Below are 54,175 nucleotides of genomic sequence, written 5' to 3' on the forward strand. Positions count from 1 at the left end.
CGGACAGAGGAACTGCAAAAATACGGATTAAGTCCAAATCCAGACGCCATTCAGACAGGAGGATCGAGAAAAGAAGCGGCGGAGTCAGAAAGCCAGCGCTATTCGGACAAGCGAAAAGAAAAAAGAATAGTAGAGTCAGAATGAAAGGGACGTTTGGACAGAGTTTGATAAAAAGGGCAGAGGGTAGTCTAATATAAGTTCTGCACAACAAAAAATAAAATACCCTATCTGAAGGCAGACGGGGTATGAGAGTTTCATCTTTATTCTTTTAAGCTCTATTATAGTAAGTATTTCTTGTACTGCCGATAGAACTAAAGTTTTTCTTTAGGACTCTTGAATATGTACGCTTACATAAATCTAGTTTACACCATTCATATATCGCTTGAGTTGTAATTTTTTGATGGGGGAATAGCAAACTGAATTCCTTCACATTTCTTATGATGGCTTGGTCTATTTTTTCCTGTTCCCCACAGCTAGTACATAACAGAACATGGTGTTTAATGCTAACCCGAAAGGACTTACAGTTCTTGCAATATGACCCCTTCTTAATTTGATCATAAGTATAAGTTGGCAACAGTGCAAAAGGATTTTTTGGCTGATGTAATTCCATTAACTTTTGGGCAAGTTTCTTATGACCATCATTTAATTGAGATGAAACATTATTTAAATCGCTTAAAAAACGATTTATTTGAGTAGGTAAAATGAATGGTTGATCAAGAGGAGCTTGGTATAAGGTGAATTCTGGATTAATAAAAATAATGGTGGCATCCACAAGGTAATTTAGATTGAGGTTTTGAAGCAGCTGTCGAAATAAAGATGAGCATCTACTTAATTGAGTTAGGGGGTTTTTATATTCACGGCCAGTTGACACAGAATAAAGATTGTCTGAGTTAAGGTAACAGTCCCCATAATAATTTTTAATATCTATAAGGTGAATAACGCCCTGTGAGATAATCAATGTATCAATTTGGAAAAAGGAGTTGTTTACTTCAAGCAGTAGATCATTAATAATATACCTTTCTTCCCCAAGATCCTGTATCTTGGAATCAAATTTCAACTCACCCTCATAGCCTCTTTCAAGGTTTTCGAAGTAAAACTTTTCTTTAGCTGTTAACTCTGATCTAATATTTAATGATCTTAGAGTTAGCAATTCATCTGATTCAGTGCGTTCTTTAAGAATCAAACTTCCACTTCCTTTCTGTATTTCTATCTTTATTTTAAAAGAAAACTGAGTGTGTAAATGTGGAAATTCTGTTAATTTTTTGTGTTCAATACTATAAGGAAAAATTATCCGTTTGCATAATAAAGATTAAATTTTCTAATCATTCTTTTACTACTATACTTAGATACAAGGGGTGGTAGTAAATGGAATATATTATTCTATTTTTCATTGGGATTTGTGCGACGACTTTAGGGACGCTTGCTGGTGGTGGAGGATTAATCAGTTTACCATCAATGTTGCTTTTAGGAGTACCGGTTCATTCAGTGATTGGAGCGAATAAGGTTTCGAACACAATTAGTTCGTTCTCTAGCTTCTTTTACTTATTGCGAAAAAAGGAACTCTCTCTAAAAGAATCTATTTGAATTATACCTGTTAGCCTGGTCGGTGGGATTAGCGGAAGCTTTATTGCTTCGCGGATTTCAGCGGAAAATATGTATATTGTGGCGATTGTCTTGCTATTATTTGCTTTCATTGTTTCTTTTGTCGGAAAAGGGAATTTAACCGGGAACGAGCCTTTGAAGTTTAATAAAATCAGTGCACCGGGGCTATACAGTATTGGAATTTATGATGGGTTATTTGGTCCTGGTCAGGGGACGTTAATGCTTTATCATTATAATCACTTAAACATCGCATATATTCGTGCGGTTGGATTGGTAAGACTTGCTACGTTTTCAAGTTGTTTTGGGGCAGCGATGACCTACATTGCGACAGGTAAAATTATATGGCCTGTTACAATTGCGTTGTTATTAGGTTCTTTAACCGGGGCGCAAATAGGGGTGCGTATTGCTCAGAAGCTGAAACCGCAGTATATAAAGCCGATTTTGAGGATTGTAACTGTACTTCTTATTTTTCAAATCGTGAGTGAGAATGTACTTTAATGGATGCAGTTCTTAGCTTGAAGTTGCCACTAAGGGACCTGACATCAACATAGTAAAGCAATTGCTAATGTCAGGTTTTTTACATGATTAATTTTCACGCTTCATTAGCTGTAAATCAATATATAGTTGACATCTTGTATTAAAATCGTCCAAATCGATTGCAGTTAAGTTGGTAATTTGCTTGATCCGATATTTTAATGTGTTGATATGAATGAAAAGTTGAATAGCTGTCGGCTTAAGCTTGCAGTTGTTTACTAAAAGCACTTCTAGTGTTTCTAGCAAATTCGTTTGGTTTTCAAGATCGTTCTTTTGCAGGATTAGGATATCCTCATTTAGATAATTTGTCTCGCTTTGATGACGATAGATTGGTTCAAGGTAACGAAAGATGCCGAGTTTTTTATATTCATAAGTAAATAGGTTAGGGGAGCCATTGAATTTTGCAGTGTTAATTACTTCCAGTGCTTCTCCATAGCTCTTACTAAGCTGCAGGCAGGATGAATATGCACTACCGATTCCAGGAAAAACATTTTTCGTTTTAAATTGGCTCAATACTTTGTGAGTTAGTTCATTGGCGCTTGCCGATAATTTCCTAGGATCTCGCGATGTGCTCCCGATAATGACAATAATTTTTAGTTGATCTGTTAAAACGTGGGTTGGTTGGTTCAGAGTATTGGCAAACAGCCGAACGGTTTGTGTAAGTTTGCTAAAAATAATCTCATCGTCTGGATCCACTGTAAAGACATTAATAATAAAAGCATCTGGAATCGTTATCTTAATATTCGCGGCTTCCCATTTTATTTGACTTTCCGATTGATAGGTTTGCTCGATTAATTTTTTATAAAATTGATCGATTTCTTCATCTGTACTAAGCTTTAACTGGTTCTCTTGATAAAGAAGTTCTCCAATATGAAAAGACACTTCATGCAAGAATGTTAGCTCTTGGTCTGTCAACAGTTCGTTTGGTTCTTGAACCCAAATATATCCGAAAATGATTTCCTTATATTTTGCACTAACAACCACACGTGGATTAAGACCAATACTTTGTAATTGTTTTACACGGAACGGCTTAGGGATGCTTTTTAACTGTTCAACGATTCCTTCATCCATAAATTTTTCCAAAATACTAATTGGCCATCGCTTTGTTAAGATTGTTTCTTGATTCGTTTGATCAAACTGATCGATATAATACGAGCTGTATGCCAACAAGGAAAATTGATCATCCTCGATTACGATTGGTTTTTTAAAATAGGTACTAAGCATATCCGTAATTTCGTCTATGTCTGTCATTGTAAGTATTTTGTCCAATGGCTGACTCATACAACACCTCCGATTCTTAATAATTGGATAATTTAGAAAAGGTAGTCAACCATTAGCATACCATATTTTCATTGAGACGGTTGAATAGAAAAAGAGCCCACTATATACCAGTGGGCTCTTCAATCAACTTTCTTTTTTTAGAATTTCAAGTGCTTCTGTAAACTCTCTATCAATCTCGTCATTCTGTTGATAGGTCATGAGACTTACAAAGTATGTGACAATCCAACAGATAATGAAACCAGGAACAATTTCATAAAGTGTATCTGTTAATATTTTAACGTTACCCCAAATCATGACGGTGATTGCACCTGCAACCATTCCCCATAGGGCGCCTTTCGATGTGATTTTCCGCCAGTATAAGGAAAGTAGGATAATTGGGCCGAATGAAGCACCAAATCCTGCCCAAGCAAATGATACGATACTTAAAATAGACTCGTTATTAGGCCAAGCGAGTGCTATTGCAATAACGGATACGATAAGAACGGCCATTCTACCTAAAAATACGTAATGTTTATCAGATGCGTTTGTCTTATAGACTGCTTTATACAAGTCTTCAATTAGTGCTGACGATGTGACAATCAGTTGCGAAGAAATCGTACTCATAACTGCAGCAAGTACTGCTGCAAGCATAATTCCTGCGATAAAGGGGTGAAAGATTATCTGACCGAGAACAATGAAAACTGTTTCAGCATCAGCAAGTGTAGCATTCGTTTGCTGATAATAAGCAACTCCAATTAGTGCCGTTGCAATAGCTCCAAAGAGGCTGAGAATCATCCAACCGATTCCGATGCGACGAGCACTTTTAATTTCTTTAACAGAACTGATTGCCATGAAACGGACAATAATATGTGGTTGACCGAAATAGCCAAGCCCCCATGCTACCGCTGATAAAATTCCGAGGAAGGAAGCACCCGAAACGAAATTCAACAATTGCGGATTTACTTCAAGAATACTGGTTGCTGTTTCCGAGAGACCACCAGTAAGAAATACCCCGAAGATCGGTACGAGTAGGAGAGCGAAAAACATGATAAGCCCTTGGACAACATCTGTATAGCTAACCGCTAAAAACCCACCAAACAATGTATAGAAAATAACAACACCTGCTACGATTAAAAGTCCAAGGTGATAGTCAAGTCCGAAAGAGCTTAGGAAAAACTTCCCGCCAGCAACCATTCCCGATGATACGTAGAAAGTAAAGAAGATAAGGATTATGATACCTGATGCAATACGTAGAATATGTGAATTATCTTTCAGACGATTTTCTAGGTAACTTGGAATCGTAATGGAATCATTTGCTACTTGGGTATAGACACGAAGGCGCGGTGCAACAAGAACATAATTCAAATACGCACCTACTGACAGACCGATTGCTATCCAAGCTTCAACAAGACCACTTAAATAGATTGCTCCAGGAAGCCCCATGAGTAACTAGCCTGACATATCTGCAGCTCCGGCACTTAAAGCTGTAACTGCCGGACCTAGAGAACGCCCGCCAAGCATGTAGTCCGTCAAGTTGGATGTACGTTTAAATGAATACCAACCGATGAAAACCATTGCGGCCATGTAAATAATAATGGCTAATAACTGATACATTTCACTAGTCAAAATAAAACCCCTTTCTAAACTAAATTATTTTAATGTTAATCGTATTTCTGTGTCACGGGGACAGGTTCATCGTCCCAGTATGACAATGAACCTGTCCCTGGATTCCCACTCAAAACATTTCAGAAGTCGTTTTTGCTTGCATATGAAGCTGTAAGTAATCTGGTCCGCCTGCTTTTGAGTCAGTACCTGACATGTTAAAGCCCCCGAACGGCTGGTAACCTACAATTGCACCTGTGCAGCCACGGTTAAAGTAAAGGTTTCCGACATGGAAGTCTTCACGGGCTTTTGCCATATTCGCACGATTTGTTGTTATAACTGCACCTGTTAGTCCGTATTCAGTATTATTGGCAATATCAAGTGCATGATCGAAATCCCTTGCTTTTGTGAATGCGACAATTGGACCAAATATTTCTTCTTGCATCAAGCGGGCGTCCGGATCAACATCCGCCACAATAGTAGGTTGAACGAAATAACCTATAGAGCTGTCACCCTTTCCGCCTGTAAGGACGCGGCCCTCTTCTTTGCCGATTTCTACATAACTCATAATCTTATCAAATGCCGCTTGGTCGATTACTGGACCCATGAAGTGATTTTCTGATGGGTTACCTACAGATAGTTCTTTTGTTAATTCTACTGTTCGTTGTAACACCTGATCATAGACATCTTCTACGATAACTGCACGTGAACATGCTGAACATTTTTGACCAGAGAACCCAAAAGCGGATTTAACGATTGATTGGGCCGCTAATTCAAGGTCTGCCTCTTTATCAACAACGATTGTATCCTTTCCACCCATTTCAGCGATAACACGCTTCAACCAGATCTGACCGTCACCCGGCTTTGATGCACGTTCAAAAATTCGAAGACCGACATCACGAGAGCCTGTGAATGAGATAAAACGTGTTTTCGGATGGTCGACAAGATAATCTCCTACTTCCGCACCACTACCAGGTACAAAGTTTAAGACACCTGGTGGTAGACCAGCTTCTTCCATTACTTCTACGAATTTTGCAGCCACAATTGGTGTTGTAGAAGCTGGTTTCAATAAGACTGTGTTTCCTGTAACAATTGCAGCAACAGTTGTACCAGCCATAATTGCAAATGGGAAGTTCCACGGGGAAATAATAACTCCCACACCTAATGGAATATAATCGTAGCGATTGTATTCACCTGGACGGCTTTCAACTGGAGCACCATCTTTGATATTTAACATTTGACGTGCATAGTACTCTAAAAAGTCAATTGCCTCTGCAGTATCCGCATCCGCTTCATTCCAAGGCTTGCCTGCTTCCTTTGTTAAAAGGGCAGAAAACTCATGTTTTCGGCGGCGAATGATAGCTGAAGCTTTAAATAACACGTCTGCCCGAGTTTCTGGTTTTACCTTTTTCCATGTTTCAAACGAAGCGACAGCAGCTTGCATTGCTTTTTCAGCTAGTTCCTTGTTTGCTTTTGAGACCTTTCCAATCACCTCTTGCTTGTCAGCGGGATTGGTAGAAATAATGTTATCAACAGTTGAGACTTTTTCAGTACCGATGACTAACGGGTAGTGTTGGCCTAAATAACTTTCAACAAATTGAAGTGCTTCTTCAAATGCCTGTTTATTTTCTTCTTTTGAGAAATCAGTAAATGGTTCATGTTTGTATGGAATCATTTTTCATTGCTCCTTTTTATGTGATGTATTTTTATTTAAGAAAAATTAATTTCACCGGTGTTTTAAGAAAACAATAAAGCTAATCATTTTATTATTTTTTAATCATCCCTTTAAAGGCAAAAGCAATATTGGCAGGTCGTTCGGCTAACCTTCTCATGAAGTAACCATACCAGTCCATGCCATATGGAACATACACTCGACATTTATAACCTTGTTGAACTAACTCTAACTGTGACTGGCTTCTCATACCATAAAGCATTTGAAATTCAAATTGGGTATTTGGAATATTATGCAATTTGGCCAGTTCCTTCGTATATTGGATGATGGCATCGTCGTGGGAAGCAATGGCTGTATAGTTACCATTTAGCAAGCTTTGCTTAATAAGCTTTTTGTAATTCTCATCAACATCCTTCTTTTCTGGAAAAGCAACTTCAGGTGACTCTTTATAAGCCCCTTTTACAAGGCGTAAAAACGGTTGAAAAGAGGTAAGGTCTTTTAAATCCTGTTCTGTTCGGTACAAGTAAGCTTGCAAAACAGTACTAACACAGCTGTACTTTTTACTAAAATGCCTAAATAGGTCAATCGTTGCTTGGCAGCGTGGCTCATCCTCCATATCAATCGTTACCATGATTTGATGTTTTTCCGCTGTATCGAGAATTCTTGTCATGTTTTTAACAACGAGATCAGGGTCAATATCAAGGCCTAAAGAAGTCATCTTTAGGGACACTTGTGAATCAAGATTTTCATTTCTAATCATTTCTATCGTCTGCATACATTCCACTGTTCGGTCATTGGCGACTTCAACTGAATCAACGAATTCTCCTAAATGATCAACCGTAACGGATAAGCCCTGCTTATTTAGTTCTCGAATAAAACGAATCGAGCTTTGGAAATCCGTACCACCAATAATTTTCCCCGCAGCAAAACTACTACCTCTTTTTTGTGCAAATTTGTTAAGTACGTTGCTTTTTGATAAAAAGAGGAAAAGGTCCCTTGTAATCGCTTCCATTAATAAAAACCTCCAAGAATTGTATATCTTTAAAATAATCATACAATTCTGTTAGTAACTCCACAATGTTCTTAGAAAACAAGAAATAGCTTGTCCTTTTGTTGGTTTTGGACAATGAGAGGGGGAAGATAAATTATTATTATGAAAAAAAATAAGTCAATCGATGTCAAATAATAAAAGGACAGAAGAACCTGTCCTTTTTAATTGCCAGTATATTTAAATGAGTATATATGCGTTTTTGTTAACTCAATAACCTCCTCGATAAACTCCTCCTGAGACTCCTTGAAATTACTTGTGATCCAATTTTGGATAAGCCCGTAAAAGCCATAGGCTGTGTAGCGTTTAAAATAGTCCATGTTGACCGGAATATTATTGATCGTTTCAAAGATAAATTTTTCTTGATAAATTTTTAAGATGATTTGAGGAAAACTTGTATGTAACCCTGGTAATGTGTCGTCAACTTTTATAAGTTCAAAAAAGTTACGGTGCTCATGAATATAAGACACAATATGAAAAGATGGTTTACCTATTTTTGATGTAAAAACCTTTTGTCCTGGAGTATATGGTTTTCCAACAGAATTCCATAATCCTGTCATCATGGAGTCTAGCAAGTCCTCAGCTAAATCAATTTTATCTTGGTAGTGAACATAGAAGGTGCTACGATTATAGGAGGCCTTATTCACAATGTCCTTTACAGAAATGGAATGGTAGCCCTTTTCTTTGATAAGGTCGATTAGTGCAAGCTTTAAATGTTCTTTTGTTCGATTTTGACGTTTAGACAGGGTATCTAATTCATCATTCATTAAAAAAACCTCCCTGAAAATAGACAGTTTTATTGGAAATGTCTATTAGTTAGACATTTTGAATTTCTTTGATGATTGTTAAGTGTAACCAAAGTAGTAGAATGAAATTGTGAACAAATGGTGACAATGCCATTTGTAATAAATATTACCCTGCCATAGGGGAATGCTATATTTATATTATATCTTAAGGGGAGACTACATAATGGGAAAATTACAAGACAAAGTGGCTATCATAACTGGTGGGGCTTCAGGGATTGGAGCAGCAACAGCTCGTTTATTTGTTGAAGAAGGAGCAAAAGTTGTTCTTGTTGATTTAAATGAAGAAAAAGGAAAAGCTTTTGAAGCGGAATTGAAAGCGCTAAACGCGGAAGCTTTATTTGTAAAAGCAAACATTACAAGTGAAGAAGAAGTTGCAAATATTTATAAACAAACAATTGAAGCATTTGGTAAAGTGGATGTTGTATTCAACAACGCAGGAATCGGACGTGTTCAACCATCACATGAATTAGAATATTCAGAGTGGAGAAATACTGTAAATGTGGACTTAGACGGCGTTTTCTTAGTAGCACGTGAAGCTATCCGTGAATTCTTAAAAGCCGATGGAGGAGTAATCGTAAACACTGCATCAATGTACGGTTGGGTTGGATCTCCAGGTTCAGCAGCATATAACGCAGCAAAAGGTGGCGTAGTTAACCTAACTCGTTCACTTGCACTTGAATATGCTGAAAAAAATATTCGTGTAAATGCTTTATGCCCAGGTTTCATTGATACACCAATTATTCCTGAAGAAAGCAAACAGGTATTACGCACAATGACACCAATGAAGCGCCTTGGACAAGCAGAAGAAATGGCGAAGGCTGTATTATTCCTTGCTAGTGATGATTCCACATTCATGACAGGAAACAGCTTAATTGTTGACGGTGGGTATACTGCTCAATAATCGAAAAATAAATAGGTAAAAGAGAAGGGGCATCCGTCAAATGGATGCCCCTTTTTCAATTTGGCCATTTTATCTGGGCTTTCGCTTTTATGATGATTGGTAACCTGATGTTCCAGTGGAATTACCTTTTTCAGCGTCAAATGCCTTCTTGATGGCTTTCCGCAATTGACGTTCAACTTCCCACTGCTCGCCATTTACTGTTTTAGCTATTACACGTAACACAATATCAGAGGTTCCAATTTCTTGAACACCAATGACTTTTGGCCCGTCGACAATAGATGGATTATCGGCAGCAACTTGATCACAAGCCTCTTGCATCACGATAATGGCTTGATCAATGTCCTCGTCGTAAGCAATTTTTATATCAACAAGTGCGCGCATATTTCCTCTAGAATGGTTGCTCACAGTCTTAATGTCACGATTCGGAATATAATGTAAGGTTCCATCAAATCCTCGGATTTGCGTAGTACGTAATCCTACAGATTCAACAACACCATCAAGTGCTCCAAGGGTTACATAATCGCTCACATCAATTTGCTTCTCTAATAATAAGAAGAAGCCAGTTACAACATCACTTACTAGTCCCTGTGCACCAAATCCAATTGCCAGTCCCACGACTCCAGCACCGGCAATCAGACTTGCAACAGGGATATTAAAAATGTCAAAAATGGAAGCAACTAAAATAAAGATCAACGTGTAGGAGAGAATGTTTTCCATAAGCTTTTGAAGCGTGTGCGCTCGTCCTAAAGAAATATTTTGTTTATCCTGTAATTTCGTAAAGGTACGGTCAATGACTTTGTTCCCAATCTTTTTAACAATGATAAACGCAATGAAGATACCGATTAATTTTAAGGCTGTGAAACCTGTATTGATGAGCAGGGCCTCCCAATTGTAATTGACTAAACCGAACAAAATATCATCCTTCCTTATGTCTTTCTTTTTTTCATAGTAAGAGAATACCACATTCAACTAAAATGAAACATGCTTCTTATAAAAAATCCCCTGTGGTTTCACAGGGGAGTCGTTTTTACTTATTTTGTATAGTTATCAAAATATCCTTGGATATAGACGAAAGGAGTACCTTTGTCTCCGCTTCCTGATGTTAAGTCGGAAAGGGAACCGATAAGGTCAGTTAGTCTTCTAGGTGTTGTACCTTGTGCTTCCATTTGACCAACAAGGTCACCTTCTTTGTTTGCGATAAACTCTGAAATTGCTTTTTTAAGCTCTTCACCTTTTAAATCAGCAAAATTATTATCAGCAAGGTACTTTAATTTCACTTCATTTGGTGTACCTTCAAGGCCTGCAGTAAAGGCAGGGGAAACAACTGGGTCAGCAAGCTCCCAGATCTTTCCGACAGGGTCTTTGAAAGCACCGTCTCCGTAAACCATAACCTCGACATTTTTACCGGTCTTCTCTTTAAGAAGCTCTTGAATTTTATCAACGATTGGTTGGCAATTGCGAGGGAAAAGCTTTACACTTTCTTCCGTTGCTTTATTTGAGCCAAGTAAACCATATTGTTCATTATAGCCGCTACCGTTGATTGATTCAGAAAGAATATTGTCAAGGCTGTAGACCTTTTCGCCACCATTTTCTTTTAAAATTTTCTTTGTACGGAATCTCGTGTGAATGTCACAAGTTAAAACGCTCTTTGTATAGTCAAGAATGGTTTTTGGATTGTTTGAGAAGATAACCTCACATTCAACTCCATATTCTTCGACTAACGATTTATAGTAATCAATGTAATCTACGCCAGTAAAGGGATGTGTATTGTGTCCGAAAAGGTCACGGAATTGTTGTTCTGTTAAAACATCTGTCCAAGGGTTTACACCTTTTTCATCAAGAAGATCTAGGTCCACTAAATGGTTCCCAACTTCATCTGATGGATAGCTTAACATAAGTACGATTTTTTTGGCGCCTTTCGCAATTCCACGAAGATTGATCGCAAAACGGTTACGGCTTAGGATTGGGAAAATTACACCGATTGTGTCGTTGCCAAATTTTGCCTCTACATCCTTCGAGATATCATTAATTGTCGCGTAGTTACCTTGAGCACGAGCCACAATAGACTCAGTTACAGTCACGATGTCTTTATCTTGGATAGCAAAGCCTTCAACATCTGAAGCCGTTAATACAGTATCAACAACGATTTGCTCAATGCTATCACCTTTATTGATGATCGGACCACGTAAACCCCTTACAACTGTTCCTACTACTCTTTCCAAAACAATCACTCCTACATACTGATAAGATTAATGTAAATATTATCTATTAGTACTATACATCTATTATGTGATATAAGTAAAATTAATATATCTAATAATGGGTATAAGGGTGAGTTATATGATAGGTAAATTAGATTTATATAAGGTTTTTAGTATAGTTGCTAAGAATGGGAGTTTTTCGAAGGCAGCAAAGGACCTTTTCATGACACAGCCGGCAGTCAGCCAGGCGATGATGCAATTGGAAAGGGAACTAGATATAAGGCTGTTTAATCGTACGCCAAAAGGGGTTACTTTGACAAACGAGGGGAAATTATTATTTGAATATGTCCAATCTGCTATGAATCTACTCAATGTCGGTGAGGAAATGATTTTAGAATTCAAAAATTTATCTAAAGGCGAATTGAGAATTGGTGTGGGGGATACGATTTCTAAATACTTTTTGCTGACGTATTTAGAAACCTTTCACAATGAATATCCGAATATCAAGTTTATCATTGAAAACGGGACCACCCAGGAGCTTATATCTTTATTGAAGTTGGGGGAGGTTGATCTTGCAATTTGTAACTTCCCAGTGGATGATCCAACCCTTGCACAAATCCCATGCATGGATATCCATGATATTTTTGTGTGTGGTGAAAATTACAAAAAGCTCTTACCAAAACAGGTGAGTGTAACTGAATTAATGAAGTATCCGTTAATTTTTCTTGAACCAAAATCAGTTTCCCGGAAATATGTAGATGAGTATTTGTTATCGAAGGGTTTAAGGATTTCACCCGAATTTGAACTGGGTTCCCATGACTTGCTATTAGAATTTGCAAAAATCAATCTAGGAATTGCTTGTGTCACCAAGGAGTTTTCACAAGAATATTTAAAAAAGGGCATCTTACATGAGGTGCACCTAAAAGAAAAAATCCCAAAACGAAGCATCGGCATCTGCTACGTCAAAAACGTTCCACTATCATCGGCATCTACAAAGTTTGTCGAGATCATAAGGAACCACGGGGACGGTTCTCCTAGTTCCATTTAACTTTAATCATCCGGGATTCAAACCCCGGATGATTAATCGGGTGCATATACGCTAAGGCGTATGTGGCAACGTCCCATGGTACTTAATCGACATAGTAAATTTTTGAATTGGTAGCATCATAGCAATAAAGTCTTCCACCATATGCACAGCCACCATCAATGCCGATGATGTTATTACCACCGAAATACATTTCGTTGCTTTTATGTAAGTATTTTGTAGGTGTATGGCCGAATACTACCGTTTTTTCACCAGTATATCCATTGTGAAATTCCTCTCGAATCCAGACGAGTAGATGAGGGTCTGTAGATTCTAATGTTGTTTCAGGATGAACACCCGCATGAACAAAAATATGTGTATCCGTTTCATAGTAGTAAGAAAACTCCTTGAGGATTTCTATATGAGGGCGGATTTCTTCATTCATTTCAAGAAGGTTTGGCATTTCCTCTGTTGTGTACCAATAGTTTGCATCATCTTTTTCAATGTGGTAACCGTAATTTTGTAGGGTTTTAATCCCACCATTGTAAAACCACCTCTTGACACTCATCGAATCGGCACGAAAGGCATCCATCATCATTTTCTCATGATTGCCTATTAAGGCAACCGCACCTTCATTTCGTAATTGAATCACTTTATCTAAAACCGCCCTTGATTGTGGGCCACGATCAATGTAGTCTCCTAACAATAAAAGTTGATCATGCTTATGATCATAGTGTACAAGATCTAATAGTCGCTCAAATTTATTTAAATCCCCATGAATATCACTAATAGCAAGCATTCGCTTCACACATCACACAACCTTTTTCACTTAGGTTCTTCTATTTTATCACACCCTTGTTCTTAATGAGGAATAGCCAATTTTGTATAATCTTTTTTAATTCAAAAATACTAAAGGTATCCGAAGAAAAGAGTGTGCTGTATATGAAATTAAAAAATCAGTTATCTGTTGCTTTGATCCTTTTCCTTTTTTCACTTCTCGTGTTTAGTTTACTTGCCTATTTTGTTCATGGTCATGATATTATTCGTTTCGATAACCATGTCATATCGCTAGTGCAGGGTATGGAGTCCCCGTGGCTTACCTCTCTAATGAAGTTTCTTTCGTTTATTGGTTCAGCACCGGTTATCATTGTATTATCTATTTTTATTTTGTTTTTTCTATATAAAGTATTGAAGCATCGTTATGAACTCATTTTGTTTGTTGGGGTAATGATTGGGTCACCGATTTTGAACTATATACTAAAGGGGTTGTTCCAACGGGCTAGACCGGATTTTCATCGATTGGTTGAAATCTCAGGCTATAGCTTCCCGAGTGGACATGCGATGAGTGCTTTTACGTTTTATGGGATCTTCACGTTCCTGTTGTGGCGTCATATTCCAGTATGGTGGGGGAGAACAGCACTTCTTTTATTTAGTGGAATAATGATTTTCGGAATTGGGATGAGTCGGATTTATTTGGGGGTCCATTACCCAACCGATATTATCGGCGGTTATTTTGCAAGTGCCACTTGGCTAGGATTTTCGATTTGGACCTTTCAGTGGTTCAAAGAAAGACGCTCACTAAAGTATACGAGGTTGGAAACGGGATGAATTGCCTAGGGGAACCACAGGAACCGTCCCCGTGGTTCCATGTGTCGAAACATAGGGAAATGTTTTAATTGAAAATGTAAGCGCTATCAATTATAATAAAGTCAGGTGGATGACATGTGTGGTCATCGTGGTATTTGGCGAAGGTGGGGCCGATACTGTAGTGGATTAACACGTTAATGAGTAAATTTTTAAAGTATTCTTTAAAAAGGGGCCTTTTAATTCGTGTGCGAATTAATAAGGTCTCTTTTCTTGTGGATTGATCGACATTTGTTCTAAGAAAATAGTTTTTATTCGGAAACAAAAGCCTGCATCGTTTAACTGATGCAGGCTTACGTCTAAATTTCTTCTTCAGCATTTTTAGTGTTCCATTCATGAGGGTAATAGCCAAGGGGATTGCAAATTATTTCGATTCCGTTATAGTGCTCATGGTATCTGGTATGAATGTGTCCAAAAATATATTTTTTCACTTGATATTTTTCCGCAAGTTCACCGAAATGCTTACTTCCCATCATGGCGTTGAAGAAATCCCAACTAGGGTCGTTCTTTACTTGAATATATCGGGAGAAAGGGACGACATGTGTGACCATAATGATATTTTTACCCTCAAATTCTTTCAACCAGCCTTCAAGTTTTTCGAGGTATCGTTTCGTTTCACCTTGATCAGAACTTGGCCAATGAGCACTTGTTTTATCTGGCCAAGTAAAATCATTAAATATTCCAATTGCAAACTGTTCCTCTGTATATCCCTCAATTCGGTAAGTGTAGTCATACCAGCCTCTATCACCAATTACGACCCAGCTTTCGTTCAATTCGACTGGGCCATTCCCTAGATTGCCTGGAAATTCAAGCAGTTTTTCATATGCAGTTTTAGAGTCCTCATGGTAAATATCATGATTTCCATGTACGAATAAAAGTTTCATTTTTGGAAATTCCTCTTGCAGCTGATTCAACAGACCTAGGCTTTTTACAGGACCAGCCGTCATGTCCCCACTAATGATAAAAACTTCGGGTGTGTTGATTGTAATCCATTTTATTAATTGTGACACGATATCCATCCCCGTATTTTTGCGATTCAAACCCACGTGAATATCGGATAAAACAGCAATCTTCATTTGAACATCCCTTTCATTTCCATTTAGTTACATAGTTCTATGTTTCAAGTGATTTTTCCTTCAACCAAGTGTTCTGAGATGAGGGTGGTTAGGGAACCAAGAGAACCGTCCCTCTGGTTCCTACTATGGAACTAAATCCTAATGCTTACATTTTTTAGATAATATTTTGATATAATTCTATTTTCTGAAAAGTGTTGCTTTTGGGTATTTTGTGTGATATATTAATGACTATCAAATTGATGTTTGTAAGCAAGCCAGTTTCTAGTATAATATTATGCTCTAGATATGTTATCGGGAAAAACTATCATCAGTAGATGTCTAGGGTGTTTCAGGAGGTATAAATATGTCATCAAGAGATTCATTTAGCTACTTAATAGCAGTAGGGTTTATGTTATTTGCATTGTTCTTCGGAGCAGGGAATTTAATTTTTCCAGTACAATTAGGTCAGTTAGCTGGAGAGAATGTCTTTTCAGCGAATTTGGGCTTTCTTATAACAGGTGTAGGTTTACCGGTTCTAGGTATTTTGGCTTTAGCATTCTCTGGAAAGAGCGATTTGGAGTCACTAGCTGGTCGAGTTAATCCGCTATATGCAGTATTCTTTACAGTTGCTCTTTATTTAACAATTGGTCCGTTATTTGCAATTCCAAGAACAAATACGGCTTCTTATGAAATTGGGATCGCACCATTTGTTTCGAACCCTGCAAGCCCTATTCCATTGGTTATTTTTACAATTATATTCTTCGGATTAACCTTATATTTTTCATTGAAGTCAAGTAAAATTGTTGATATTGTTGGAAAGATTTTAACACCGATTTTATTAATCGTTATTGCAATTCTTATAATTGCAGCATTTGTAAACCCAATTGGGGCGATTCAAGAGCCTACAAAAACCTATATGGCAAATAGCTTCTTTAAAGGGTTCCAAGAGGGCTATAATACAATGGATGCACTTGCAGCATTTGTATTTGGAATTATCGTCATTAACATCATGAAAGAACGCGGTGCAAAAACGAAAAAAGAAATTATGATATCAACAGGTAAAGTGGCAATAATTGCAGGAGTATTACTTGGAGTTATCTATTCTTCACTCGCATTTTTAGGCGCAACAAGTGTAGATGGCCTAGGAATTTTAGAAAATGGTGGTGCTGTTCTAGCGGCTGCTTCTCAACATTACTTTGGATGGTATGGAAAAATCATTCTTGCAGTAATTGTAATTGCAGCGTGTTTAACGACAAGTATTGGACTTATCACATCATGTGCTACTTATTTCACAAAACTAATTCCTGCTTTATCTTATAAGAAGTGGGCTGTTATCTTTACTTTATTCAGTGCTGTTATTTCTAACTTTGGATTAAATACGATTATTAGTTTCTCTGTTCCAGTTTTAGTTATGCTGTATCCATTAGCAATGTGTTTAATGGCATTAACTTTCTTACACCCATTATTCAAAGGGCGTAAGGAAGTATACCAAGGAAGTATTTTAGTTACATTCATCCTAAGTATTAATGATGGATTGAATGCGGCTGGTGTTAAAATTGCTGCAATTAATGATGTATTTACAGCGGCACTTCCTCTTTATACTGTAGGATTAGGTTGGATTATTCCTGCTATTGTCGGTGGGCTAATCGGATTATTAGTTAGCATTATTAAACATGGTTCTCTAAATGCAGAGCCAATTGAAGAATAGGATGAAAGGCTACTCGAGACGTATTGTCGTGAGTAGCCCTTTTTTATGCAAATAATCATGAACTTTGTAATAATTTTATATCTTGTTATAATTAAAAGTAGGATTGTTACTGGTCAAGAAGGCAAAACCTAAGTAAAGTGTTTCTTTTTGGGGACAGTTTATTTAGGTTTTTTCATTTTTATTAACGAGAGAGGGATTTGGGATATGAAACTGATTGCTTCTGATTTAGATGGAACTCTTTTAAATGAAAATAGTAAGGTAAGCGAGGCAAATGCACGTGCCATCCATAAGGCAATGGAAAAAGGGATAAAGTTCGTTGTTGTAACTGGAAGATCCTATGATGCTGCGAATATGCCTATTCAAGAAGTGGGAATCACTTGTCCTATTATTACTTTAAATGGTGCAAGTTCATTTGATATAGACGGTAACGTTTTACGCGATATTCCCATGGATCCATCGGTTTGTAAGAAGGTGTTCACTGCATGTCACACTGGCAATATGTATACAGAATTTTTCACGAGCAAAGGATTATTCTCATTTGGAAGGGAACGATTCATCGAAAGAATGACGCGATGGTGGAAAACAGTGAATCCAGAATTAACTGAAGAAGAAATTAACCAAAAAATTGAATTCCGTTTCCAAAATGAGAGCGTTCAGTTTGTTGAGGATTACGAACAATTGGAAGCCTTGAATGATCTTAAAATTTATAAGTTATTAAGCTTTGCAGAAGATGAGGAAAGTCATAAGCAAGTGTATAATGAGCTAAAAGATAAGGCTGGAGTGGTGATAACGTCGTCCGGATATTTAAATCTTGAATTTAACCACCCAGAGGCTAAAAAAGGCTTAGCACTCAAGGAATTGGCGAACAGCATGGGAATCGATATGAAGGATGTCATGTCGTTAGGAGATAATCTAAACGATAAAAGCATGCTTGAAATGGCAGGACGTGGTGTGGCGATGGGAAATGCTGACCCGGAGATTTTGAATCTCTGCAAATATACAACTAAAACAAATGAGGAAGATGGGGTTGCGTTTGCGATAGAAGAAATGCTTAAGGAATATCATCTTTAAGATTGCCCTCAAACCTTGAGAAAAATAAAGGTAGACCTTGTATAAATAGACTAATAAGCAAGTCAATTTAATTGATATTAACAAGTTAATTATTTAAAATAATTATATGGTTTGTAACTGTACGGCCGACAAAACCTATGTTTGTGATTGAATATCAATTAAGGTATTCTTATGAGCAAATATAGGTTTTTTTATTGGGAAATTGGTTAAGGAAAGGAGCGAGGTGTAAGCATGAAAATCGAGAAGGTTTTAAATAACAATGTTGTGATGTGTATAAATGAACTAAATCAAGAAATAGTTGCTATGGGTAAGGGTTTGGCTTTCCAAAGGAAGTCAGGAGACATAATTGATGCTTCAAAAGTAGAAAAAACCTTTATACTACAAAAGCATGGGATTACTGAAAAACTTGCCAAATTACTTGAAGATACATCAGAGCTATATTTAAACATATCCTCGAAAATCTTGGATTATGCCAAAACACAGCTACCATCTAAACTCGATGACTATTTATATGTAGCCTTAACCGATCACCTTAGCTTTGCGATCAGTAGACATAAGCAGGGAATTCAATTGAAGAATGCTCTATTATGGGAAATCCGAAAATATTACAAACAGGAATTTCAGATTGCATTAAAAGCATTGGACATTATTGAAAAAGAAACAGGTATCCGGCTTGATGAAGATGAAGCAGGGTCAATTGCACTGCATTTGGTGAACGGCCAGCTCTCAGGGGATAATATGGGAGCAGCTGTACAGATTGCACAGATGGTAAATGATATTTTAAACATTGTGAAGTATCATTATAAAATGGAGCTTGATGAGACTTCTGTTAACTATGAACGATTTTTATCACATCTTCGCTTTTTTGGCATGCGGTATATGCGTAAGGAAAAACTGTCTGATTCCATTGATGACTTTTTCCATGATCAAATCAAATTAAAGTATGCCGATGCTTATACTTGCACACAAAAAATCATTACCTATTTAAAGAGACAATTTGGTTGGGAGATTTCCAAGGAAGAGGAAATTTATTTAACCGTTCATATTCATCGAGTCACGAATCGACATAACTTCATGAAATAGAAGAAAGGGGTTAATAAAATGAGCAAAATGATTGGATATGTTGGTACCTATACAAAAGGGGACAGCAAAGGGATTTATTCTTTTACATTAGATACAGAAGAGCAAAAAATACAGGACGTAAAACTTGCTGCGGAATTAGGAAATCCTACATATGTAACAGTTAGTCAGGACAATCGCTTTCTTTACTCTGTGATAAAAGATGGAGGGTCAGGTGGTGTTGTAGCCTACACTATAGATAGCCAAACAGGCGAGTTAAACCCACTAAATAACGACGTTTCAGAAGGAGCTTCTCCTTGTCATGTTAGTGTAAATAAGGAAAATAACCAAGTTTTAACGGCCAATTATCATAAAGGTACAATTGAGTTGTATTCAGTGAATAGCGAAAGTGGTAGCATTGAAGCCTCGCAATCAGTGTCTGCACACGAAGGCACAGGACCACATGAAAGACAGGAAAAACCACATACCCACTTTTCAGGATTTACTCTAGATGAAAAGTATGTGGTTGCAGTAGATTTAGGAATCGACAAACTAATAACCTATGAAGTCAATGATGGTACTTTAAAAGAGGTAAGCAGTCTTTCAGTTCGACCAGGAAGTGGACCAAGACATATTGCCTTCCATCCAAATGGCAAACATGCCTATATCATGACAGAGTTAAGCAATGAAGTCATTGCTTTATCTTATGACAGCAGTAGCGGAAGCTTTACTGAGATTCAGTACATTTCAACTATTCCTGAGGACTTTACTGAAAACAGTCAAGGAAGTGCGATTCATATTTCAAAAGATGGAAAGTTTGTATATGCTGGAAACCGTGGCCATAATAGCATTGCTGTCTTCCAAGTCAATGAAGTTACAGGTGAGCTAACACTCGTAGAAATGGCTTCTTCTGAAGGAAATTGGCCACGCGATTTTGTATTTGACCCAAGCGAGAAATTCATTGTGGGATCCAACGAAGAATCAAGCAACCTTGTCTTGTTTGCAAGGGATGAACAAACTGGAAAACTCTCTTTAATTGATTCAGACATAACCGTTCCTTTCCCAGTATGTGTGAAGTTTTTGCATATTTAACTTTATCATTTCAGCGAGAAGTCTCCTTCCTTAAAGTGCGTAAGCATTTAGGTGGGAGATGAATCGCTGTTTTTTATTATCAATTTAATAATAACAGAGGCAAAATTATTACTAATTTGATAACCTATAGGAGAGTGCCGTGTTACCCAGACGAGATAGTAAATAAAAAATGACAAGTATTTGGAAATAGGTCTATTTTATGTAAGCGTTTTAGTGTAAAATAATTATACTAGATTAATAATTTTCAAAATCTGCATGAAAACGATCATAGGTGGTATTCATTTAAAGGGGATTTTACAATGAAGTATAGTCAATTTAGACGGAATGATAGGGGAACGAGAAGAGAATATGTCTATTCCTATTTATATGAAAAAATCATAGATTTAACGCTAAAGCCAGGTATGCCGATTTCTGAAAGTGAGATTGGGGCTCAGCTTAATGTTAGCAGAACGCCGATTAGAGAAGCTCTGATGCAGCTTGCAAAGGAAGATTTAATTGAAATAAGGCCACAGATTGGAACGTTTGTATCTTTAATTGATCCGGATCATATCGAGGAATCACGATTTATGAGGAAAGCTGTTGAGCTTGCGGCTATTCGTGAGGCATCAGAAAAGCTTACACCTGAAACATTATATAAACTAGAAAAATGCTTAACGATGCAAGAAATTGCCCTCCGAGAAGAAAATGAAAAGGATTTTCTAGCATACGATGATGAATTCCATGAACTAATTTTTAAAGGGTTAGGGATGGAGCGAATTTGGCAGGGGATTGACCGAATGAATGGGCAGTATAAACGTGTTAGAATGCTTCGTTTAATTACAACAAAGGCACTGGAGTGGACGCATGTTTTGGATGAACATAGGGCCATATTAAATGCCCTAAAATGTAAGGATATTGCCGCGGCAGAGGAAATTGTAAATGAACATATTATAAAAGGAATCGCTCATTTGTATGAATTTAAGAAGGAGCAACCTGATTATTTTAAAAAAGAAAGTTTTTCGGTTTATTAAGGGGACGAAAAAACCACTCATCTTTATAGGTGAGTGGATTTGTTTTAGTCCATTTCTTTTTGAAGTTCCTCCATTTTACTGATAATGAGTGGATAGAAGTACTTCCTGGCACTTGTTGTAGAATTTCCTCCGAAAAATCCAGTTCCTGGACATGTCTTCACATTATAATCAGGCCCTTTATCCAACACTCTATCTCCATTCCGTAAATCCCACCAATGATGATATGTAATGCTGTCAATCGAAGGGGTTAGTCCAAATTTAAGGCTAAGAACTGCATTGACATAAATGATCGTATCGCGTTGTTCTTTCGTCATGACATCATGACCGATATCAAAGTTTCCAACATGTTCAATTGCAATTCCGACAGAGTTGGCCTTGCTGCCAATTGAGCCTTCCGGAACAATGTGTAGTGGCCTAGAGACAGCAACCTTCCCATCAGGAAAGGTCGTAATATTTTGGGCGATATGCTTCCAGCCCATATTGGTTTTATGATACTTTTCCATTCCTGTTAAAAGTATGAAATGGTCGGTTCTTTTAAAACGATTATAATCAGGCACCCACGTGTGATGCTGTTGGATGAGGTTTATTTTTCGTTTGATCTTCTGATTCATGAGCCAATCCTTAAACTCTTCTTTTGTCATTAAAATATGTTCACCTTGCATGTTCATCCTTTTTGGAATAATTTTAAGAAGCTGCCCTGGGACAACCTGCTCGGATGCAAGCTCATTTGATCTTTTGATTTGCTCAGGAGATGAATGAAACCTTGCAGCAATATCCTTTAAGGTATCTCCAGATGCTACTTCATAGGAAAAAGGAACCCAAAGCCTTTGCCCTACAACAAATATATCTGATTGAATCCCATTGATTATTTTTAAATCATCAACCGTGGTTTCAAATCTTTTCGCAATCCCAGGTAATGTATCACCTGCTTGAATGACATAGATATTGTCGTGGGGGTTTGCGCTAGTATTAATAGGCGAAAATAATATAATAACGCTGATTATTAAAATAATCCTAGTTCTCATGGTTTGTATCCTTTCGTCATGTATTGTTATTAGTTTGTAAAACAAATTTAATATTATGCGATTTGGGTACTTGGGTGTGGTTTCTTTTCACTTTTTATCGGATAATTATGACAGAAAGCTCAGCGCTACTACGAAGTATATATTATAAATTTGACTTCTTTTAGGGAGTTGGCAATGGGCGGTAAGGAGGAAAAATCATGCTTGAGTTTGAACCATACATAGATCAATTTGCAAGAATAAAAGTAGTAGGTGTTGGCGGCGGAGGAAATAATGCTGTCAATCGAATGATTGAAGCAGGGGTAGAAGGTGTAGAATTCATTGCGGTGAATACGGATGGACAAGCCCTTAATCAATCAAGAGCAGAGATCACCATTCAAATCGGCGCATCGTTAACCCGCGGACTTGGAGCAGGTGCCGATCCACAAATTGGGATGAGAGCCGTTGAAGAGAGTGAAAAAGAAATCGAAGAAGCATTAAGGGGAGCGGATATGGTCTTTGTTACTGCTGGAATGGGCGGCGGCACTGGAACCGGAGCAGCTCCGGAAATTGCAAGAATCGCAAAGAAGCTGGGCTCGTTAACAATTGGTGTTGTAACAAGACCATTTCGATTTGAAGGCCGTAAGCGTGGGGTCAATGCAGATGCTGGTATTGACGCGATGAAGGAAGCAGTGGACACGTTAATTATTATTCCAAATGAAAAATTATTAGAGATTGTCGATAAACGTACTCCGATGATTGAAGCATTCCGAGAAGCGGATAATGTTCTTCTACGTGGGGTCCAAGGGATTTCTGATTTAATTGCTGTACCTGGTTTAATAAATCTTGATTTTGCCGATGTAAAAACAGTTATGTCTCATAGAGGAACAGCTTTAATGGGGATTGGAATGGCAAAAGGGGATGGGCGTGCAGTTGAGGCAGCTCATAAAGCAATCAATAGTCCACTACTTGAAACATCCATTAGTGGAGCGCGTGGTGTGATATTAAATATCACAGGCGGAAGAAATTTAAGTCTATTTGAAATTCAGGAAGCAGCAGACGTGATTTCATCAGCAACACATGAGGATTTAAACATGATCTTTGGATCGGTTATTAATGACAATTTGAAGGATGAAATAATTGTGACCGTAATTGCTACAGGATTTACAGAAAATTAAAGGAAAGAGGCACCCTTTGGGGATGCCTCTTTGCTTTTGTCTAGCTCCAGGCGCTACATCGGCTCGGGGTCACAAGCCAATAGATGGGCGCCTTGAGCTTTTCTAATTAAGGAAGTAGGTAGCCAGCAGCTTGAAAAATGCTGTACCAATCTTCACGGGTTAACTGAACTTCGCTTGCTTTTACAGAGTCTTTTAAGCGTTCTATATTCATAGTTCCGATAATTGGCTGCATGTTGGCCGGATGACGTAATAGCCATGCAATCGCAATCGTTGTATTGGATACCCCATATTTTTCTGCGATTTCGTCAATTTTTTGATTTAATTCAGGGCATTTTTCATTGCCAAGAAATGGCCCTTCAAAATAACCATATTGGAATGGCGACCAAGGTTGAATCGTAATGTCATGTAGACGGCAATAATCAAGCACATCTCCATCACGGTTTATGGAGGAGTCGACTTGCATGTTCACAGTGACGCCATTTGCAATCATATGGGCATTTGGGATGCTTAATTGGAGTTGATTCGCAACAATTGGCTGCTTCACATATTTTTTAAGTAACTGGATTTGCATAGGCTTTTGATTAGAAACTCCAAAATGACGAACCTTTCCAGAAGACTCTAATTGGTCAAATGCTTCTGCAACCTCTTCTGGCTCAACAAGGGCATCAGGACGGTGTAAAAGTAAGACATCAAGATAATCCGTATTGAGTCGTTTTAAAATTCCATCAACAGAATTAAGGATATGCTCCTTTGAAAAATCAAACATTCCTTTTCGAATGCCACATTTGGATTGAAGAATGATTTTTTCTCTCACATCATCATTCATATGTATCGCATCTGCAAAGATTTCCTCACAAGCACCTTTTCCGTATATATCGGCGTGATCAAAGAAGTTTGCTCCCATTTCTATAGCTGTTTGAACAAACTTTTCTGCTTCAGGCTTTTCCAAAGAATTAATCCTCATACAGCCTACTGCAACAACTGGTACCTCAAGTGAACTAGTTCCTAGTTTTATTTTTCGCATGTTTTACTTACCTCCAATTTTAGAACTGCTGTTACTGTCTCCACTATCTAGTCTACATATTTCGATATTGAAAGGAAAGCCTAGAAAAAAGGGGGTTTTGTAATGAAACGGATGTTACTGCTGTTACTATTGTCGTTCCCGATGTTTTTCTTGATGGGTTGCGGAGATGATGAAATGCCTGAAGAAGGCGAAGACATCGAGGAAATCGAAGAAGAGGATGAAATTGGTGACGGCGAAATTGATGACGAATAGAATACAAAAAAGTGTTCCTCCTGGATTAGGAGGAACACTCTTATTAGTTACGCAACGTTTGCTGCTGTTTTTGTTGCTTTTTTCTCGTTGAATCGTTTTGTAAGGTAAGGTACTGCGAATCTGTCTACACCGTAGTAGTAAGTTGCAGCGCCTGCGAATAGGAGAATAACCGTTACTGTGTACAGTACTGGGTTTGTGCTTACAGTTCCAGCAAGTAAGAAGTTAAGGTTCATGAATCCTGCTGCAAGTAACGCTGGGATAGTAGCAGCACCTACAATTAATCCAAGACCTACTAGGAATTCGCCCCAAGGAATAAGCACGTTGATTATTTCAACATTTGGTAGGGCAAAGCCTTCAAGGAATGTTGCGTACCAGCCTGCTACCGCGGGATGTTCACCACCTGCTTTAGCCAATGCGCCTTGTAGGAAACCGCCTGCGTCAAATCCTCCAGTAATTTTATGAAAACCAGCTTCAATCCACTGAATACCTAACCAAATTCGTAATACTGTCCAAATAACTGCCATTTTAGGTCCTTTTAAGAATGTTCTCATTCTAATCTCCCCTTATAATTGATTTGTGAAACTCTTCACAAGTTGTTGTAAAAAAATATGAGTGCTTAGCTGCCAGCTTTTGTGTAGTTTGTTTGTGAAGTTTTTCACTAACTTTCTACACTCTTAATATACAATGGATTTCTGGTAAAAGCAATAGGCTTCACAAATCAGACACAATATATTTTTACGTCTTTTTTTTGCTTAGAATACATAGGTATAGGGATACGATTTGGATTCAAAATAATATTCCAATTAGGTAAAATATTTAAAAAAGTGTTTGACTTTAGATTTTTCACATACTATAATCCTTTTATAAAGCAAAACAGGAACGTATTAATTTAATAAAGACTCTTATCCAGAGCGGTGGAGGGACATGGCCCTACGAAACCCGGCAACCTTCAAGATTATTCTTGAAAAGGTGCTAATTCCAACAGGTATAAATACCTGAGAGATAAGAGGAGGAAAAAAGCCCTCTTCTTATTGAAGAGGGCTTTTTCTATCGCTTAAAAGATGAAGGTTTGGAATTACATTAGTATAATCTTGAGTTTTTCTATAAAAATACTGAGTGAAGAGGAGACGAGATATGAAAAACATAGGTACATTTCTTATTGCAGCACTGATTTTAATTGGGATTGTCGGTTGTTCCGATAGCACAGGTAAAGCTAGCCAAGGGAACAAAAAACCAGAAAAAATTACATTAGATTATGCCTTTTACTCTCCAACTAGTCTTGTGTTAAAAGAATTTGGTTGGGCAGAGGAAGCATTCAAGGAAGAAGGAATTAAGGTTGAGTTTGTTCTTAGCCAGGGAAGTAATAAAGCCCTCGAATTCTTGAACAGTGGAAGCGCTGATTTTGGTTCATCTGCAGGGGCAGCTGCTTTAATGGCAAAAGCAAACGGTGCACCGATTGAATCCGTTTATATTTATTCAAAGCCAGAGTGGACTGCACTTGTAGCGAATAAAGATTCTAAGATTCAAAGTGTAAGTGACTTAAAAGGGAAAAAGGTCGCCGCAACCATCGGGACTGACCCCTATATTTTCCTATTGCGGGCCCTAGATGAGGAAGGATTAAGTCCATCCGATGTTGAGATTGTCAATCTACAGCATGGAGATGGAGCGGGGGCTTTATCATCTGGTCAGGTAGATGCATGGTCAGGACTAGATCCTCATATGGCAAGAGTTGAATTAGAAACAGACGCGAAGCTTTTCTATCGCAATGCTGATTTTAATACGTATGGGACTTTAAATGTCCGCTCGGAATTTGCGGAAAAATACCCCGGTTACGTTGAAAAGGTCATAGAAGTTTACGAAAAGGCTCGTACTTGGGTTTTAGAAAATCCGGAAGAGGCTGCAGAAATTCTTGCAAAATCAGCAAATATTGATATTGATGTAGCACACAAGCAATTAAATGAACGCAATGATTTTTCTAATCCGGTGCCAGGGGAATCTCAAATTGAGGCATTAACGGAAGCGGGTAAGGTTCTTCAAGCACAGGATATCATCAAAAAAGACGTTGAATTGGAAAAAGTAATCGAAGAATTGATTAATCCGACGTTTGCGCAAAAAGTAATAAAACAATAAGGGGCCCATTTTTCTAAGTGGCACCCCCTCTCTAAAGGAGGAGGCAACATGAACACAAAAGGCGAAGCGTTATCAAGGCAAATTAAGGTGAAGTCGAAAACACAATTTGTTTTATCAGGAAATGTAAAGGTAGTCCTACTTGGAAGTATCATACCTGCCATTTTACTTGTGATTTGGCAGTTTTTAAGCCATATCGGTGTCCTTGAAGCGCATCTTATGCCGGCACCAACGGTCATCCTGGCGAAAATAATTGAATTCGCTGGGGATGGCAGTCTTTGGGGCCATATTGGAATTACTTTATATCGAATCTTTTTTGGTTTTCTTATTGGCGTAGTTGCAGCTGTGATATTTGGTTCATTGGTCGGCTATTTTCGAATCGCGGAAGCATTATTGGATCCAATGCTTCAAGCCTTCCGTTCGATTCCATCCCTTGCATGGGTACCCCTTTTTATCCTTTGGATGGGAATTGCTGAACCATCGAAAATTACACTAATTGCTGTTGGGGTGTTTTTTCCGGTGTATTTAAACATTGTGTCAGGCATTCAGGGGGTTGACCGAAAGCTGATTGAAGTAGGGAAAATCTACAATTTTTCAACGTTCGAGTTAATTAGAAAGGTCATTTTGCCTGCTTCTCTGCCATCCTTTTTAGTTGGGATAAGAAGTGGTTTAGGACTAGGATGGATGTTTGTAGTTGCGGCTGAATTAATGGGAGCCAGTCAAGGGATTGGGTATTTGCTCGTCGTTGGTCAAAACTCATATTCTCCTGAAACGGTCATTGCAAGCATTGTGCTGTTTGCAATTTTAGGTAAAATAACGGACTCCGTTTTGAAGAAAACAGAGGAAAAAACACTTCATTGGCAGGACAGCTTTGTGAAGTAAGCTGAAAGGATGAAAAAAATGCTAGCAGTTCATAATGTTTCACGAACCTTTTCGAACGGTACGACGGGGTTTAAAAACATCAGCTTTGAAACAAAACAAGGTGAAATCATTGGTGTGCTAGGCACGAGTGGGTGTGGAAAAAGTACCTTATTGCGCGTCTTATCTGGATTGGACCCGGATTATTCAGGTTCGGTGGAAATCAGCGGTGACACGATCAAATCTGTTCATGAAAAGGTAGGAGTTATTTTTCAAGAATCGCGTTTAATGCCATGGTTGAAAGTAATCGAAAATATCGCATTTGGTTTAAAGAATGATAGTCAGAAAAATGAAAAGGCACAAGAATATGTAAAACTAGTTGGGTTGCAGGGTTTTGAAAGTCACTATCCAAAGGATATATCCGGCGGGATGGCGCAACGTGTATCGATTGCCCGGGCGCTTATTACAGCACCAGAAGTATTGCTGTTAGATGAGCCATTTAGTGCACTTGATGCATTTACTAAAATGCAACTGCAGGATTTGTTGTTGACCATTTGGGATAAATATAAATCTACCTTGATTTTAGTTACCCATGATATCGATGAAGCCCTATATTTATGTGACCGGATTATCGTGTTAAAAGGGCAGCCTGGCGAAATCTATCAATCCATACAAATTAATGAACCAAAGCCAAGGTCCCGTGGGGATGTAAAGTTAGCAGAAATGAAGGCAGAAATACTAGCACTATTAAGTTAACTTTATTCAGCAGAAGCCCTGGCTTCTACTGAATAAAGTTAAAGCCTCCGGCGGATGCCACGATTTTTTAAAGGAATTTTTCGAGCTTGCTCGAAAAATTCGGGCGCAAATACGCCAAGGCGCATTTGATTGAAAGGGGATAGATGAATTGACAGCCACAGAATTAGATTTCATAAAACCTTTTGACGGAGACTATAATCTTCATAATTATGATAAGGTTCGCACGTCTTTTTCCTGGGAGGAAATCAAAAAGGAATTTAGTTGGTATCAAACGGGGCAAGTGAATATGGCCCATGAATGCATTGATCGACATGTAGCAGAAGGATATGGAGACAAAGTCGCCCTTCACTATGTAAATGAAGATGAGGAACAAATTTTTACGTTTAAAGATATAAAAGATAAATCGGACCACCTAGCGACAGTGTTGAAGAAGTACGGAGTGAAAAAGGGAGATATTGTGTTTATCTTTTTACCGAAAAACCCTGACTGCTATATTGCGATGATCGCAGCGGTTAAGCTAGGGGCTGTTGCAGGTCCGCTATTTGAAGCGTTCATGGAGGATGCGGTTCGGGACCGTATTTCGGATTGTGAAGGTCGATTTCTTATTACAGACTCAGAGTTGGTGAAAAGAGTTCCAAAGCAAGAATTGCCTTCATTAGAAACAGTGTTCATTACGGAGGGGCCGGAAAAGTGTGAGGAAAATGAAATCTCTCTTGTGGATGCATTAGCAGAAACTCCTAGCGAGAATAATATCATTGAATGGTTAGATCTAGAGGCTCGGCTTAACATTCATTATACGAGTGGTTCAACAGGGAAGCCAAAAGGGATTGTTCATGCACATCGAGCGATGATTCAGCAGTACCAAACGGGCAAATGGGTCCTAGATTTAAAAGAGGATGATGTTTATTGGTGTACAGCACACCCTGGTTGGGTAACGGGAACAGTGTATGGAATCTTTGCTCCTTGGCTAAATCGCGCAACAATTGTGGTCAATGGAGGTAGATTTAATGCCGATTCCTGGTATTCAACGATTGAGAAAACAGGAGTAACGGTTTGGTATAGTGCACCTACCGCATTCAGAATGCTGAAGGCTGAAGGAAATAGTGTGCTGGAAAAATACGATCTTACTTCACTACGCCATATTTTAAGTGTGGGTGAGCCGTTAAATCCTGAAGTCATTGTCTGGGGAATCGAAGCGTTAGGGAAAAGAATCCATGATACGTGGTGGATGACAGAAACAGGAGCGCAATTGATCGTGAATCTGCCATCAGAGGTTATTAAACCAGGCTCAATGGGAAGGCCTTTTCCTGGAATCGAAGTAGCTGTTCTAGACGATGATGGACATTCACTTCCTAATGGACAGATTGGCCATCTTGGCATAAAAGCGTCCTGGCCATCCATTATGAGAGAAGTATGGAAAAATGAAGAGAAATTTAACTCGTATTTTTTAAATGGTTGGTATGTATCAGGTGATTTGGCTATTTTAGATGAGGATGGATATGTGTTTTTCCAGGGACGAAGCGATGATATGATTAATTCATCTGGTGAACGCATTGGTCCATTTGAGGTTGAAAGCAAGCTAATTGAACACGAAGCAGTGGCAGAGGCAGGTGTGATTGGAAAACCTGACGAATTAAGAGGAGAAATTGTAAAGGCGTTTATCGTATTAAAGAAAGGTTATAGTCCATCAACAGATTTATTAGAAGATATTCGCGTGTTTGTTAAACAAAATCTTGCTGCCCATGCGGCGCCAAGGGAAATTGAAGTATTGGATGAACTTCCAAAGACAAAAATCAGCGGGAAAATTTTAAGAAGAGAACTAAAGGCGCGCGAACTTCAAAAACTCATCAGTATTGATATCTAAAAGTGAAACCTTGAATGAAGTAGTTTCGTCATATAAGCAGGGGTGATTGCCCTTGCTTTTTTGTATGGAAGTTTTATCTAGGCTAAGGTTTTTACGGAAACAGGAAATAAATGTTATAATTTGTGAAAAAGGGCGGTGGGTAGAATGTGTTTAATTTTGTTCGCCTATCAAGCACATCCGGTCTATAAAATAATAGTTGCTGCAAACCGGGATGAGTTTCTTCAGCGGCCAACAGCTCCGATTCACTTCTGGGAGGATGAGCCTTCTCTTCTGGCGGGAAGAGATCTTGAAAAAATGGGAACCTGGATGGGGGTCACAAAACCCGGACGTTTTGCAGCCATAACAAACTATCGAGACACAGGTGAGATTTTAGAAGGAAAACAATCGAGAGGAAAACTTGTAAAAGATGCGCTTACCTACAATGGCCAGATTGCTGAATATATGAAGCAGCTAGAAAAATCAAACGACCAGTATCCGGGCTACAATCTATTAGTCGGTGATCCGGATAATCTCTATTATTATTCAAATGTTGGAAAAAGCCTCGAAAAAGTAAAGCCGGGCATCCATGGGCTCAGCAACCATCTGCTCAATACAAAATGGCCGAAAGTAGAAAAAGGAAAAGATGGGCTTTCAAATGTCATTAAGGAAGACAATCTAGTAGAGGACCTGTTAGGTTTACTTCAGAACACAGACCGACCAAATGATAATCTTCTACCTAAAACGGGAGTATCACTTGAATTGGAACGAGTTCTTTCTTCCTTATTTATTCAAACAAATGGGTATGGGACGAGAAGTTCGACCGTATTATTAATGTCGGATACAGAAATTCAGTATGTGGAGCGAACTTTTTCTAGCTCAGGAACAAGCGATCAAAAATTTCACTTTCCGATAGAGCCTTAAAAGAATGGAACTGTGGAATAGTATATAATAGAACAATGATGATAAATCTATGGGGAAAAGTCGAAAAAGGGGAATGGAGTACGAAATTATCTATACTGTACTCTATTTTTTGTTTCTTTTTTTCAATTGTTACAGCTTGATAACAAGAGGGAATAAGGTGTATTTCATCTTGAAACACCCCTTATTCTGTGTCAATATTGTAATGTTAGACAAAGGTCAATTTAGGAAGATAATCAAGGAGTCTGGTACAAATGAACAATAAAGCAGTTGTTTTAGGAAACAATTATTATATAGGCTTAAGCACAATGAGATGTTTGGGTATAGAAGGCATACATACGGTAGCCGTCGATTATTCTTATGAAAATACGTACGGAGCGGAATCCAAATATTGTTCGGAGCGAGTAATTGCACCACATTATAAAAAGGAAACGGAACAATTTATATCCTTTTTAAAGGAATATGCAAGAAAGCAAACCGCAAAACCGGTTTTAATTCCATGTCATGACTCCTATGTAGAAGTGATAGACGAATATTTAGATGAACTAAAAGAGTTCTATCTTATCCCTCAAACGGAGCAAGGACTTTATACGAAAACGATGGATAAGGATGAATTACATAAGCTGGCCGTGGAACACGGGATGGCGGTCCCGGAAACGGTTCATCTTGGAGAAGAAAACTTTTATGAAAAAATTGAAGAAAACATTCAGTTTCCATGTTTAGTCAAGCCTACTGATTCTCCTACGTTTGTATCTATTTTCCGTAGGAAGTTATTCAAGGTTCACAATCGACAGGAATTGGATGAGGCATTACAAAAAGCAAAAGACGCAAAACAAGAAGTCATTGTCCAACGAATCATACCTGGATTTGATGACCATATGTATACATTTGACGCGTATTTAAATCAAGAAGCAAAGGTAACACACTGGATGACCTGTCAGAAATACCGTCAATACCCTATAAATTTTGGTGCATCTGTGTATACTGGACAGAAATATGTACCAGAGCTTTATGAAATCGGTTCTAAGTTTTTAGAAGCAATTGGATTTAAAGGCTTTGTAGAAATAGAATTTAAAAAGGATTCAGAAACGGGTAAGTATTACTTAATTGAACTAAATGTAAGAATAACCAACTTGAACAGTTTGTTATACAAGGTTGGGCTTAACTTCCCATATATCACATATCGTGAACTAACAGGTAATCCATTACCACCTAAAGCGATTGAACACGACACGAATCTGGTCTTTTGGTATGCGTATGAAGACTTCTACGCAATAAAGGGTTATTTAAAAACGGGTCAATTAACGAAGGCACAGGTCATTAAGTCCTTCTTTAAACCGAAGGCATATGCGATCTGGGATTGGAAGGATCCGAAGCCTGCGTTTTCATATGCCGGTATAATTTCCAAAAAGCTACTAAAGAAAATTAAGAAATAATGCGGGTAAGTTAAGGTCATTAATTGGAGTGGATAACAATGCATTTAAAATCAATTTTAAGTAATCTGGATTATACCGAAATAAAGGGAAGTCTTGAGGTAGATGTGACCTCCATTGCTTTTGATTCTAGGGAAGTAACAATGAACGGTGTTTTTGTTGCCATATCAGGATTCACAGTTGATGGTCATGACTATATTGAAAAAGCCATTAAAAAAGGTGCATCTGTCATTATTGTTGAGAGAGATATTTGGCTTGAGGATTATGTGACAATCATCAAGGTTTCGGATACAAGATTAGCGTTAGCTAGAATTGCTGCAAACTTTTACGATAATCCAACTGAAAAATTAAATCTTATTGGGATTACAGGAACGAATGGTAAAACATCTACAACCTATTTTGTTAAATCTATCTTCGAACAGGCAAAAAAATCCATTGGTCTGATAGGAACAATGGGTACTATAATAAACAATAGGCATTTTGAAAATAAAAATACGACTCCTGAATCATTAAATTTACAGGGGATATTTTCAAAGATGGTAGATGAAGGTATTGATGATTGCATAATGGAAGTTTCCTCTCATGCGCTAGACTTAAATCGTGTAGCCTATAGCAATTTTAATACGGCCATCTTTACGAATTTAACGCCCGATCACTTAGAGCTTCATAAAAACATGGAAGAGTATTTTAACGCAAAGGCTAAGCTTTTTGATTTAGCCCAAGATCATTTAATTATTAATGTAGACGATTCATATGGAAGAAGACTAATGGATAGGGTAAAAGACTCGAATAAATCCATTATTACGTATGGTATCAATCAGAAAGCAGACATATACCCAACCGATCTTCATTTTTATGCAGACTACAGCACTTTTCAATTAAATACGCCAACTGGTTCAATAGGTATAAAAGTAAATATACCAGGTGTCATTTATGTGTATAATAGTTTAGCAGCTATCGCTTGTGCATACACCAATCATATTTCATTGGAAGATATTCAAGAAGGAATGGATGCTGTTAAGGGAATAAGAGGAAGGCTTGAGGTCATCTACCAAGATAAAGGTAGAAAGGTTGTCGTTGATTTTGCTCACACAGAAGATAGTTTAGAAAAAGCACTCTCAACTTTAAGGCCTTATACGAAAGGTAGACTCATTGTGGTCTTTGGTGTTTATGCAGCACCCGGAAAAGATGGTAGTGATAAAAGAAGTGCGATGGGGAAAGTTGCAGCCACATATGCAGATTTATCGATTGTGACCTCTGATAATCCGAAGGAGCAGGATCCTAATTTAATTGTGAAAGAAATAGTAGAATCCATGAATGAGGTTAATGGGCAATATCATGTAGAAATAGATCGTCGAGAAGCGATTAAATATGCAATTGAAAACAGTCAAGACGGGGATGTTATCCTTCTTGCAGGAAAAGGCCATGAAACTGCACAGGTAATTGGCAATCAGGAAATTCCGTTTAATGAAAAAGAGATTGTGAAGGAACTAATAGCTAATGAACGGAAAAACAAACTCAAATTACAGTCAACTAGAAAATTTATAAAAATAAAAAGGTGATAAACTATGTGTGGCTTCGTTGGTTTTGCTGACTCAAAACTTGAAATAGATAAAGTACAAGTAATAAATGATATGATGGACACGATTATTCATAGAGGTCCTGATAGTGGTAACTATTTTTCAGACGATCATGCAACCTTAGGCTTTCGCCGCCTAAGCATCATTGATTTATCTGATGAAGGAAGCCAGCCGATGCTCAATGAAGATGGTAGCTGTGTCTTAGTTTTCAATGGTGAAATCTACAATTATCAAGAGCTTCGTGAGGATTTGATTGAAAAAGGCCATATTTTCAAATCCGGTTCTGACAGTGAAGTTGTTATCCATGCTTATGAAGAATATGGGGTTGACCTTTTACAAAAGGTCCGCGGGATGTTTGCATTTGCGATTTGGGATAAAAACAATGAATCGATGTTTTTTGCACGTGATATCTTTGGGATTAAGCCTTTATACTATACCCAAAATACAACAGATAACTCTCTTATTTTCGGCTCTGAAATCAAGTCGTTTTTAAAACAGCCAGCTTTTAAGAAGGAGCTAAATAAAGATGCGATTAAGCCTTATTTAACCTTCCAATATTCAGTGCTCGATGAGACATTCTTCAAAGGTGTTTATAAATTAAAGCCTGGTCATTACATGCTCTATAAAAAAGGGAATATTGAAATCAAGCCTTATTGGGATATTGATTTTAATGCCGAAGATAAAGGGCTGGACCACTATATTGAAGAAATTAACAATACCTTAAAGGAATCTGTGAAATACCATAAAATTAGTGATGTAAAGGTTGGTTCCTTCCTTTCAGGTGGTGTTGATTCAAGTTATATCACGGCTTTATTAATGCCAAATAAAACATTTTCTGTAGGATTCCAGGATTATGAGGGAATCTTCAATGAAACAAACTTAGCCAAGGATCTATCCGATATCCTTGAAATTGAAAACTATAAAGAACTGATGACGGCAGAGCAGGCCTTTGACATGCTGCCTACGATCCAATATCACATGGATGAGCCACAATCAAACCTATCATCCGTTCCATTGTACTTTTTATCGAAATTAGCAAGTGAACATGTAACGGTTGTTCTTTCTGGTGAAGGTGCAGATGAAATCTTTGGTGGATATGTCTGGTACCAAAGTTCTGGAAAGCTAGAAAAATACGAAAAGATTCCATTTGGGATCCGTCGTATGATTTCTGGGATTAGTGCTGCACTGCCAAAAAACAAAATCACAAACTTCCTTGTAAAGGGTGGCCAACCGGTAGAGGAAAAATTCATTGGCCAAGCGAGAATTTTTGAGGAAGAGGACGCTCGCAAGGTTTTAAAAGATGATTATCAAAAAGGCCCTTCCATACAAAGTATTACGAAAAAAGTGTATGATAAGGTTAAAGGAAAAGATGATGTAACAAAAATGCAGTATCTTGACCTCAAACTTTGGTTACCAGGAGATATCCTCCTTAAAGCAGACAAAATGAGTATGGCTCACTCTATTGAATTACGGGTACCATTTTTAGATAAAGAAGTTATGTCAATGGCTTCTAACATCCCTACTAATTTACGAGTGAACGACATTGATACAAAATATGCTCTTCGTGCTGCATCTAAAAAGGTGCTGCCAGAGGAATGGGCTAATCGTGAAAAGGTTGGATTCCCAGTTCCAATGAGACACTGGCTTCGCGAAGAGAAATACTATAAGATCGTAAAAGAAATGTTCGAGTCTGATATTGCAAAAGAATTCTTCCAAACAGATGAGCTTATGAAATACCTTGATGACCATTACCATGGAAGACATAACTATGCAAGAAACATCTATACGGTCTATGTATTCCTTGTATGGTATAAGAAATTTTTCATTGAGTTATAAAATTTGTTTTTCCACATATACATGGTTTCTAGTGGTTTTCTAACTTTATTCAGTAGATGTCCTCTACTGGTATAGTTTGGGGAAGAAAGCAAAGAGTATAAATTTGCGTGGTGGTTCATAACACCGGCTGAATAAAGTTAAGCCTCCGGCGGATGCCACAGATTTTCAAAGGAAGCTTATCGGGCTTAGGATCAAAGACTAAGAACGCCATGTCCTGTGGCAACGTCTTTGTGACCCACATCGTGTGGGCCTTAAAAATCTTGGCGCAAATACGCCAAGGCGTATTTGTTTCAAAAAGGGGCAGATAGAAGTGAAAAAAATAGTAAGTGGTCTATTATTTTTGAACCTCATATGTGTCATTTATTTATTAATGAATGTTGAAACCGTTAAGGGAATTACTAAAAGTGTACTTTCTGGAACAAATGGAGCGTTTTCTGAGCACTCAACTGTGTATGCCCAGGAAACCAATCCATATCGTGAAGTAACGAACGGTAAAATTGAAGTATTTATTCCAGTTGAAAAGGTACTCCAGTTACCCGAGTTGCCAAATGGCTGTGAAATTACATCGTTAACCTCGATATTAAATTTCCATGGCTATCATGTAACCAAATTAGACATGGCTGACAATTATTTGCAGAAGGAGCCCTTTACAACAATCAACAACGTATTGTATGGGCCAGATCCACATAAGGCATATGCGGGAAACCCAAGGCAGTGGAGTGGATTCTTTTCCTATGCACCTCCGATTGTACAAGCGGCTAAAACGTACTTAGGCGAGGTAGGAGCTGAATTAGAACCTGTAGACTTAAGTGGGAGTTCTCGTGAGGAAATCATGATGGAGCTTGAAGAGGGTAACCCAGTAGTGGTTTGGGTAACTTTAGATTTAAGTGAGAAGAAAGTGAATTATTCTTGGAATATTCATGACACTAATACAAAATTCGATGCGCCGACAAACTTACATTCAGTTGTCCTAAATGGCTATGTAGGCGATACGGTGCACGTAATGGACCCATTGCAGGGACAAATCATATATGATGCAGATGCCTTTTTTGCAAGCTATGAGGACTTAGGGAGTCATGCAATGACAGTGAAGTAGGTGAAAACATGGAACAAAAAACATTAGGTGTTATCGGTGGCATGGGCCCAAAAGCAACCTCTGTTTTCTTTGATAAAATTGTCAACCAAACAGAGGCTCATAAGGACCAAGACCATCTTAATATGGTTGTTCTTAATCATGCAACTCTTCCGGACCGAACCCATGCAATCCTTACAAATACAGGTGAAACGTTTATAGATGCCATTAAAAGTGATTTTAAACTGCTTGAAGCAGCAGGGGTTGCAAACATTGCCATTCCTTGTAACACATCTCATTATTTTTACGATGAGCTGCAAAAGATGACAAAGATCCCGATTATCAATATGGTTGAAGAAACGATTAAGGATATCCATGATATGTATGGGGAGGGTGCAAGGATTGGAATTCTTGCTACAAACGGGACGATACGCAGTGGAATCTATGCGGATGTTTGTACAAAGTATAAGCTTGAACTATTAACCCCGAATGACTCCTTACAAGGAAAGGTCATGGACATCATTTATAACAATGTCAAAAGTGACCTCGATGTTGATTCTAGTGAACTTGAAGAGTTAATCATGCATCTTGTAGAAAAAGAAAAGTGTAAAATGGTCATTTTGGCATGTACGGAATTATCCTGCATCAAATTAGGTGATGAAGCCGCAAAGCATAGTATTGACGCGATGAATGTATTAGTTGAGAGATCCATTTTACGTTCAGGCAAACGCCTAAAATAATGTGTAGGGAAATAGGAAATTAAGCTCATCTACTTAGGTGAGTTTTTTTGTGCTATACTTCGACAAGTGGTAGTGATGCTTGTCGAAAGTTCTAGCTTTCACAGGTCTTACGGTTTGTCGAAAAATCTTTAAGAAACCCGGTATTTTCAATAGATTATGAAATGAAATTGTAATATTACTTTGACGTTTTAAGACAATTTTTTATGTTATAATACAAAACATGAGAATATGTAGCAAAATATGATATTTATGGTGGGAAATGAATGTTTTTTCTATCCATTGAAAATGATAGATTGCTAGGTTGGTAGAAGGGAGATGCTATCGGTTGAAAGGAAAACTCCTTATGATCGGAATAGGTATATCAATAGGACTCGGAAGTTTATTGACGGCAATGCCTAATCCTGCATTAGCGACTCAGAAAAATGAAGAGCTTGAGAATGAGAAAAAAGAAGTACAGGAAAAGAAATCTGAGCTAGATTCTGAAATCATTCAAAAAGAAGATGCTATCGGTGAAATCAAAAAGCAAAAAGTCGGTGTTGAACAAGAAATTAAACGACTTGATGTTGCGGTAGGTGATACACGTGGCAAAATTGATGGCACAAAAGCACAAATCCAAGAAACGAAGGATGAAATTGAGCGCCTTGAAGCGGAAATGAAAGTACTTGAGGAACGAATCCACAAGCGGGACGAGCTTATCAAAGAACGTATGCGTAGCCTCCAGCAAAGCGGTGGAGTGGTTAGTTATGTGGATGTGTTACTAGGTGCTAAAAGCTTTAATGACTTCATCAACCGGGTTAGTGCAGTATCTACATTTGTACAAGCTGACCGTGAAATCATGAAAGAACATGAAGCAGACATTACACAACTCGAAGAAAATAAAGGTGAGGTAAAAACCTTACTTGTTCAGCAGGAAGAACAGCTGAAGGAACTTGATCGATTAGAGGTCCAGCTACAAGCTCAAATTCAAGAACAAAATAAAGTAATGGCTCAGTTAGAGGTCGAGGAGCAAAAGATGCATGAGGAGCTCCATGCATTAGAGGATGTCGGAGAATTATTAGCCGCTCAGGAAAAGGCGATTCAGATGGAAATCGATGCTTGGAACAAAAGACAAGCAGAGCTTGAGGAGCAGCGAAGAAAAGCTGAAGAAGAACGGCAAAGAGCTGAAGAGGAACGGAAAAAGGCTGAAGCTGAAGGAAGAACACCGCCTCCATTACCCCAAACACCACCGCCTGTTATAAACAATGGAGGGTTTATTAACCCAACTACAGGACGGGTCACATCCGAATTTGGAATGCGTTGGGGAAGCATGCATTTCGGGATTGATATTGGTAAAGGCGGTCGACCAGGAAACATTCCAATTTATGCGTCAGCAGGCGGTACTGTTACGCGCTCACGCCTTGAAAGCAGCTATGGAAATGTCATCATGATTACCCACTATATCAATGGGCGTCAAATGACTACTGTGTATGCACATTTAGATCAACGTTTTGTTGGTCAGTATGACCGAGTGGAACAAGGTCAATTGATCGGCTACATGGGGAATACAGGCCACTCAACCGGTCCACATCTTCATTTTGAAATCTATAACGGACCGTATAGTCCAACTCAATACAGTGGTGGACACTCAAATGCAGTGAACCCACGTCAATATGTGTCATTTTGATAATAGAAGCGCCCGACTGATGATGGTCGGGCGCTTTTTAAAACAAAAAACCCACATTTCGAATGTGGGTTTACAATTTCACAATGTTTTTGCCTTCTTTTTTACGCCTTCAAGATCGAGGATGTGAATATCCCGTTGACCGTTTACCTCAATAAGTTTTTCTGAAATGAATTTGACAAATTTTCGGCTAATGGTTTCAGGTGTTGTGCCGATCAAAGACGCCAAAACCTTTTTTGTTATAGGAAGCTTAAATCGACCATCCTTGGAGCGTACTCGGTTATTGAACAAGAGGAGTACACTTGCTAAACGTTGTTCGACCTCCATTAAGCTCAGTAAACTCATCCACTCGTCGGCTTGATAAATTCTCTCGTTTAATGCCCGCATGAAGCGAAGCGCCATTTTATGATTGCGCTCTAATATATTCAAAAAGTCCTGTTTCTGAATGGTATAGATAACGGTATCGTTAATTGCCACCGCATTTGCATAATGATTTTCTGATTGGAGCATGGCGGATTGACCAAAAAAGTCATCAGGGAATAGGAGGCGAACAATTTGTTCCTTTCCATCCTCAGCCACTTTTGTGATTTTAATAATGCCCTCACCGATAATATACAGAGTGTCGGAAGGATCACCTTCTCTAAAAATCACATCTCCTTTAGGGTAATCTCGAATTTGAATGACCTTTTGTAAAAGATCCATTTCCTTTTCATTTAAACCTTGAAAAATAGGTACCAGACGAATGTTGCTTGGATCATGTGGACTGCTAATCATACAGAACACTTTTTCTCCTTTCAAAATGCCCATAAAATGCGGACTCTTGTTGTACTTTAGTTTACCTACCTTTTTAAAAAGCATAAGCGCCATATGGATAAGGAACGTCGACTAAAGGCTGCCACAGGTTATTTGACCTCGAGGTGCTAGGCGCTTATGCCAGATTGGCCGAAGTCTAAACTGACTTTTCTAACGGTTCCTTTACTTCAAGTGGAATGTTGTACTACAATAGAGACTTCAGTTTATGTTATTTTAAAATCATAATATTTTCTTTAGATCAAATACGCCTTTGCGTATTTGTGCCTGATTTTTTTCGAGTTTGCTCGAAAAGTTTCCTCTAAAAAATCGTGGCATCCGCCGGAGGTTTTAACTTTATTTAGCAGAAGTCCCACTTCTGCTGAATAAAGTTAAAATTCCTTCGAAAACTTGATTTATATCAAGGAAACTTTCTGCTTTCAACTATAAGATAAGAATAACATATTTAATCAGAATTATGACTATATAATGACTCTTATTTTGCCTAAGTTTTCGGGTTTATTTTTAGTAATTTCCAATGTAAGCATTTTACTAGAAATTAACTGGAAATGGGGTATAGTATGGGTAGAAGTCATAGTTCTATGGAACACAATTTGTCTATGTGAATATTACAAAGTGTAATATGGAGGCTAATTTAAAATGAATAATCAACTAAGGAACAATGTGTGGGAGTCATTCTATGGCCCGAACATGGGTTATGTCTTTGACATGTATGAAAAATACAAGAATGATCCAAGTTCAGTAGACCCATCTGTGAAAGCGCTTTTCGAGGAACTTGGACCACCACCAGCAGATGAGCAAGCAGCAACAGCAGAACTAGTACGTGGGGGTATCTCACCGAAGACAATCAAGACTATTACATCTGGAGGAAAATTAATTAAAAGCATTCGTGCATATGGGCATTTAGCAGCTGATATTTATCCGCTTCGCACTAGACCGAAGCCAGATACAAGCTTTTTAGAGCCTGGTTACTATAACCTCACGAAAGAAGATTTAATGGACATTCCAGCGACATATATTTGGGAGGAAGCTCCTCCAACTGTTCAAACTGGATGGGATGCCTATGAGCATTTAAAAGCGGTTTATACGCAGACCATTGCTTATGAATTTGGACATGTTGATGCTGAAGATGAAAGACAATGGCTAAGTCAGCAGGTTGAAATCAATGGAATAGGCTTAAAGCTTACCGCTGATGAAAAGAAACAGCTTGCAGAGCGACTTATGAATGTCGATGGCTTTGAGAAGTTCTTACACAAAACATTCGTTGGTCAAAAGCGTTTCTCAATCGAAGGATTAGATATGCTCGTACCAATGCTTGAACGCTTAATTCAAGAAGGCAGTAGTGATGGCACCGACAATATCATGATCGGTATGGCTCACCGCGGCCGATTAAATGTGTTGGCGCATGTTCTTCAAAAGCCTTATGAATTGATTTTCTCTGAGTTCCACCATTCACCGAATAAAGATTTAATTCCATCCGAAGGCTCAAGAGGAATTAACTACGGTTGGTCTGGAGACGTGAAGTATCACTTAGGGGCTGACCGAAGTTTCAAAGGACCTAAAGAACATACAACTCATATCAATCTAGCAAACAACCCAAGCCACTTGGAGTTCGTAAATCCAGTTGTGTTAGGGATTACTCGTGCAGCTCAGGACAACACAAGAAAAGCTGGCTACCCTGTACAGGATAAGCAAAGCGCTATCAGTGTTCTTATCCATGGTGATGCGGCATTCCCTGGTGAAGGTGTTGTAACTGAAACATTGAACCTAAGCAGATTAAAAGGCTATGAAACTGGCGGTTCCGTTCATATCATTGCCAATAATATGGTTGGTTTTACAACAAATAATACAGATTCTCGCTCAACTCGTTTTGCGAGTGACCCCGCGAAGGGATACGAAATTCCAATCATACGAGTCAATGCAGACGATCCAGAAGCTTGTCTTTCAGCGATTCACTTTGCGTACGAGTACCGCAAGCGTTTTGAAAAAGATATCTTAATTGACTTAGTTGGTTACAGACGTTTTGGTCACAACGAAATGGATGACCCAAGCGTAACACAGCCATTATTGTACAAGAAGATTACAAATCACCCTGTTATTGCAGATAAATACGGTCAAGAGTTGGTTGCTGAGAACGTAATGACAGCTGAGGAGCTTACTGGTAAACGTGAAGAATTTATGCAAAGTCTTCAATCGATTTATGATGATTTTGTGGAGAATGAAGAGCGTGTGAAGCCGAAGAAGCCGAAAGCTTTATCTGCTATTCCAGAATTTGATACAACAGTACCTGTTGAACTTTTACGCAGCATGAATAAAGGAATGTTACAATGGCCACAATCCTTAACTGTTTATCCAAAGCTTGAGCGTATTTTAAAACGCCGTGAAACTGCACTGGATGAAGACAATAAAGTAGACTGGGCATTGGCTGAAACACTAGCATTCGGATCGGTTCTTGCAGAAGGAAAAACAGTTCGCTTAACTGGTCAGGATAGTGAAAGAGGAACATTTGCTCATCGTCATGTCGCATTAAATGACTATGAAACTAATGAAAAATATGTCCCATTACACAATATCCCAGAAGCTAAAGCTTCATTCTCGATCTATAACAGCCCATTATCTGAAACTGCTGTTCTTGGATTTGAATACGGTTATAGTGTCCAAGACGAGAATGCGCTTGTCCTTTGGGAAGCACAGTTTGGTGACTTTGTGAACGTTGCACAGCCAATTATTGACCAGTTCATTTCTTCCGGTCATGCGAAATGGGGACAAAAATCAGGTCTTGTAATGCTATTACCACATGGATATGAAGGACAAGGGCCAGAGCACTCAAGTGGTAGGGTGGAACGTTTCTTAAATGCAGCTGGGGAATATAACTGGATCGTTGCGAACGTAACAAGCGCTTCACAATACTTCCATTTATTAAGAAGACAATCATTGCTTACTTCAACTGATGAAGCAAGACCACTGATCGTAATGACTCCAAAGAGTCTCCTTCGTCACCCACAAACAGCTTCATCACTAGCTGATTTAACAAATGGAAGCTTCAAGCCTCTGCTTGAGCAGCCTGGAATGGGAACTGAGAAAGAGAAAGTAACTCGCTTAATACTTTGTTCTGGTAAAGTTGCAATCGATCTAGCAACAGAAGCAGCTAATTTACCTGTTGAACATGCACAAAGCCTGCATATTGCAAGAGTGGAACAAATGTATCCATTCCCTAAGAAAGAGCTAGAAGACTTAGTTAGCCAGTATCCAAACCTAAAAGAGGTTGTTTGGGTTCAAGAAGAGCCTAAGAATATGGGGGCATGGCCAGCACTACATGCGGTATTAATGGACATTTTATCTGAGGAAATTACATTAGATTATGTAGGTAGACCGAAGCGTTCAAGTCCAGCTACAGGAGACCCAGATATTCATAAACAAGAACAAGCTTGGATTATGCAAGATGCATTGCTAACAGACAAAGGAGGGAATCAGCAATGATCGAAGTGAAAGTACCGGAATTAGCTGAGTCCATTACAGAGGGAACAATTGTTGAATGGTTAAAAAAAGAAGGCGAGTTGGTTAACAAAGGTGAATCAATCGCTGAACTTGAAACGGATAAAGTAAACGTTGAAATTAACAGTGAACACACAGGGGTTATTAAGGAATTCTTATTCCAGCCTGGTGATAATGTTGAAGTAGGTCAAGTGATCGCAAAGCTTGATGAAAATGGTTCAGAATCAAGCGCTGCTTCTCCAGCTCCAGAAGCAACACTGGCTGAAGAGCCTCAAGCTGCAGCACCAGAAGCAAAAGAAGAGTCAGTTGTAGCTGAATCAGCTGGGGAAAAAGGCAAGCAAGCAATTGCTTCACCTGCTGCTAGAAAAAGAGCAAGAGAGCTTGGTATTGACTTAAACGAAGTTCCGTACAAAGATCCACTTGGACGTGTTCGTGTTGAAGGAATAGAAGCTTATAAGCAAGCACAAGCGGCACCAACACCAGCACCTGCAGAAAAACAACCTGCAGCAGCACCAGTGGTAAATGACGATCCACGTGTTGAACGTATTAAAATGTCTAGACGTCGTCAAACAATCGCAAAACGTCTTGTTGAAGCACAGCATACAGCTGCAATGCTGACAACATTTAACGAAGTCGACATGACTGCTGTTATGGATGTAAGAGCTCGGCGCAAAGATGCTTTCTTTAAAAAGCATGGTGTAAAACTTGGTTTCATGTCATTCTTTACGAAAGCTGTTATCGGTGCATTAAAGGCATATCCATTTGTAAATGCTGAAATTCAAGGAAACGAAATTCTACTTAAAAAATTCTATGACATCGGTATTGCCGTTTCTGCAGAAGAAGGATTAGTGGTACCGGTTGTACGTAATGCTGACACATTAAGCTTTGCAGGTATTGAAGCTGAAATTGGACGCCTAGCTGAAAAAGCGAGAAACAACCAATTAGGTTTAAATGACCTTCAAGGTGGTACGTTCACAATCACAAATGGTGGTACATTCGGTTCTCTTAATTCAACACCAATAATTAACGCACCTCAGGTTGGTATTCTAGGAATGCACAAAATCCAAAGACGTCCTGTTGTTGTAGATAATAATGACACAGTTGAAGTACGTCCAATGATGTATGTAGCACTATCCTATGACCATAGAATTATCGACGGTAAAGATGCTGTAGGATTCCTTGTGAAAGTAAAAGAACTATTAGAAGATCCAGAAGATTTATTATTAGAGGGTTAATAACTAAAAAGTACATGTTCCAGTTTGAGGGGCATGTGCTTTTTAGCTTTTTGAGATATGAAAAAACGCTGCTTTCCATTAAGGAAAACAGCGTTTTGTTTGATGTCTAGCTCCAGGTACCATCGGCTCGAGGTCACAAGCCAATCACTTCTGAAGGCAAAATGGGCCTTCTGTTAGGGCTCGTCATGTGCTTGTCGCCGATAGACAGGCGCCTTGCGCTTTTCTTAATTAGATTACACCGTGAGCAATCATTGCATCTGCGACTTTTATGAAGCCAGCGATGTTAGCACCATACACTAGGTTACCAGGATGGCCGTATTCTTCAGCAGCATCCATACTGTTGCGGTAAATGGAAGCCATGATATCTTGTAGTTTGCTGTCGACTTCTTCAAATGACCAAGAAAGTCTCATGCTGTTTTGTGACATTTCAAGGGCAGAAACAGCAACTCCACCAGCATTAACGGCTTTACCAGGTCCAAAGAGGACATCACTTTCTACGAATATGTCAATCGCTTCAATTGTGGATGGCATGTTTGCACCTTCACCAATTGCTTTAACTCCATTTGATATTAATGTTTGTGCAGATTCAATATCAATTTCATTTTGAGTTGCACATGGTAATGCGATATCACAAGGAATCGACCAGATTCCTGAGCAGTCTTCAACATATTCTGCCTCTGGATGTTCTAACACATATTCTTTAATACGTTTGCGTTCTACTTCTTTAATGCGTCTAACTGTTTCTAGGTTTAGACCATTCTCATCATAGATATAACCGTTTGAATCACTACATGCAACAACTTTTGCTCCCAGCTGTTGAGCTTTTTCAATTGCATAAATAGAAACATTACCAGAACCAGAAACGATAACTGTGCTTCCCTCGAAAGAAAGACCTTGTTCTTTAAGCATTTCCTCTACGAAGTAAACAGTACCGTAGCCTGTTGCTTCTGTACGGACTAAGCTCCCGCCATAACCAAGACCTTTTCCTGTAAATACAGCAGCTTCAAAGCTACCACGTAGTCTTTTGTATTGACCAAACATATAGCCAACTTCTCTTGCACCTACACCGATGTCCCCAGCTGGAACATCGATATCGGGACCGATATGTCTAGTTAGTTCTGTCATAAAACTTTGCGTAAAGCGCATGATTTCATTGTCAGATTTTCCTTTTGGATCAAAGTCAGATCCACCTTTACCTCCACCAATTGGTAGACCAGTTAAAGAGTTTTTTAGGATTTGTTCAAAGCCGAGGAATTTAATGATGCTTGCATTAACGGAAGGATGGAAACGCAATCCGCCTTTATACGGGCCAAGCGCACTGTTAAATTGAACACGATAGCCACGATTCACATGAATTTGGCCTTGGTCATCTACCCAAGGTACACGGAATGTAATCATTCTTTCCGGTTCAACGATTCTTTCTAAAATAGCATGCTTCATATATTTTGGATTTTTAGCAAATACAGGTACAAGCGAAAGGAAAATTTCCTTCACCGCCTGATGAAACTCTGGCTCATGAGGATTTCTCTTCTTAACCTCCTCATATACTTTGTTCATATAATCGGTTGCTTGTTTTAACTCTGGTACAGGAATAGACTGTTCGATCATAGCCATCGTGTACATTCACCCTTTCTTTGCTATAAATTTTTTAAACCAACGGACACATTTTTATCTGTAAATTCTTGATATTAACTATTTTATAATGAATAATTAATCTAAACAATATTAATAAAAGATATAAACGATGCCGAAATTAGATGAATCGAGGAGGAAGCCCAGTGGAACTCAGACAACTGACCTATTTTATTGAAGTTGCAAAGCGAGAACATGTGACGGAAGCGGCAAATTCAATGCATATTGCGCAATCGGCGGTGAGCCGGCAGTTATTCAATTTAGAAGCTGAATTAGGTGTGGATTTATTTATACGGGATGGACGAAATGTGAAATTAACGCCAATCGGAAGAGTTTTTTTAGATCATGTCGAGCAAGCATTAAATGTATTGGATAATGCAAAACGTGAGATTGAAGAGTATTTGGACCCAGAACGCGGGACGATTCGGATTGGATTTCCAAGTAGCCTAGCTGCTCATACACTTCCAACAGTTGTATCGGCATTTCGAGACCGCCATCCAGAAGTGAAGTTTTCCTTGTCGCAAGGTAATTACTATTCGTTAGTCGAGCGGGTGAAAACGGGTGAAATTGATATGGCATTGCTAGGACCAGTGCCAAACCAGGAAAAGAAAATCGTAGGTACTACCTTGTTTACTGATAAAATGGCGGCACTCTTGCATCGCTCACATCCACTAGCAGTAAATAAGTCTTTGAGTCTTAGTCAGTTAAAAGAAGAGCAGTTCGTATTATTTCCAAATGGATTTGTCTTACGAGACATCATAGTTAAAGCATGTAATCAGCTTGGGTTTCAGCCAACAGTTTCCTTTGAAGGAGAGGATATCGACGCGATTAAGGGACTCGTTTCAGCAGGACTCGGAATAACAATTATTCCCGAAGTAACATTAATTGAGAATATACCACATTCTACCGTGAAAATCCCAGTTGTTCATCCGGAGGTAACTCGTTCAGTAGGTGTTATTATTCCCAAAGAGAGAAAATTGCTTCCAACAGAACAAATCTTCTATGAATTTTTAAAAGACTATTTCTCATTTTTAGACAAATTTCAATATTGAGCATCGTTGTATTTCCTCGGAAATAGGAGGAAATTGTCGATTGATGGGGAGCCTAGCAAAAGGGCTTCCCATTTTAATTTGTATCAAATTATAGACATTAATAATTAAAACAAAGAAATGTGAAGAAAAAGGGAAAATCTTCTTTTGGATGAATTTGAATGGAAATGAATGTTTTTGGTTGATTTGTGAAAAAGGTTTCAATATAATGAGGATACAATCCATTAAGGAAGTGACATGATGTTAACTCCAGAAAGACATCAGCTTATTTTGTTGTTACTAAAGGAACATGGTGTTGTGAAACTTCAGGAGCTGATTGATAGAACGAATTCATCGGAATCAACGATACGTCGTGATCTAGTGCAGCTTGAAAATGAAAATAAATTAAAAAGGGTCCATGGTGGAGCAGCTCTTGTACAAGGCAATCGTACTGAGCTAAGTTATATAGAAAAAAAAGCAAAGAATATAAAAGAAAAAATGGCGATCGCTAAATTTGCATCCCAGTTCATTAAAGAGGGAGACTCTTTATATCTAGATGCGGGGACGACTACACAGGAACTCATTCCATTTCTTGACTACGATGGACTTACGGTAGTGACGAATGGCGTAAATTTAATTGAGCCACTGCTTGAAAAAGGAATAGCAACCTATCTTATTGGTGGTATTATCAAACCACAAACGAAAGCGATGATCGGAAGTAGAGCTTTATCGAGCTTAAACCTTTACCGGTTTGATCTATGCTTTTTAGGGGTGAATGGGATTGATTTGAAGTACGGCTTTACAACCCCTGATCCTGAAGAGGCATTAATTAAACAAACGGCAATGGGCTTAGCGAAGGAAAGGTTTATTTTAGCTGATCACACAAAATTCAATGAGGTTTCATTTTCAAAAATTTCATCATTAAAGGATGCCGTTTTAATAACAGATGATGGCCTAGCAAAAAATGAACTGACATCTTATCGGGATCATATCAACATAAAGGTCGTGACAACATGATTTACACAGTTACATTAAATCCCTCTATCGATTATTTTATTGAGCTGGATGATTTTAAGGTAGGGGAACTAAATCGCATAAAAAATGATCAGAAGAGTCCTGGTGGAAAAGGAATTAATGTTTCCACTGTTTTACAAAATGTCGGATTAAGTAGCGTTGCCTTAGGATTTGTTGGCGGTTTCACAGGTAAGTTTCTGGGTGATACCTTAACTGAAAAGAACATCAAGACAGATTTTGTTACTGTTGAAGGCGACACTAGAATCAATGTGAAACTTCATTCAAATTTGGAGACTGAGATAAATGGGGCAGGACCAAAAATCACATCCGCCGATCTTGAGCAACTTTTAGAGAAGTTTAATCAGCTACAAAAAGGGGATGTGTTGGTGCTCGCGGGAAGTATCCCGTCATCGTTACCCTCCACTTTGTATCAACAAGTTGCCGAAAAAGTAAAAGATAAAGAAGTGAAGATTGTTGTTGACGCCACAAAAGACTTATTGGTCGAGGTGCTTCCTTATAAACCGTTTTTAATCAAACCGAATCATCATGAGCTTGGCGAAATATTTGGCGTTGAGATAAAAAATGCAGAAGAAGCCATTCCTTATGGGAAAAAGCTTATCGAAATGGGAGCAGAGCATGTCATCGTTTCAATGGCGGACAAGGGAAGTTTGCTGTTTGTGGGAGATGAGGTCTATTTTGCAAGTATACCTGAAGGAAAGCTTGTTAACTCGGTTGGTGCAGGTGACTCGGTAGTGGCCGGTTTTATTGCTTCATTTTCAAAAACACAGAATGCAATAGAAGCATTTCGATTTGGGGCAACTGCTGGCAGTGCCACTGCGTATTCAGAAGGATTAGCAACGGAAGAAAAGATAAAAGAATTGATTTCAAAAGTAAACGTGAACTCTATTCAGTAGGGATTTCAAACCCCTACTGAATAGAGTCCAAGCTGCCACAGATTTTCAAAGGATACTTTTCGCGGCATAGGATCAAAGACTAAGAACGCCACTTCCTGTGGCAACGTCTTTGTGACCCACCTCGTGTGGGCCTAAAAAATCTGGGCAAAAGTACGCCAAGGCGTATTTGATAATATTGTAGAGAGGAACATGTAGCATGAGAATTACGGATCTATTAAAGAAAGATACGATCATAATTGAACTCTCTTCTACGTCAAAGGAAGAGGTTATCGATGAATTAGTCTCAAAGCTTGATGAAGCAGGACGCCTTCAAGATAAAGAACAATTTAAACAAGCAATTTTAACCAGGGAAAGCCAGAGCACAACTGGAATCGGTGAAGGAATTGCGATTCCACATGCGAAGACAGCAGCAGTGAAGACACCAGCAATTGCATTTGGACGCTCAACGAACGGAATAGATTATGAATCATTAGATGGGCAGCCAAGCCATTTATTTTTTATGATTGCTGCAAGTGAAGGAGCGAATAATGAGCATCTAGAAACATTATCAAGCTTGTCTTCGTTATTAATGGATGTTGGTTTTCGTGAAAAACTAATGAAGGTCCAATCTCCTGATGAACTCATAGATGTCATTAATGAAAAAGAAAATGAGTCAAATGCAGAAGAGGCGCCAGTTGAGAAAAAAGAAGGGCAGAAAAAGGTTCTTGCGGTAACAGCTTGTCCTACCGGAATTGCCCATACGTATATGGCAGCAGACGCTCTAAAAGCGAAAGCAAAAGAGATGAACATTGATTTAAAGGTTGAAACAAACGGTTCAACAGGTGTGAAGAATGCACTTACTCAGGAAGATATCGATGAAGCAGCTACTATCATTGTTGCTGCAGATAAACAAGTGGAAATGGCTCGTTTTAATGGTAAAAAAGTAATCCAGGTGCCGGTTGCTCAAGGGATCCGCATACCTGAAGAGTTATTAACAAGAGCGGTAAACCAAGATGCACCAATTTACCAAGCTGAACAAACAACGAAGCAAAAAGCAGAAGGTGGAGAGAGAAGCGGATTTTATAAGCACTTAATGAATGGTGTTTCTAATATGCTTCCATTCGTTGTTGGTGGCGGATTGTTAATTGCGATTTCGTTTATATTTGGAATTAATGCTTCTGACCCCAATGATCCATCTTATAACCCGATTGCTGGCGCATTGATGACAATCGGAGGTGCGAATGCTTTTCAATTAATGATTCCTGTATTAGCAGGGTTTATCGCAATGAGTATTGCAGACCGTCCAGGTTTAGCGCCAGGTATGATTGGCGGACTGATGGCGACAACCGGTGGAGCTGGATTTTTAGGCGGACTTATTGCTGGTTTCCTAGCAGGTTATGCTGTGCTTTTAGTCAAGAAAGTTTTTTCAGGTTTACCATCATCATTTGAAGGACTTAAGCCTGTGTTAATTTACCCGTTCTTTGGGATTTTGATAACAGGTGCAGTCATGTATGTTTTAGTCGGACCATTAAAATTTGTCATGGATGGATTGACTTCATGGCTTGAAGGATTAGGGACAGGAAACTTAATCGTACTTGGTTTAATTTTAGGTGGAATGATGTCGATTGATATGGGTGGTCCAATCAATAAGGCTGCATTTACCTTTGGAATAGCGATGATTGACGCTGGGAATTATGCACCTCATGCAGCAATTATGGCAGGTGGTATGACACCGCCACTTGGGCTAGCATTAGCGACAACTCTCTTTAAAAATAAATTTTCAAAACAAGAACGTGAGGCCGGGAAAACAGCTTATTTCATGGGAGCATCGTTCATTACTGAAGGTGCGATACCATTTGCAGCAGCTGACCCAGCACGTGTTATCCCTTCTGCAGTGATTGGTTCTGCAGTTACGGGGGCACTTACAATGTTGTTTGGAATTGGGTTACCTGCCCCACACGGTGGAATCTTTGTGATCCCCTTTGTATCAGGTAGCTGGATGTTATATATCCTTGCGATTATCATTGGAACCATTGTAACCGCATTGTTAGTTGGATTCTTGAAAAAGCCAATTAAATAAGAATGTGTACCCCGTGCTTAGGTGAGCACGGGGTTATTTTTTTCTGAGAAAGGAATAGGGTCGTAGGTGATTATGTTGTTGTTTTGCAGCAGCAATTCATTTTTGACAGCAGCCGGGTTTAGGATGAGGTGTCCGAGGTTATTGTCAGTTTCAATGATGGGGCCATTGTTTGTTGAAAGATATCTGATTTTTTCTTTCCATGTAAAATTGGACGGACAAGGCTCCTTTCTTTTTTGCTTTACGATATCGTAGGTCTCATTACAATACCTGTTTATCTCTTTGTTTCTTCGCTTCGCTGCATTGATCGTCACAATCGCTTTCATCACTCCTCCTTGAATTCCGGAAAAACTCATATTGTTCAATGGGCTGCTAGTAAATTGGTGGATACAGAGATTTTCGCCATCGTGAAATTCAATATTGGTTGTAACTGCAGAAGCATAATGCACATCTCCAGACAAAATGAAGCAATGACTTGGGTTCCAATCCTTAATCTGGTGTAGCAGTTGACTAAAGCCTTTCCCGTCGTATTTCCAGGATTCAAAATCAAATGCTGTTGTGACAGGAACTCCAATTGTTTTTAGTGGATATATATATTGATTGAGAAAGGATTCGATTAAGCCAATTCCATAGACTGGCGCTGGGGAAATAACGAGGAGTGGTCCTCCACTTTTCCAGTCACTTGCGTATAAACAATCTGTAACAGTCTGCCAGCCTTGCTCGCCAATGAGCTGTGGGGGACGGTCCTTTTCTGCAATGTTTCGGCCAAGGGAAACAGCAAGGGGTGTATGGTCATATTTTCGCTGTGTCCTTGTATCTAGGAAAATTGCTTTTGGATTAGTTGGTGCGACAAAATTCCATTGGTTAAAATTCCAAAGCAAATCCTCCCACACATGATGTGAAGGTGAGGTTGTATCGTAAGTATTACAATATTTCCATATCTTACGTAAAAATATTTGATTAAATTGGTTAGGGTCATTACCCCAGCCTTGAAACAGCAAGTAAGCAGTAAGTCCGTTGGCAATGACATGTCGTCCAAGATCTGATTGGTAAACACTGTTTTTCCAATCGTGGCTAATATTCCAATCATCTGTAATATCATGGTCATCAAAGATCATATAGGTTGAAATGTTTGCAAGTAATCTTCTAACCTTTGAAAGAGTTTGATAAGTTTCGTTCAAGTCTGCCACTTGCTCGTTATATTCTTTCCCGTATATTTTTTCTTCTTTTTTCCGCTTTCCCATCTGTTCCTCTTTGAAAATGAAATAGAGTTGTTCCTCTTTGATGGTTTCTTCAAATGAAGGGAAATTACCTTTGTCGGTAAATGCATTCCAAAGCTCTGGTGACAATGAAAGTAAATATAAAGCAGCATATTCACCAAACGTCATCGCATGGTTTTTAGCGTGCGAAGAGGTGAACTTGCAAAATCGCTCCATGATGAATTGCCTTCCGCGAATCTGGTAGAATGATTTCTCAAACGGTTTTTCATTAAGTCGTGGTTCAATTTTTTCAAGATTTTCTTGTTTGCCAATTAGTTTGTTGCTGACATTGGCCATAATTGGGAAAACTGGATCTGGTACATCGTCTGTATATATTTGGTCACCCATTAGGAACAAAGTACTGGGTCGTTTCTCAAGGTCAAAATAGTCCCTTTCAATCGCTTCGTCTCCTTGACTAAGAGCATCCTCACCTTTACCGTGAAGCTTTCGACATGACCCATACAGGAGATTGGTTTGTTTTTCGTAGGGGTTCGGGATAAAAAAGCTCGGAAATGGAAGATCCCCATAAGTGATGGAATTCGGTTGAGCTTTCCCTAGGAGTCCGAAATCTTGTAGGTCAAGAATCTCAGAATTATTTTCAAACAGGAGATTATAGCCAAGAAGTGTATTTACAGGAAAATGTGTGTCATGTGGTGTTAGTTTAATCAGGCTAATATAGAGTTGTTTTCCAGCTTGAAATGTGGTTGTTTCAGAATCACTATTTACTTCTTGGTACATAAAATTTGTTCCATCTATATTTTCAATTTGATACAACTTTGCACCAAGTTTGTATTGTTTTTTCAATGCAATCCAAATATAGATGTGAGAAGGCTCAACACGACGCAGGATTGGCCCCGATAAAATCGTTGGTATATCCACTTTGATCACCATCCCATTTTGTATTTCTATATAACTATTCAGGGACCAAGGGGACGGTTCTTGTGGTTCCGGGAACTTCGGAAATGGGGGCGGGGAACGATCTTGTACTGTGAGAGTGGTTTGGGTGTACCAAGGGGCAGTGAACGTGGCTAACATTATTCCATACCCTCACTTGGGCAAATAAGTAGGGGAGTGAGGGTACGCATAAGTGTTAATCATATCTTCATTCGGGCTAAGGCAAGCAGGTGAGGGTGAGAAAAAGTGTTAATCATACCCTCACTCGGGC

Annotated in this window: 40 protein-coding genes, 4 pseudogenes and 1 riboswitch; of the genes and pseudogenes, 28 read left to right on the top strand and 16 right to left on the bottom strand. The window is 38.6% G+C overall.

Going from position 1 to position 54,175, the window contains the following annotated elements; translation table 11 throughout:
* Positions 1 to 268: 268 nt before the first annotated feature.
* Positions 269 to 1,183, bottom strand: coding sequence for a nuclease-related domain-containing protein (locus tag V7097_RS00090; RefSeq protein ID WP_335701551.1), 915 nt, complete (start codon positions 1,181 to 1,183; stop codon positions 269 to 271).
* A gap of 182 nt (positions 1,184 to 1,365) precedes the next feature.
* On the opposite strand from V7097_RS00090, the pseudogene V7097_RS00095 reads away from it, so the two are divergent.
* Positions 1,366 to 2,100 (top strand): annotated as a pseudogene (locus V7097_RS00095) (sulfite exporter TauE/SafE family protein).
* An 87-nt stretch (positions 2,101 to 2,187) separates the two neighbouring features.
* On the opposite strand, the gene V7097_RS00100 reads toward V7097_RS00095, so the two are convergent.
* The 5 genes and pseudogenes from V7097_RS00100 to V7097_RS00120 all read right to left on the bottom strand — a co-directional run bounded on the left by V7097_RS00100 (position 2,188) and on the right by V7097_RS00120 (position 8,485).
* A complete protein-coding gene (locus V7097_RS00100; protein WP_335701552.1) occupies positions 2,188 to 3,417 on the bottom strand; it encodes a PucR family transcriptional regulator in 1,230 nt (409 codons plus the stop codon).
* A gap of 123 nt (positions 3,418 to 3,540) precedes the next feature.
* Positions 3,541 to 5,022, bottom strand: a pseudogene (putP, locus tag V7097_RS00105) (sodium/proline symporter PutP).
* Between the two features lie 109 nt (positions 5,023 to 5,131).
* Entirely contained in the window at positions 5,132 to 6,673 is a 1,542-nt protein-coding gene (pruA, locus tag V7097_RS00110) for an L-glutamate gamma-semialdehyde dehydrogenase (RefSeq protein ID WP_335701553.1), read from the bottom strand.
* 91 nt (positions 6,674 to 6,764) lie between these two features.
* Positions 6,765 to 7,682 carry a proline dehydrogenase family protein gene (locus tag V7097_RS00115; RefSeq protein WP_335701554.1) on the bottom strand — a complete coding sequence of 306 codons (918 nt, stop codon included), beginning with the start codon at positions 7,680 to 7,682 and terminating at the stop codon, positions 6,765 to 6,767.
* Positions 7,683 to 7,882: 200 nt separating this feature from the next.
* Entirely contained in the window at positions 7,883 to 8,485 is a 603-nt protein-coding gene (locus tag V7097_RS00120; protein WP_335701555.1) for a TetR/AcrR family transcriptional regulator, read from the bottom strand.
* A 202-nt stretch (positions 8,486 to 8,687) separates the two neighbouring features.
* Between V7097_RS00120 and V7097_RS00125 the strand changes: the two genes are divergently transcribed.
* Positions 8,688 to 9,425: an SDR family NAD(P)-dependent oxidoreductase gene (locus tag V7097_RS00125; protein WP_335701556.1), complete on the top strand. Its 738-nt coding sequence runs from the start codon at positions 8,688 to 8,690 to the stop codon at positions 9,423 to 9,425.
* Here V7097_RS00125 and V7097_RS00130 read toward each other — a convergent pair.
* Together V7097_RS00130 and V7097_RS00135 are read right to left on the bottom strand one after the other, a co-directional pair.
* Positions 9,419 to 10,337, bottom strand: a pseudogene (locus tag V7097_RS00130) (mechanosensitive ion channel family protein). The gene V7097_RS00125 and the pseudogene V7097_RS00130 sit on opposite strands and share 7 nt — an antisense overlap.
* A 119-nt stretch (positions 10,338 to 10,456) precedes the next feature.
* Positions 10,457 to 11,647, bottom strand: coding sequence for a coenzyme F420-0:L-glutamate ligase (locus V7097_RS00135; protein ID WP_335701558.1), 1,191 nt, complete (start codon positions 11,645 to 11,647; stop codon positions 10,457 to 10,459).
* A 118-nt stretch (positions 11,648 to 11,765) separates the two neighbouring features.
* Between V7097_RS00135 and V7097_RS00140 the strand changes: the two genes are divergently transcribed.
* Entirely contained in the window at positions 11,766 to 12,674 is a 909-nt protein-coding gene (locus V7097_RS00140; RefSeq protein WP_335701559.1) for a LysR family transcriptional regulator, read from the top strand.
* Between the two features lie 82 nt (positions 12,675 to 12,756).
* On the opposite strand, the gene V7097_RS00145 is transcribed toward V7097_RS00140, so the two are convergent.
* The gene (locus V7097_RS00145) at positions 12,757 to 13,458 is read right to left on the bottom strand and encodes a metallophosphoesterase family protein (RefSeq protein WP_335701560.1); all 702 of its coding nucleotides are present in this window, start codon (positions 13,456 to 13,458) and stop codon (positions 12,757 to 12,759) included.
* A gap of 134 nt (positions 13,459 to 13,592) precedes the next feature.
* On the opposite strand from V7097_RS00145, the gene V7097_RS00150 reads away from it, so the two are divergent.
* The gene (locus tag V7097_RS00150; protein ID WP_335701561.1) at positions 13,593 to 14,258 is read left to right on the top strand and encodes a phosphatase PAP2 family protein; all 666 of its coding nucleotides are present in this window, start codon (positions 13,593 to 13,595) and stop codon (positions 14,256 to 14,258) included.
* Between the two features lie 335 nt (positions 14,259 to 14,593).
* Here the strand turns inward: V7097_RS00150 and V7097_RS00155 are convergent, their stop codons facing one another.
* A complete protein-coding gene (locus tag V7097_RS00155) occupies positions 14,594 to 15,370 on the bottom strand; it encodes a metallophosphoesterase (RefSeq protein WP_335701562.1) in 777 nt (258 codons plus the stop codon).
* A gap of 343 nt (positions 15,371 to 15,713) precedes the next feature.
* Between V7097_RS00155 and brnQ the strand changes: the two genes are divergently transcribed.
* The 5 genes from brnQ (at position 15,714) to V7097_RS00180 (ending at position 21,289) form a co-directional block, all read left to right on the top strand.
* Positions 15,714 to 17,057 carry a branched-chain amino acid transport system II carrier protein gene (brnQ, locus tag V7097_RS00160; protein ID WP_335701563.1) on the top strand — a complete coding sequence of 448 codons (1,344 nt, stop codon included), beginning with the start codon at positions 15,714 to 15,716 and terminating at the stop codon, positions 17,055 to 17,057.
* 204 nt (positions 17,058 to 17,261) lie between these two features.
* Positions 17,262 to 18,128, top strand: a complete 867-nt coding sequence (locus tag V7097_RS00165) for a Cof-type HAD-IIB family hydrolase (RefSeq protein WP_335701564.1) — start codon at positions 17,262 to 17,264, stop codon at positions 18,126 to 18,128.
* A 231-nt stretch (positions 18,129 to 18,359) separates the two neighbouring features.
* Positions 18,360 to 19,211, top strand: coding sequence for a BglG family transcription antiterminator LicT (gene licT, locus V7097_RS00170; RefSeq protein ID WP_335701565.1), 852 nt, complete (start codon positions 18,360 to 18,362; stop codon positions 19,209 to 19,211).
* An 18-nt stretch (positions 19,212 to 19,229) separates the two neighbouring features.
* Complete coding sequence (locus V7097_RS00175) at positions 19,230 to 20,279, top strand: lactonase family protein (RefSeq protein ID WP_335701566.1); 1,050 nt, start codon at positions 19,230 to 19,232, stop codon at positions 20,277 to 20,279.
* A 299-nt stretch (positions 20,280 to 20,578) separates the two neighbouring features.
* On the top strand, positions 20,579 to 21,289 hold the full coding sequence (locus tag V7097_RS00180) for a GntR family transcriptional regulator (protein ID WP_335701567.1): 711 nt from the start codon (positions 20,579 to 20,581) through the stop codon (positions 21,287 to 21,289).
* A 44-nt stretch (positions 21,290 to 21,333) separates the two neighbouring features.
* On the opposite strand, the gene V7097_RS00185 is transcribed toward V7097_RS00180, so the two are convergent.
* Positions 21,334 to 22,314: a LysM peptidoglycan-binding domain-containing protein gene (locus V7097_RS00185; protein WP_335701568.1), complete on the bottom strand. Its 981-nt coding sequence runs from the start codon at positions 22,312 to 22,314 to the stop codon at positions 21,334 to 21,336.
* A gap of 197 nt (positions 22,315 to 22,511) precedes the next feature.
* On the opposite strand from V7097_RS00185, the pseudogene ftsZ reads away from it, so the two are divergent.
* Positions 22,512 to 23,462 (top strand): annotated as a pseudogene (gene ftsZ / locus V7097_RS00190) (cell division protein FtsZ); the annotation flags it as partial.
* A 112-nt stretch (positions 23,463 to 23,574) separates the two neighbouring features.
* On the opposite strand, the gene V7097_RS00195 reads toward ftsZ, so the two are convergent.
* Complete coding sequence (locus V7097_RS00195; protein ID WP_335701569.1) at positions 23,575 to 24,492, bottom strand: aldo/keto reductase; 918 nt, start codon at positions 24,490 to 24,492, stop codon at positions 23,575 to 23,577.
* 102 nt (positions 24,493 to 24,594) lie between these two features.
* Here V7097_RS00195 and V7097_RS00200 point away from each other — a divergent pair, with 102 nt between their 5' ends.
* Positions 24,595 to 24,744: a hypothetical protein gene (locus V7097_RS00200; protein WP_335701570.1), complete on the top strand. Its 150-nt coding sequence runs from the start codon at positions 24,595 to 24,597 to the stop codon at positions 24,742 to 24,744.
* A 47-nt stretch (positions 24,745 to 24,791) separates the two neighbouring features.
* Here V7097_RS00200 and V7097_RS00205 read toward each other — a convergent pair whose 3' ends face one another.
* Positions 24,792 to 25,295, bottom strand: coding sequence for a DoxX family membrane protein (locus tag V7097_RS00205; RefSeq protein WP_335701571.1), 504 nt, complete (start codon positions 25,293 to 25,295; stop codon positions 24,792 to 24,794).
* A gap of 348 nt (positions 25,296 to 25,643) precedes the next feature.
* A riboswitch (SAM riboswitch) is annotated at positions 25,644 to 25,753 on the top strand.
* 125 nt (positions 25,754 to 25,878) lie between these two features.
* Here V7097_RS00205 and V7097_RS00210 point away from each other — a divergent pair.
* The 11 genes from V7097_RS00210 (at position 25,879) to V7097_RS00260 (ending at position 39,570) form a co-directional block, all read left to right on the top strand.
* On the top strand, positions 25,879 to 26,874 hold the full coding sequence (locus tag V7097_RS00210; protein ID WP_335701572.1) for an aliphatic sulfonate ABC transporter substrate-binding protein: 996 nt from the start codon (positions 25,879 to 25,881) through the stop codon (positions 26,872 to 26,874).
* 48 nt (positions 26,875 to 26,922) lie between these two features.
* Entirely contained in the window at positions 26,923 to 27,753 is an 831-nt protein-coding gene (locus V7097_RS00215; protein ID WP_335701573.1) for an ABC transporter permease, read from the top strand.
* Between the two features lie 18 nt (positions 27,754 to 27,771).
* The gene (locus tag V7097_RS00220; protein ID WP_335701574.1) at positions 27,772 to 28,485 is read left to right on the top strand and encodes an ABC transporter ATP-binding protein; all 714 of its coding nucleotides are present in this window, start codon (positions 27,772 to 27,774) and stop codon (positions 28,483 to 28,485) included.
* Positions 28,486 to 28,633: 148 nt separating this feature from the next.
* Positions 28,634 to 30,349: an acetate--CoA ligase gene (gene acsA, locus V7097_RS00225; protein ID WP_335701575.1), complete on the top strand. Its 1,716-nt coding sequence runs from the start codon at positions 28,634 to 28,636 to the stop codon at positions 30,347 to 30,349.
* 144 nt (positions 30,350 to 30,493) lie between these two features.
* Positions 30,494 to 31,249: an NRDE family protein gene (locus V7097_RS00230; protein ID WP_335701576.1), complete on the top strand. Its 756-nt coding sequence runs from the start codon at positions 30,494 to 30,496 to the stop codon at positions 31,247 to 31,249.
* A gap of 251 nt (positions 31,250 to 31,500) precedes the next feature.
* Positions 31,501 to 32,682 carry a carboxylate--amine ligase gene (locus tag V7097_RS00235; RefSeq protein ID WP_335701577.1) on the top strand — a complete coding sequence of 394 codons (1,182 nt, stop codon included), beginning with the start codon at positions 31,501 to 31,503 and terminating at the stop codon, positions 32,680 to 32,682.
* Between the two features lie 38 nt (positions 32,683 to 32,720).
* Positions 32,721 to 34,241 (top strand): UDP-N-acetylmuramoyl-L-alanyl-D-glutamate--2,6-diaminopimelate ligase, encoded by a 1,521-nt coding sequence (locus V7097_RS00240; protein WP_335701578.1) that lies wholly within the window; start codon positions 32,721 to 32,723, stop codon positions 34,239 to 34,241.
* Between the two features lie 6 nt (positions 34,242 to 34,247).
* Positions 34,248 to 36,095: an asparagine synthase (glutamine-hydrolyzing) gene (gene asnB, locus V7097_RS00245; protein ID WP_335701579.1), complete on the top strand. Its 1,848-nt coding sequence runs from the start codon at positions 34,248 to 34,250 to the stop codon at positions 36,093 to 36,095.
* 310 nt (positions 36,096 to 36,405) lie between these two features.
* Positions 36,406 to 37,191 carry a C39 family peptidase gene (locus V7097_RS00250; protein WP_335701580.1) on the top strand — a complete coding sequence of 262 codons (786 nt, stop codon included), beginning with the start codon at positions 36,406 to 36,408 and terminating at the stop codon, positions 37,189 to 37,191.
* A gap of 8 nt (positions 37,192 to 37,199) precedes the next feature.
* Positions 37,200 to 37,907, top strand: a complete 708-nt coding sequence (locus tag V7097_RS00255) for an aspartate/glutamate racemase family protein (protein ID WP_335701581.1) — start codon at positions 37,200 to 37,202, stop codon at positions 37,905 to 37,907.
* 325 nt (positions 37,908 to 38,232) lie between these two features.
* Positions 38,233 to 39,570 carry a murein hydrolase activator EnvC family protein gene (locus V7097_RS00260; protein ID WP_335701582.1) on the top strand — a complete coding sequence of 446 codons (1,338 nt, stop codon included), beginning with the start codon at positions 38,233 to 38,235 and terminating at the stop codon, positions 39,568 to 39,570.
* A gap of 78 nt (positions 39,571 to 39,648) precedes the next feature.
* Here V7097_RS00260 and V7097_RS00265 read toward each other — a convergent pair whose 3' ends face one another.
* Entirely contained in the window at positions 39,649 to 40,374 is a 726-nt protein-coding gene (locus V7097_RS00265) for a Crp/Fnr family transcriptional regulator (protein WP_335701583.1), read from the bottom strand.
* 642 nt (positions 40,375 to 41,016) lie between these two features.
* Here V7097_RS00265 and V7097_RS00270 point away from each other — a divergent pair.
* Both V7097_RS00270 and odhB read left to right on the top strand, forming a co-directional pair.
* Positions 41,017 to 43,857 (top strand): 2-oxoglutarate dehydrogenase E1 component, encoded by a 2,841-nt coding sequence (locus tag V7097_RS00270; RefSeq protein ID WP_335701584.1) that lies wholly within the window; start codon positions 41,017 to 41,019, stop codon positions 43,855 to 43,857.
* Positions 43,854 to 45,107, top strand: a complete 1,254-nt coding sequence (gene odhB / locus V7097_RS00275) for a 2-oxoglutarate dehydrogenase complex dihydrolipoyllysine-residue succinyltransferase (RefSeq protein WP_335701585.1) — start codon at positions 43,854 to 43,856, stop codon at positions 45,105 to 45,107. The genes V7097_RS00270 and odhB overlap by 4 nt, the downstream gene beginning before the upstream one ends.
* Positions 45,108 to 45,335: 228 nt before the next feature.
* Here the strand turns inward: odhB and gdhA are convergent, their stop codons facing one another.
* Positions 45,336 to 46,715, bottom strand: a complete 1,380-nt coding sequence (gene gdhA, locus V7097_RS00280; protein ID WP_438824178.1) for an NADP-specific glutamate dehydrogenase — start codon at positions 46,713 to 46,715, stop codon at positions 45,336 to 45,338.
* A 170-nt stretch (positions 46,716 to 46,885) separates the two neighbouring features.
* On the opposite strand from gdhA, the gene V7097_RS00285 reads away from it, so the two are divergent.
* The 4 genes from V7097_RS00285 to V7097_RS00300 all read left to right on the top strand — a co-directional run bounded on the left by V7097_RS00285 (position 46,886) and on the right by V7097_RS00300 (position 51,754).
* Positions 46,886 to 47,791 (top strand): LysR family transcriptional regulator, encoded by a 906-nt coding sequence (locus V7097_RS00285; RefSeq protein WP_335701587.1) that lies wholly within the window; start codon positions 46,886 to 46,888, stop codon positions 47,789 to 47,791.
* 237 nt (positions 47,792 to 48,028) lie between these two features.
* Entirely contained in the window at positions 48,029 to 48,784 is a 756-nt protein-coding gene (locus V7097_RS00290; RefSeq protein ID WP_335701588.1) for a DeoR/GlpR family DNA-binding transcription regulator, read from the top strand.
* Positions 48,781 to 49,695, top strand: a complete 915-nt coding sequence (gene pfkB / locus V7097_RS00295) for a 1-phosphofructokinase (RefSeq protein WP_335701589.1) — start codon at positions 48,781 to 48,783, stop codon at positions 49,693 to 49,695. The genes V7097_RS00290 and pfkB overlap by 4 nt, the downstream gene beginning before the upstream one ends.
* A gap of 196 nt (positions 49,696 to 49,891) precedes the next feature.
* Complete coding sequence (locus V7097_RS00300) at positions 49,892 to 51,754, top strand: PTS fructose transporter subunit IIABC (protein ID WP_335701590.1); 1,863 nt, start codon at positions 49,892 to 49,894, stop codon at positions 51,752 to 51,754.
* A 17-nt stretch (positions 51,755 to 51,771) separates the two neighbouring features.
* On the opposite strand, the gene V7097_RS00305 is transcribed toward V7097_RS00300, so the two are convergent.
* Positions 51,772 to 53,889 carry a hypothetical protein gene (locus V7097_RS00305; RefSeq protein ID WP_335701591.1) on the bottom strand — a complete coding sequence of 706 codons (2,118 nt, stop codon included), beginning with the start codon at positions 53,887 to 53,889 and terminating at the stop codon, positions 51,772 to 51,774.
* Positions 53,890 to 54,175 lie beyond the last annotated feature (286 nt).

The organism is Bacillus sp. JJ1562 (genome assembly GCF_036962705.1).
Taxonomy (GTDB): Bacteria; Bacillota; Bacilli; order Bacillales; family Bacillaceae_L; genus Ferdinandcohnia.

Excerpts from the sequence above, each read along its gene's own strand:
- asnB (WP_335701579.1), top strand. The coding sequence starts at position 34,248 with ATGTGTGGCTTCGTTGGTTTTGCTGACTCAAAACTTGAAATAGATAAA.
- V7097_RS00165 (WP_335701564.1), top strand. The coding sequence starts at position 17,262 with ATGAAACTGATTGCTTCTGATTTAGATGGAACTCTTTTAAATGAAAAT.
- gdhA (WP_438824178.1), bottom strand. The coding sequence starts at position 46,715 with ATGATCGAACAGTCTATTCCTGTACCAGAGTTAAAACAAGCAACCGAT.
- V7097_RS00205 (WP_335701571.1), bottom strand. The coding sequence starts at position 25,295 with ATGAGAACATTCTTAAAAGGACCTAAAATGGCAGTTATTTGGACAGTA.
- V7097_RS00100 (WP_335701552.1), bottom strand. The coding sequence starts at position 3,417 with ATGAGTCAGCCATTGGACAAAATACTTACAATGACAGACATAGACGAA.
- licT (WP_335701565.1), top strand. The coding sequence starts at position 18,360 with ATGAAAATCGAGAAGGTTTTAAATAACAATGTTGTGATGTGTATAAAT.
- V7097_RS00230 (WP_335701576.1), top strand. The coding sequence starts at position 30,494 with ATGTGTTTAATTTTGTTCGCCTATCAAGCACATCCGGTCTATAAAATA.
- pfkB (WP_335701589.1), top strand. The coding sequence starts at position 48,781 with ATGATTTACACAGTTACATTAAATCCCTCTATCGATTATTTTATTGAG.
- V7097_RS00115 (WP_335701554.1), bottom strand. The coding sequence starts at position 7,682 with ATGGAAGCGATTACAAGGGACCTTTTCCTCTTTTTATCAAAAAGCAAC.
- V7097_RS00265 (WP_335701583.1), bottom strand. The coding sequence starts at position 40,374 with ATGGGCATTTTGAAAGGAGAAAAAGTGTTCTGTATGATTAGCAGTCCA.
- V7097_RS00140 (WP_335701559.1), top strand. The coding sequence starts at position 11,766 with ATGATAGGTAAATTAGATTTATATAAGGTTTTTAGTATAGTTGCTAAG.
- V7097_RS00185 (WP_335701568.1), bottom strand. The coding sequence starts at position 22,314 with ATGAGAACTAGGATTATTTTAATAATCAGCGTTATTATATTATTTTCG.
- V7097_RS00220 (WP_335701574.1), top strand. The coding sequence starts at position 27,772 with ATGCTAGCAGTTCATAATGTTTCACGAACCTTTTCGAACGGTACGACG.
- V7097_RS00235 (WP_335701577.1), top strand. The coding sequence starts at position 31,501 with ATGAACAATAAAGCAGTTGTTTTAGGAAACAATTATTATATAGGCTTA.
- V7097_RS00175 (WP_335701566.1), top strand. The coding sequence starts at position 19,230 with ATGAGCAAAATGATTGGATATGTTGGTACCTATACAAAAGGGGACAGC.
- V7097_RS00200 (WP_335701570.1), top strand. The coding sequence starts at position 24,595 with ATGAAACGGATGTTACTGCTGTTACTATTGTCGTTCCCGATGTTTTTC.
- V7097_RS00215 (WP_335701573.1), top strand. The coding sequence starts at position 26,923 with ATGAACACAAAAGGCGAAGCGTTATCAAGGCAAATTAAGGTGAAGTCG.
- odhB (WP_335701585.1), top strand. The coding sequence starts at position 43,854 with ATGATCGAAGTGAAAGTACCGGAATTAGCTGAGTCCATTACAGAGGGA.
- V7097_RS00120 (WP_335701555.1), bottom strand. The coding sequence starts at position 8,485 with ATGAATGATGAATTAGATACCCTGTCTAAACGTCAAAATCGAACAAAA.
- V7097_RS00210 (WP_335701572.1), top strand. The coding sequence starts at position 25,879 with ATGAAAAACATAGGTACATTTCTTATTGCAGCACTGATTTTAATTGGG.
- V7097_RS00125 (WP_335701556.1), top strand. The coding sequence starts at position 8,688 with ATGGGAAAATTACAAGACAAAGTGGCTATCATAACTGGTGGGGCTTCA.
- V7097_RS00290 (WP_335701588.1), top strand. The coding sequence starts at position 48,029 with ATGTTAACTCCAGAAAGACATCAGCTTATTTTGTTGTTACTAAAGGAA.
- V7097_RS00240 (WP_335701578.1), top strand. The coding sequence starts at position 32,721 with ATGCATTTAAAATCAATTTTAAGTAATCTGGATTATACCGAAATAAAG.
- V7097_RS00195 (WP_335701569.1), bottom strand. The coding sequence starts at position 24,492 with ATGCGAAAAATAAAACTAGGAACTAGTTCACTTGAGGTACCAGTTGTT.
- V7097_RS00255 (WP_335701581.1), top strand. The coding sequence starts at position 37,200 with ATGGAACAAAAAACATTAGGTGTTATCGGTGGCATGGGCCCAAAAGCA.
- V7097_RS00300 (WP_335701590.1), top strand. The coding sequence starts at position 49,892 with ATGAGAATTACGGATCTATTAAAGAAAGATACGATCATAATTGAACTC.
- V7097_RS00180 (WP_335701567.1), top strand. The coding sequence starts at position 20,579 with ATGAAGTATAGTCAATTTAGACGGAATGATAGGGGAACGAGAAGAGAA.
- pruA (WP_335701553.1), bottom strand. The coding sequence starts at position 6,673 with ATGATTCCATACAAACATGAACCATTTACTGATTTCTCAAAAGAAGAA.
- V7097_RS00270 (WP_335701584.1), top strand. The coding sequence starts at position 41,017 with ATGAATAATCAACTAAGGAACAATGTGTGGGAGTCATTCTATGGCCCG.
- V7097_RS00155 (WP_335701562.1), bottom strand. The coding sequence starts at position 15,370 with ATGAAGATTGCTGTTTTATCCGATATTCACGTGGGTTTGAATCGCAAA.
- V7097_RS00150 (WP_335701561.1), top strand. The coding sequence starts at position 13,593 with ATGAAATTAAAAAATCAGTTATCTGTTGCTTTGATCCTTTTCCTTTTT.
- brnQ (WP_335701563.1), top strand. The coding sequence starts at position 15,714 with ATGTCATCAAGAGATTCATTTAGCTACTTAATAGCAGTAGGGTTTATG.